Origin of the sequence: Marivivens niveibacter, from assembly GCF_002150005.2 — a bacterium.
Lineage (GTDB): Bacteria > Pseudomonadota > Alphaproteobacteria > Rhodobacterales > Rhodobacteraceae > Marivivens > Marivivens niveibacter.
On the sequence record NZ_MSPP01000001.1, the window covers coordinates 1 to 56,439 of the forward strand.

Consider the following 56,439-nt stretch of genomic DNA (forward strand, 5'->3'; position numbering starts at 1 on the left):
GTGGGAGAGTAAGTCACCGCCAGACCTAGTAAAAACCAATAAATCTCTCTAAAACGATGAAAAATACCCCAGCCAGTTTAACATAACCAACTGGCAACAGTGCAAAAAGCACAAACATCGCGGGGTGGAGCAGCCCGGTAGCTCGTCAGGCTCATAACCTGAAGGTCGTAGGTTCAAATCCTACCCCCGCAACCAAAATCATCCAACGGAACTATACGCTTCCCTCGAACCACCTAGGTGCGTGGATTAGGTGTCTGGACAGGCACAATCGACCTGCCCAAATCGTTTAGATGTTCAGCGCTGCAACCATCCGCACAGCATTAGCTGCCTCTTCGCCCTTTTTAACGAAATGGTCGGTATAAAATTCGATGTGTTCGGCTGTTGGTTGGAAATGATGCGGGGTAAGGGATACCGAATAGGTAGGGACCCCAGTGTCGAGTTGAGCACGCATCAGGCCGTCAACAACTGCGGCCGCGACGAAATCATGGCGATAAATTCCGCCATCAACAACTAAGGCTGCACAGACGATTGCATCGAACTGTCCGCTTTGACCCAGTTTTTTCGCTAGCAGCGGCATCTCGAATGCGCCTGGGACGTCGTATGTTTTGATGTCTACATTTTGGCCAGCGTCGGCCATACCTTTTTCAAAGCCAACCAAGGATTGATCGACGATATCCGCGTGCCAGCGGGCTTTGATAAAAGCGATATTCAGTTTTTTAGTCATGGAACCATTCCTATACGTTTCAAAATGGTCCCAAGGCGTAGCCCATTCGTCGCCCCTGATGGGACGTCGTCTGGTTCTCTTTCATCCGGACTTTAACCGTCGGCCCCGGAGTTTCACCGGATCTGCTGACCCTACATGCGTAGGCGCTCGCGGGCTTTAACCGCCGGTGGGGAATTTCGCCCCGCCCTGAGAACGTACGATATATGCCTGACTGCACAGTTGATCACAAGCGTCCGCTACGACCTGTTAATGGGTCGTAGCGTCATATCCACCCCATTAGCCTAGGGTTTTCTATAGCTTGTCCCGTTGGCGGTAAAAGCGGACCATTGGCTATGCCCGAGTTGGGGGGCACTGATTGGACTGGAATAGATTATGAACAAATTTGGATTTGCCCTGTGCGCAGGTGCAGCTGCGATGTCGTTGTCGGCATGTTTGGGAAGCGAGGAAGAAGGCGAGGCGGTTATTCCTGCGGAGTATGCATCGTTAGAAACCCTATACAACGCCATTGATGAGGGCGATTTAGAACAAGCGTCTGCATCGTTGATGACGGGTAGTGCGACGATGACAGGTGTTGTCGTTATTTCTGACATTGGGGAGTCAGAGGACATGCAGGCTGTTGGTGACCTAAGCCTGACTGCCGATTTCGATGGTGGCACCGCGTCGGGGAGCGCGACGAGCTTTGAGCTTTATAGCGAAACTGATGGATCGGCGATCGATGATGGTGCGTTGACAGGCACGCTTACCGTTGCAGGTTCGGTCGGAAATGGCGGAATGAGCGCGGATCTAGACGGTACGCTGTCGGATGACGACCCTCACGTGATTGATATGACAATGAACGGCACGTTCTATGACAACGGTGGTGATGTTGCCGTTCAGGGCGATGTATCTGGTACGATTGATGACGAATACCACGAAGGCGGTTTTGTCGCGACCGAGTAACGAGTGATGGTACAGGCATGGGGTTTACGATGTGTTGTCGCGCTGTGCCTGTACCTGTTTTGGTCGCCGATTGGGGCGGCCCAAAACGTAAATTATGATCGGTTGGCCCGGGCCGAACAAATGCTTCAATCGGGCCAATCGCGCAGGGCCGAAGCCTATTTGTTGTATCTGACACGCGAAACGAGTCAGGCCGGTATTTACCTAGATGCATTGACCAAAGCGATTAAACGCCACCCTTGGCAGGTCACAGGCGGGTTTGCTTTACGACCTAGCTCCAACGCGAACCGTGCTGCGACCGCGCGTGTATTTGAAACGTCTTCTGGTGATTTTGAAATTGAAAATGGGGGCGAAAGTCAGGCCAGCGTGGGGCTACAACTCTCTGCTGGGGTGGCTTATCGTTGGGCTGTGAAACGCGGTCGCGTCGTTTCTGTTACGGGCAATCTGTCGCGAACAGCATACGAGGACGCAGATATCAGCCATTGGGACGCATCATTATCAGCGGACTACAGGATCTATTCGGCGGATGATGATTGGCGTTTTGGCCTGCAGATAAGCAGCGCGAGGTTTGGCGATGCAGGTTCGGATCGTGATACGATAGGGGCGCGGGTGGTTTGGACGCACAGAGGTGAGGTTGACCGCACAATCACCTTACGGGCGGAACATCGCGATTATCTGACCAAGGACAATTTGGATGGGCCTTATGTCTATGGCGCGGCGGGATGGGCGCAGCGCGTTGACGACAATGGGTATAGCTGGGGATTGTCCGTCGAACGATCTTTGCCGGATCTTGGTTATCAACGATATTGGGGCGTTGGGGTGCGGGCTGACTATCGAACTGAGATTACTGACAACATCCAGGGCGGCATTACGGCATCAATGACGGCGCGTCGGTATAATGAGGACTTTAGCGGTGTCGATTACGCAAGGCGAGATGATATCGCGAAAATCGGGTTAACGCTGTCCGATGATAGGATCGAATTTCTGGGAGCAACGCCGACTTTTGGCTGCACCTACACGCGTCATGGTTCCAATATTTCGCTATATGAAACGGACTATGTCGATTGCCAGATCGGTTTTGACTATCGGTTTTAGGCGGCAAGCCCCGTGATGATCTGATTGAATTTCTGGCTGATGACAAAATGACCGGCATCATCAAATTCCGCCAAGGTGGCTTGGGGGATATCGTTGCACAGCTCTTTAATTTCGTCGATGGGGCAGATTGGGTCGGTGGTCCCATGTAAAAATGTCACGGGCACATTCAGGTTTCTCAAATCAGATACCCAGTCGCGCTGTAGATTGATCAGTTCATCCATGGACGCGTGCACGGCTTGGTTCGCGATCAATTTCAACCATTGATGCAGGTTGCCTGTATCAAATGCCGCTTTGATCGTTTCCTGATCATGATCTGAATGTCTGTACATATGCCCCAGCGCAGGTTTTGCCAAAGTCGGAACACGGGCGATCAAATTATACAACCGTGTCAGGCCGTTGATGACCCGTTCATTTTGCCTGACGCGGGTAGAGACTTCGCTAAACAGGGTTGAGCGTTTCCACGCATTTCCGGATTGCGGCGTTGCTGCAAGATACAGATGCGACACTAATTCTGTATGTGCCCGTGCAAACCGAACCGCCCAAGCGCACCCCGCACTATCGCCCATGACGATCATTGGGTCCTCGGACAGATAGGTGACCGTTTCGGCTAACTGAGCGATTAAACGCGCCTGCCTGATGTCAGGGGATGCGATTTCACCGAAACCCAAAAAATGGCGCGGTACCATCAGCAGACGTAGATTGGCCTGTTTTAGACGCAGTGCAAAATCATCCGAAAAAATGACCGGTGCAAGAAGGCTGTGAAAATACAAAATAGGGCGGCCGGTTCGTGCCCCAAAATCCCAAACGGGAATTTCGACACCGTCGCCAATCGTGATGCGGTTTATGATAATGTCGCGGCCGTAATGTTTTTTGGCTAATGCAATTTCCGCATCACGTTGCGATTGAGCAAACAATTCATCCAAAATCCGCGCGGCGACATCCATCGCGATTGATTTCAGCATAGCTGATTGCGAATGCAGCCCCAGTTTGTCCATGACTTTCTGGATCTGTTTGCGCTTTGTGTCGTAACTGGCGCCAACGGATTCAGCCGCTGTGCGTAGGTCGTCGCCTTGTAAAAGATGCGCCAGCAGAATGTATTCGCTGTTGGTCAATGCCGCGTTTTCGGCCGAATTGGATGCAATTGACGATAGACGATCGGCATCTAGGTGCAGCGCGAAAAATTTTGTGCCTTTGGGGGCGTCAGGCCATCGTTCAATGCGATCATAAATGAAAAACAGCGCGTCGTTTTTTACTGCAAACGCGCATCCGTTCGCCGAAAGCCCGCCGTCGCATATTGTGTCTGGAAAGATAGGGTCCAGATCACGCGCGTACGTTAGTTTATTGTCCTGATCGAATAACGCGATGGGGAAACTGCACTGCGCGAATGCACGGAATACGAACCGTTCGTAGGGCGAATTATCAGACTCGGTCGCGGCATCGACAAACCGTTCGACCGACAAATCGGGCAGGGCGCTGTGCACGGTTTGCGATAGTTTCGATTTGGAATTGGGTGAGTCTTTCATCTGAACGTTCCCAAACGGATGTGCGTTCAGGCTACACGTAACTACCTAATTATCTAGGTTTTATGCTGATTATTCTCATCATGCCCCCCATTTGGGGGGCGAAACGGTGTGCCGTAGCCTGCAATTTAGGCGTGAAGGGTATTTGGGCACGCAGTTATGTTATTATCGCCATCAAAACAGATCGAACGGGCATCCGCGTTATCGCCTGACTTGGATCGGGCTGGTTTGGCGTTGATTGATGCGTCGGGCTGTGTTGTGAGCTCGAATACCGCGTTTGGGCATATTGAAAACCAGATTGAGTGTGTTTCAACGCAAGAAAACCAACTGACCATTAGGCCAAACGAACAGTTTTATCGCGCTAGGAACGCGGCTGCGAATGGGCGTCCTGTGTCGTTTGATGTCGCTTGTGGGGGCGGTGTTTCGTTGCAAGTCAACACGTTGCCAGTATCGGGCGGCTTGGTCGCAGTTATCCTATTTCTGAACGAGGCGCCCCGCGCAATTCCACAACTGTCGAATCGCGAATTGGACCTGTTGCGACTCTCGTCCAAAGGGTACAGGCGCGACCGTATTTCGCATGAATTGGGTATTTCTGTCGCAACAGTCGATTTCCACGCCGCCAATCTGCGACGCAAATTAAAAGCCCGTACAACGATCGAGGCTGTTATTATTGCGACCCGTTTGGGTTTGGTTGCCTAGCTATGCCTACTTACGCGGGTAACATTGTTCGTGCGAATCTGCCTTAAATTGGTTCACACAACCGCAATCCTTGCATAAGCTTGGCCCGATAAACCAAAGTTATAGGGCTTTTGATGGCCACCGATCCATCCAGTGACGTGAATTCGGCGCTTTTGTCATTGTATCAATGCGCGATTGATCCGACCCATTTTGGCCGCTTTCTGGCAACGATGGAGGCGTGGTTGATTTATCACGCAACGCCGGATGGATTGCAAAGCATCGAGGCGCAGTCGCAGCCGTTATGGGATCGGTTAACGTCGTTGCACCTTGCGCAGCTAGGGGTGGAACGGCGTCTGTCAAAGCCGCCAATATTCGTGTTGAACGCTGATGGGCGGCCTGTTGTTGCCGAAGGTGGCCGTGATTGGGATGCTTTTGAACAAAACGTATTTGCCTCTGATTTAACGCGTCTGAAAACGTGGTTGAAAAAATGCGCGTTGGGTGCGGAAACATTAGTCCGCGTAACCACGAACCGGACCGAACCCCAAATTTATTTGGTCCGTAAAACCAACATGAATGAGTTTATCGTTGTTGATACGGGAACAGAGCTCAGCACGTCGGTCGAACAAATCCTAATGGACAGCTTTTTGATCTCGGCCTCGGAGATGACTGTTTTGCGGCTATTGGTCACCGGCGAGGCGGTGAATGATATCGCGGACCAGCTGGGGAAATCGCGCGAAACAATTCGGTCTCAGGTCAAATCGTTGGCGCAGAAAATGTCTGTTAATCGGCAGCAGGACATCCAGCGCGTTGTCGATAGCATTCAGGCCCATAGTTCTGTCGAAGAAGAACAGCCCGTTCCGCGCGGCCAGCTGCGGATGATCATGCGTGATGCGGGGCGGAAACTGGGCTACCGCGTTTATGGCGATCCTGACGGTCATGCGGTCGTGTGGTGCAACGATTTTTCGGGCGGCAGTTATTTGCCTTTTGATACTGACGCAGTGTTTCGGGCCCGCAAAATGAAAGTCATCGTTTTGAACCGTGCAGGCTATGCAACCTCTGACGCTGTCGGGTTAGAGGGGCGCCGCCTGATCGATAGCCATTGTGCGGATTATCTGGCTGTTTTGGATGCCGAAGGCGTTGAAGAGTTCACCCCAATGGGCATGGGGACGGGTATGGCATTGGCCTATACCTTGGGCATTTTGCGGCCCAATCGCGCGCGGCTGGCCTTCGGGTTAAATGTCTATCCACCCGTTTTGTCGCGCAAAGACGCCCTACAATACAAATCGGGCATGTACCGCGTTGGCGCATTGGCCAGTCACTATGCCCCGCAAACGTTGCGGGTTTTGACCAATTTTGTCATCGCTCAGGCGGCGCGGGTCAAAACCGCCAAACAACTGTTGGCGATGGCCGACAATGACGTGGATCCTGCCCATCTGGACGACGCAGGATCGTATTTTCGGGAATATCTCAAGCCCAATCTGGATGACATCCTTGCAGGCAAGGGAACTGGGTCTGCCGCGGATTGCACATATTTGTCCGTTGATTGGGCGCAGTCTCGGCGCGATGATCTGATCCGTCCTAAAACGATCTTGATGCAGCACGCGGATTTTCCGTTTGTGCAGGCTCAATTCGTGCGGGATTTCGCAGCAACCATCGATGCGCGGTTTGTTGTCATCCCGAAAAAATTTCGCCAGTCTCACCGCGATGTCGCGTCACTGGCCGATCAGATATTGGCCGAACTTTAACCACGTGGTTTGATCGTAGCCGTCATTTTCCCGATAGGAGCCGCAACGTTCAGCGAATATTTTCGGGTGCTCCATTCCGCAGGTTTGGCCAGAGTCCAATCGAATTTTTCCAGCATGGTCTGGGCAAACATTGCCCCGATATAGGCTGCTACATCTTTGCCAGGGCATCCGTGGTCGTGCGGCGTGACTGATGCGGAATGTTCCGAATGGGACCAGATCAAATTTGGATCGTGGAATGAACGGTTTGGGTTGAACTCGTGCGGTTTGTCGTAGGCCTCTTCGTCTGATTGTACGAAAGGGATAGCGCCGGTTAGGTGTTCGCCTTTGCGGATTTCAAAGTTGCCAGATTTGGATTGCAGGGTGAAATCCTTTTGTGCGACGCCGAAGATAAAGAAAACGGGCGGGTGCAGACGCAAGGTTTCTTTGATCAAAGGTTGCAACAGATCCAGTGCATTATCCGTTTCGGCCAAACGCCCGCGCAGATCGGTTGCGTAATCGCTGTTGTTTGACAGTTCACCGATGATGGATTTCAGCAGCGATTGAATCCCAAGGTAGTTATTCATACCGACCAAGAACAGCAGTTGCTGCGCCAATTCATAGGTGTCGTGGAGGCGGTCTTTGGCCGCCAGCGCGCTATATTCGCGGAATTTGTCACTATCGACAATCATCGACAACACACCGTCCAAAGTACGCTTTGACGATTTCAATTTCGACCATGGATTCAAACGAGCCAAGATGCGCGGTTGATGCGAAAAAATGTGGTTATACAGATCGCGCATATCATCGGTGTCGATTTTGACACCGAAATACCATTCGAACAGGAACTCCATCGCGAACCGTTCGATGTCATCTGTGAAATCAACGGTGCCGCAGGCTGCCCAAGTGTCAGCATGTCGGTTCAGGACAGATTTAAATGTTGATTGAAAATCGCCCCGCCGCATAAGCAAGATCTTTTGGTACAGCGCTTTGTATTTGTTGTGTTTGTAGGTGTTATCGAACACCGATGGTTTTACGCGGCCTGTCAACTCACGCGGGACGGTGATCGCGCCAAAGCTGGCTGTCTTGGCCAGTCGGCCATCCCAGTTCGTAAATACCTCGCATCCTTTGGCGTCCATGATGACAACGCCTGATTTGAACGCGTGGGCGCGGAACACGGTGGAATCGTAACGGTCTTTGCGGGTGTTGTGATATTTGGTCCAACCGCTGATCGCAGCCATATCAACGGTTTCGACAATCCGTCGCAGGGGTGCCAATTTCTGCGGGCCAGGGACCTTTTTGATCGCCTGAAAACTACAAACAACGGCGTTTGGTTTTTTGGAATTGCGCGCGACAATCTGACGGAAACTGGTCGTTGAATTGATAATGTCCATACCGACAGGGCTGAACGTATCAGGGCCATAAATGTTTTTCGACAGTAGTGGATTGGTCAGCGCGTGGGTAAAGGCGTCATAGGCCACCATCCGCAGCATCAATTCGCCCAGCATCATGCCGTCATCGTGTTTTTCCGCGAAAATGCCAGGCATCCATTCGATGTCATCGGGATGTTTGTACAACTCGCGTAGTCGGTTCGCCAAAACAGGATCGTCGACCAGTTCATTGAAGTCACGGATGCGCGGCAGCCTGAACAGTTCGCGGTAATCATTCAGCGATCGTAGCTTGGCGTCTCGTCCCATTCTCAAGGACAACTCTTGCACCGACGGATTGTTGCTGTTCGCGGGCATCGGATCAAGGAACATATGGTGTGTGTTACCCAGACCGATTTTACCCGCCTTTTGTTGCGATGCGGCGGTGATAATCGTGTCGATACCCAATTCCTGAATCAGCTTTGGGTTGGCCCGATAATCCATGTGGGTCAGTTTGCGCCCTGCGATTTCCAGATGGTCTGGCACCATCGAATGCCAGCGGTACAGCAGCGTAAATTCTAAATTGATCCAATTTCCCCGATACCATGGCTGTTTTTCTGCCCAGCCCAATTCGGCTTGAAACGGAAATTTTACTACGCCAACTTGGGCTACGTATTCGCTTAGGACGATGTTTAACAGCAGGACGATCATAATCATCCGCGCCGTTGCGAACAGACGATCATCATCCCATTCGGGGTAGGCTGCCGCCAACTCATCACAAATGCGGTTATGTTCGCGCAGGAAAATCACGCTCAGCATTGTGTAGCCGATTTGGTTGTTCCCGTGTTCCAGCCCAGTCGCGTAGACGTATTTTATGCGGTCTTCGGAAAAATGCGCGAGGTTGCGAGCCAGCACTGCGCGATCATGTAATTTTTCAAATTCGGGATTGGCGAACACCCAGTTGTCTTTGGTCGTTTTGTCGGGGTCGAACAAATAGGGCGGATACATTTCGCCGTCGTGCATCGTGTACCGCAGTTTGCCGCCCGATTTAGACCGCAGGATATCCGTCTGATGTTGGGTCTGGCCGTATAGCTGGCAAAAATCAATTTCATGATTGGAATTGTTTTTGCGGGTGTCTTCGGTGTTCGTGCGCAGAAAACTGTCGGTGAACCATTGCGCGAAAAACGCGAACAATACGCTGGTATCAACCGAAGGGACCTCTTGGCCTTCGGTGCGGCGCCATAATTCGGCAACCTCTTTGATATCTGGTTTTGGCCGTAGATTTACATCTTCGGGCAGTTGTCGACCCGTGTAGCTGCGGTCTGTTAGGGACGACCACGATGTATAGTTCGATTTCAGCGAAAACTTCCGCGGTCGTTCGGGCGCATAGCTGGTGTAGCGCCCAATAATATTTCGGTTCAGTTGCTTGTGCACAAAGGGGATTTTGATCGCCTGATGGACGACGTAAGGGTACCGATCAACCAACTGTGCTATAGAAAACGCCAACTCACTATCCCCAACCAAGCAACTGAACCAATCGGGCAGACCAATAATTGCCCAACTGGTTAAATCTTTGTCGCATAACGCATACCGTTCAATGGTTGAGGCGCGTCAGCGGTCACCCATTTGGGTGAAAACAATGAAAAAACTGTCTTGGATCGATTGAGGGCTAATTGGCTTTGTCATCATTGCGTTCGGTGGTAACCACCGACGGGGACAATTTTCGACGGGGGCAATGCAATGACTGATCAAGCCGACAACCTAGCGCGCGGTATCGAACGCGCGTCTCATGGACGCCAACAGGAAGACGGTGTTTTGGTGATCCGAACCATCGCGATGCCCGCGGATACAAACCCTGCGGGTGATATTTTTGGCGGATGGCTGATGTCGCAAATGGATTTGGCCGCTGGAAATTTGGCGGGCCGTGTGTCCCAAGGCCGCGGCGCAACCGTCGCCGTCGAAGCGATGCAATTCTTGCGCCCTGTTAAGGTCGGCGACGAGGTCACATTATACGCAACGCTGAAATCCGTTGGACGCACATCGATGCGAATCCACGTCGACGTGTGGGCGCGATCCCGTTTTGCCAAAGAAGGTGCCAAAGTGACCGATGCGGATTTTGTCTTTGTCGCGTTGGACGAAGACGGTAATTCGCGCGCGATTTTTCCCGGATCGTGATCCAGCCGCTGCAATTGGGAATTTTTCACCACCCGTTCGGGAATGGACGTGGGGGGAGTGTTCCGCAGAATCCTGTTCCGTGATAGCGGCATGATAAAATATGATTGGGGATTTTGGTATGTGGACGGATCAGGAATTACCGCCCTTTGTGCAAACAGCACTGGATTACGGTCAACAAGGTGTTGATCTGGCTAAATCATGGCTGCTGAGTCCCGCTGCGTGGTCACAGTTTATATTGCTGGTGCTGGCCTACCTTTTGGCGCGCTATGCCGCCAAAAAAGTCACGCCCAAGATCAATGATTTCTTGCAACCCAAAGAGGGCGCTTCGGGGCTGATCGCGGAATTGCGCCGTCTGGCAGCGTCTTTCCTGCCATTGGTTCTGCCTTTGCTGGCCTATGCGTTTACTGGCATTGGGGAAAGCGTAACGCGCGCGGCGTTTGGTTCGGGTGCCGTTATCGCATTCGGTAAACGGGTGTTTTTGGTGCTTGCGGCCCAAGCACTGACGAAACATGTGTTGAAAGACCCATTCCTGCGGTTGCTGGGCAAATATGTTCTGATGCCGGTGATGGTTCTTTACGCGCTGGGCGTATTGGACCCTGCTATTGCGAAATTGACCGAAACAACCATTGGTGTCGGTAATATCCAGTTTTCGCTGATCACCGTTATTCGCGGCGTGATTGCGGGATCGTTGTTGTTTTGGCTGGGCCAGTGGTCCACCGGACAGTCGCGCAACTATATCGGCAAACAAGAGGAATTGCGCCCCGCCACCCGTGAATTGGCAACCAAAGCGGCAGAGGTCGCGATCTTTGGCCTCGCGTTCATTTTGCTGATGAACATTATGGGCATTAACCTTAGCACTTTGGCTGTTCTGGGTGGTGCCATCGGTGTTGGTATCGGCTTTGGTTTGCAGCAGATCGCGTCGAATTTCATCTCGGGCATTATCCTGCTGCTAGAGGGGCAGGCGACCGTCGGCGACTATGTCGAACTGGACGGGGGCGAGGCTGGCACCATTGTCAAAATGACCGCTCGTGCGGCGATTTTGGAAACCTTTGACGGGAAATGGATCGTTGTTCCGAACGAACATTTCATCACAACGCGCGTGATCAACTATTCCGACAGCGGATCCGCCAACAGGTACGAAGCCCCGTTTTCCGTGTCCTATGACACTGACATCAACAAGGTACCTGACATCATCAATGCGGCCGTCGCCAAACTGGATTTCGTGTTGGACGATCCCGAAGGCCCCGATTGCGAACTGGTCGGGTTCGGGGATAGCGGTATCGATTTCAACGTGGAATTCTGGGTGAATGGTATCGATGACGGACGTCACAAATATACGTCGCACGTCAATTTCGCGATTTGGAACGCGCTAAAGGATGCGGGCATCGAAATTCCGTACCCGCACCGTGTTGTCGAAATCAAAGGTGGATCGTTGCAGGGCTAGGGCCCTGCATCAAAAATCCAGACCCAAATCGACCGTTTTTGCCGAATGCGTTAAAGCACCAGAGGAAATGTAATCCACGCCCGTGGCGGAAATGGACGCGATGCGATCCAGTTTCACGTTGCCGCTGGCTTCGGTTTTCATGGCGCCGTTCACCATTTTCACGGCTTCGCGCAGCATGTCGTTGTCCATGTTGTCCAGCAGCACAACGCTTGCGCCGCCGACCTCTAGCACTTCGGCCAGCTGGTCCAGACGGTCGACTTCGATTTCGACGGCCATCATGTGCGATGCGTGGGCTTTGGTCGCCTCTAGCACCTGACGCACGCCGCCAGCGGCTGCGATATGGTTGTCTTTGATCAGGATTGCGTCGGACAGTGAATAACGGTGGTTGAAACCGCCGCCATGTAGGACAGCCAGTTTTTCAACCAGACGCATGTTCGGCGTGGTTTTGCGGGTGCAGGTGACGCGCGCGTTCGTGCCTTTGGTTTCGGCGACAAAGCTGGCGGTCATGGTGGCGATGCCCGTCAAACGGCCCGCATAGTTCAGCGCGACACGTTCGCCCGACAGTATAGATGCCGCCGACCCGCGGATGGTCATTAGGCGGTCGCCCTTTTTGCAGGGTTCGCCGTCGCGGATGTGGGTGATCACCTCTAGCGTTGGGTCGACCAAACGGAATGTGATTTCGGCCACCTGCATGCCCGACACAATCGCATCTGCGCGTGCGTTGATCGCCGCGTCATAGGTGGTGCCTGTTGGGATCACTGCGCGGGTGGTTACGTCGCCATAGCTGCCCAGATCCTCTAGCAGCGCGTTGCGGATCATTGGTTCTAGGATCAGATCGGGGACCGTGGCAAAGCTCATTGGGTTTCCTCGCAGATTTTTTCGCGGATCGCGATGGCGGCGGACAGGAACATGCGGGATCGTTCGCCTGGTCCGTCCAAAGTATCAGGGTAGTCAGAGCGTTCATGCGCCCCGCGGCTTTCTTTGCGCAGCAGGGCAGAGGCCGCGATCAGCGTCGCCGTCGCGCACATATTCAGGAATGATGGGCTGTCGCCGTGGTCGCGTTCCAGCTGGTCGATGGTGCGCAGTGCGGTTTCTAGACCGGCCTGATTGCGCACAACGCCAACATGGGCCGTCATCGTGTCGCGTAGCGTTTTCACCGCTGTTGGGTTGGGCGGCGTGCCGTTCGGATCGAATGCGATTGTGACCTCTGGTGCATCGACGGTTTCGATTTCTGCACCGATGCCATCGGCGCAGATACGCGCGTAAACCAATGCTTCTAACAGGCCATTCGATGCCAGACGGTTTGCGCCGTGCAGGCCTGTTGAGGACGCTTCGCCGCAGACCCACAGGCCGTCCAGTGACGCGCGGCCATCGGTGTCGGTTGCGATGCCGCCCATGTGATAATGCGCCGCTGGGGCCACGGGAATTGGATCAACCGCCGGATCAATGCCGTTGCGTGCGCAGGCAGAGGCGACCGCAGGGAATTGGGTTTTGACCTTTTCGCCCAACGCCGCGCGCGTATCCAAACACGGGCGATTGCCGTCTTTCCATTGGGAAAAAATGGCGCGGGCGACGATATCGCGGGGGGCCAATTCCGCGTCTGGATGGACATCCAGCATGAACCGTTTGCCGTTTTTGTCGATCAAGGTCGCGCCTTCGCCGCGCAACGCTTCGGTGGCTAATGGGGCGGGGTCTTCGCCGACATCCATTGCCGTTGGGTGGAACTGAACGAATTCGGCGTCGGCGATCAATGCGCCTGCGCGGGCTGCCATGCCGATCACCTGACCGCGAATGCGTGGTGGGTTGGTGGTCACGGCATACAGGCCGCCCGATCCGCCGCCCGCCAGCAAAACAGCTGATCCGCGCAGCATCAGCGGGGCGGATCGTGCCTCGTCCGCTTCTTGGATCGCAACGCCAGTGACGCGGCCTTTGGTCACTTCTAGGTCGGTCGCCATGACGCCTTCTAAAACTTGGATCGTTGGGCAGTTGCGCACCTGTTCAATCAGGGCCGCCATGATCTGTGCGCCCGCCTGATCGCCCTGAACCCGCACAACGCGGGCAAAGCTGTGCGCAGCTTCGCGCGATAGCACGTAGTCGCCAGTTTCCGAACGGTCAAAGGGGGTGCCCATCGACGTCAGGTCTAGAATGTATTCACGCGCTTCGCGTGTGACCAAATCGGCAACATCCGCGTCAACGGTACCCGCACCCGCGCGAACCGTGTCGTCAGCATGGTTTTTGGGGCTGTCGCTTTTGTCCATGGCTGCCGCAACGCCGCCCTGCGCCCAAGCAGAGCTTGCGCCCTCGCCCAGTACTTCGGGAGAGATCATCACAACAGGTTTCGGCGCCAGTTTGAGGGCAGCATAAAGCGCCCCCATACCCGCGCCGACAATGACGATACGGTCAGTCTGAACAGTTTTCATTTAGGGGGTTAGATTCCCAATTTGCGCGACAGATCGATCATGGCTTCGACCGATTTGCGGGCCTTTTCGGACACCACAGGATCAACCTCGACCTGACCTTCCATCGTGTGCAAGGCGTATAGGATTTTTTCCAGCGTGATCTTTTTCATGTAGGGGCACATGTTGCACGGGCCCAAGAATTTGACCTCTGGCAGTTCGTCCGCGATGTTCGACGCCATCGAACATTCCGTGACCAGCATCGCCTGTTTGGGTTTGTTGTCGTGGACGTATTTCAGGATGCCACTGGTCGAGCCCGAAAAATCCGATGCCTCAACCACCGAAGGCGGGCATTCAGGGTGCGCGATGATTTTGGTTTCCGGATTGTATTTGCGGAATTCGTTCAAATCTTCGGCGGTGTATTGTTCATGCACGATGCACGAGCCAGGCCAGTAAACGACGTTTTTCTGCGGAACATCGTTCGCCACGTTCTGCGCCAGATATTGGTCTGGGGTCATGATGACCGTGTCGCTGTCCATTGCGGCAACGATCTGTGCGGCGTTCGACGAGGTACAGCAGATGTCGGATGCGGCTTTCACCTCGGCGGTGGTGTTCACATAGGACACGACAGGCGCGCCCGGGTATTTGGCGCGCATTTCTTCGATGCCGTCGGCGGTGATGCTTTCGGCCAGCGAACAGCCGGCTTCCATGTCGGGCATCAGGACGATTTTTTCAGGGCTTAGGATTTTGGACGTCTCAGCCATGAAATGAACGCCCGCTTGGACGATCACGTCTGCCTCGACCTCGGTCGCTTTCTGGGCCAGCTGAAGGCTGTCACCGACGAAATCGGATACGCCGTGGAAAATTTCGGGGGTCATGTAGTTATGCCCCAGAATGACCGCATTGCGTGTCTTTTTCAGTTCATTGATGGCTTTGATGTATGGCGCATAAATGACGAAATCGTATGGGGTAACCACACGGTCCATTTTTTCGTAGATGTCTTGCATCGAGTCGGCCAACTCTTGGGAAGGGGCCAAGTCGTAATGCTCTGACAAAATCGTGCGAACATGCGTAAGATCTAGCAACGGGCTGGTCTCCGATGGTTACCGTTTGCCCATCAGATAATGGCTATTGTACGGAAAACCCAGCCCAACATGCGTTTCTGATACAAAAAATACATATTTCCCCGACAGGAAATTTTACCTGTCGGGAAAAATTATTCCGAAAATTACAACGGTTTATCCATGCGAACGCGTGCCCAAACCGTACCTTTGACCGCATTTTGCCAATTTACAGCAATTTGGGTCATGTCAGTTCCATAGGATGGTTCGATCCAAGGTGTTGAATAATCGACCGAATTTGATCCGTTGGTAATGGATCCTTCGTTTTGGAGTGTTTCCACAACCCGCGCCCTCCCGCCAAAGGGCAGCGTTGGCGCCGTATCAATGACCCATGTGCGTGATGCTGTGGACTGGCTGTGTTCAATCATCGCCGGATTTACTGTTTCTTCGGTCACACCATTGAAGGTGTTGCCGTAAAACAAGACGTTACGCATTCGGCTATAGTCTAGATCGGCAAAGGTGGTATCGACCGTTTCGACTCTTTGAATGTTGCCGTTTAGGGATCGGAACGTGTTGCCGGTGACCGAAAGGCCATGCACGAAATGTCCTGTGCCAAACGGTTTGATGACGATGAAATTGAACCAGCTGGCCACGTTATTGGCCGTGAAAATGTTGCCCGTCATCGTCAAACCGCCAAACGAATACTGCTGTCCCAGCGCAGGCGTTGCGTCGTGTTCGTTGGTCATTTCGATAAAGTTGTTATCGATGTAGTTGCCGGTGATGATTGATTTGCAGTTGGGCGAGGTGAAGATAATACCGCCCTTTCGTACGCCCAGATCCTCTCCGTCGCCATGGAACCAGTGGTTACCGGTAATCAAATTGCCGGTGCCAGCCAAGGTGCAGAAATGTTTAAAACGTACGACGCGGCAGTCGCGAATTTTGACGTCGTTCATATTCGCGTTGAAACCGATCGTGACACGCTCCGCCACGGGGAGCGACATTTCATTCGAAAGGAATTGGCAGCGATCAATCGTCAGGCCCTGACACGCACCGCCGATCGAGGTCAGGCCACGGTTTGCAGGTTTGTTGATAAAGCAGTCGCGGACATGAAAAATAGAGCCGTCCTTTGCCAGCATGATACAGCTCGCGCGGCCTTGGCCGTTAAGCTCCACATCGTCGATGATGAAGTTCGAAAGGGATTCAAAACCAGAAAAATCCAGCAGGTATTGAAAGCGGTCAAAGGTAAATACCTGTGTACCTTCGGCATCATACAACGGTTTGTTGATCGTGACGGTTTGCGCGGCGACATTGACCGCTTTGACATAGATTTCGCGACCCACGCCATTGCCGCTGACCAAAGATCCGACCGCGATATTTGCGACGTTTGTTACGCCTGTCAGTGTGCGTGGGCTATCTGCGGAATAGGTCGCTTGGGATGTTACAGTGACAGTGTCCCATGCTGAATTTTCGACTGCTTCGAATTGACCATTTCGGATGACGCGGCGTGTCGCATAGCTGGTTTTGCTGCCTTCGGCGGCTTGCATATCAATTGGGGCTGACAGTTGAATGCGGCGCCCGCATAGGTCCAGCGATTCATGACCCGAATTGTTCAATAGCGCCTGAAACGCCTTTTTAAATGCGATTTCTTCGTTGCCAAAGGCATCGGCGTAGGTCGCAAAGTCATAGTTTTTCTGCAAAAGGATCCGTTTGCTTTCAGGCATTGTAATTGTGCCTTCGAAACGGATTTGGTTTTCGATCGTTACGTGTTCGCCTAGGTAATAGGTGCCCGCGGACACCAGAACTTCGCGGCCATTGGCGTCGGCATCGGCGGCTTCGAAGGCTGCGGAATCGTCGGTCACGCCGTCGCCCTTTGCGCCGTAGTCACGCACATCAACCACGCCCATCATATCGCGCAGAAAGACCGTTGTGACATCTTCGATTGTGATATCGTCAACGCGAATGACGCCGCCAGCGCCGCTGATGATGTCGATGCCAAAATGCCCGTAAATCGCGTCGGACCAGACCATATCAACGCCGGTACGAGCCCCCGTCCCGACAATGGCGGATACTTCGACGACTTCGCCGTAGGTAGGCATGATTGTTTCAGGGCCGGTTTCGGTTAATCCTTCGACATGCAGATCGCCCGCGCCACCCGCCCAGCCTGCAATACGGATTTGCGGCAAGGGACCAGAGATCGCTTTGACCCGCGCTGTAATGCGTAAATAGCAGCCCGGTAGGATGGTTGTTTGGCCCATGTACCGCAGTTTTTGCAGGGCCGACGTCGATAGGATTTCGATACAGCCCGCGAAATTCTGGTCAGCGGATACATAGACGCCTTCGCCCGAACCTGCGTAGGTGTCCGATCCTGCGGTTCCGTCGCCGCTGGACCATACACCCAAACCATCCGCAAACGCTGGCGGCATTAGTTGCAGGCCATCGGTAATTGCCTTGTTCATGGTAACCCCTTTTTCTAGCGTCGCAGGCCAGACATGGCCGCGCTTCGGCAAAAGGGTTAGCAGGGCGGGGTAAACAGCCGCTGGGACCACCGTGACGGCGGGTGTTGCGTCAGGCCATTCCTGCAGGAACGTCGATGGGTGTGACCGCATCGATCTGCCAGCTATCGCCATTTTCGATCATGTAATAATCAAACAGGACAATGGCGCCTTCGGCATCCTGAACCATGACGCGCTGCACCCACTGACCGCGTTCCTGACGCAGTGCCAGATAGCTGACGGATGTGTTGTTCCAGACGGTGGAATACCCGTTTTCGACCATATGGCCGAATATTTCAGCAGACCCGAACATCCGTTGCAGCGACGGGCTGGCAAAAGAAAAGGCGCGGTCGATATCCCGCGCCTCAAAGGCTTGCATCTGTTCATCAATGATATCAGCGATAGCGCTGGTGTCCTGTGCCGCAACAGGCAGGGCGGCGAGGCTCAAAATCAATGCGATTGGTGTCTTCATGACGTACCCTCCATAACAAAGGATACGTCGGTTTTTCGAAAATGGATGACTCTGGGCTTAATTGCCCAATTTGCCGTCCAGACCGTCTTGGATCAGGTTGATCGATTCTTCGATGCCATAGAGCGCGATAAAGCCGCCGAAACGTGGGCCTTGGGATGCACCCAGTAGGACCTCGTACAGGGCTTTGAACCATTCGCGCAGGTTTTCGAATTCGTGGTCTTTACCGACCGAGAATACCATCGATTGCAGTTCTTCTGCATCCAGGCCACCGTCCCATGCCTTTAGGCGGGCAACCATGTCTTCCATCGCGGCGCGTTCCTGATCGGTAGGCGCGCGGAACACTTTGGTCGGTTTGACGAAATCCTGATAGTATTTCACCGCAAAACCAGCAGCCTGATCCAGATCAGGGTGGGTTTCTGGCGACGCGTCAGGCGCGTAACGCTGGATGAATCCCCACATCGCATCTTTGTCGTCTGCGCCAGATACAGAAGCAAGGTTCAGCAGCATCGAGAACGGCACAACCATTTTCGATTCAGGAACATCGCCGTTGTGGATGTGGTAAACAGGGTTCGCCAACTGGCCTTTCAGGTCTTGGGTCGCATAGGCGCGCAGCTGCTGGTGATATTCATCCATCATTTTTGGAATCACATCAAAATGCAGGCGTTTCGCGGTCTTGGGTTTTAAGAACATGAAATACGACAGCGATTCCGTCGACGCATAGGTCAGCCATTCGTCGATCGAAATGCCGTTGCCTTTGGACTTCGAAATCTTCTCGCCGTTCGCGTCTAGGAACAGTTCGTATACCATGTGGTTCGGCTTTTTCGCGCCCAGAATTTCCGAAATGCGGTCGTAGATGTTGGTGTTGGTGCTGTGGTCTTTGCCATACATTTCAAAGTCCACGCCCAATGCCGCCCAACGCGCGCCAAAGTCTGGTTTCCACTGCAATTTTACGTTGCCGCCAGTGACGGGTAGGGTCCATTCTTTGCCGTCTTCGTCGTCAAAGGTGATGGTGTAATCGTCACGGTTCACCGATTTCATCGGCACATACAAAACGCGGCCGGTTTCAGGGTGGATCGGCAAGAAAATCGAATAGGTCGACTGACGCTCTTCGCGCAACGATTTCAGCATCACTTTCATGATGTCGTCGTATTTGTCGACGGCGCGTTTCAGAACTTCGTCAAACTGGCCGGAACCATAGAATTCGGTCGCCGAATAGAATTCGTAATCAAACCCAAAGGTATCCAAGAAACGACGCAGCATGGCGTTGTTGTGATGGCCAAAGGATTCGAATTCGCCGAATGGATCAGGCACCGAAGTCAGCGGTTTTTGTTCATGTTCGACCAGCATTTCCTGATTTGGAACGTTGGTCGGAACTTTGCGCATTCCGTCCAGATCGTCCGAAAAACAAATCAGGCGGGTCGGGATGTCGGAAATCTGGTGAAACGCATTGCGGATCATCGTTGTACGCAACACTTCGCCAAAGGTGCCGATGTGCGGCAGACCTGATGGGCCATAGCCCGTTTCGAACAGAACATATCCCTTTTCGGGCGCGGCTTTCGAATAGCGTTTCAGCAGGGCGCGCGCTTCTTCAAACGGCCAAGCCTTACTCTCCATCGCTGCATCGCGCACTTCGGTCATTGTTCTACCTATGATTCCACGCCCAACCCCGTGTCAGGCTTCAAGCGCCCTCCCTATTGCGACAGGGCGCTTAGGTCAATAAATGTTAGGGTGTAACTATTGGAGTCGACCATGATCGAAGATCCTTACCTAAGTGCCGAAGATTCGCTGGTTGCCTTGGCGATTGCCGTTTCCGCAAGCGATTCCGAAATCCGCACAGCCGAGTTGGTTCGGATCAACAACATGATCAACCATTTGCCTGTTTTTGCCGAGTTCAAAGAAGAACATCTGCCGCGCGTGTCCGAAATTGTGTTCGACCTGTTCGAACAAGAGGACGGACTGGACGCACTGTTCGGTTTGGTGCGCGACGCATTGCCCGCACGCCTGTTTGAAACGGCCTATGCGATTGCCTGCGAAGTCGCCGCTGCCGATGGTCGCATCGAAGGCGCAGAGGCGCGGATGTTAGAAGAAATACGCCATGAATTGAACATTGATCGACTGCATGCAGCGGCGATCGAACGTGGCGCGCGTGCGCGTCACATGACGCTTTAGAAACGGCCCCAGCGTTTCAGCAAATCTTGCTGCAGCGCTTTGGCGCGCCTGTTCCATGCAGCCGAGCCAGCTGGGCGATCATCCTGACTGGCTTTGGCTGCTTCGCGTTTGTCCAAATCAGCGCAAAAAATCGCAAACGCAAGCGGCCTTTGGCGTGTTGTCTGTATGTATCCAGACAGCGTTGACACGAAATTCAGGGTGCCCGTTTTTGCATGTACTGAAATATCCGTGGTGATGGGGTTGCGCTGATCATCCAGCAAGGCAATCGACTTTAGCCACGGCCCGATCCGCTGCGGCACGCCTGCCGCGCCCAGCATTTTGACCATCTGATATGGGGCGACCCGCGATTGGTCGGATAGACCTGAATGGTCGCTCAGATCTACCTTTGCCCCAGTGCGTTCCGCGATCCATTGGTTCATGCGCTGGGCGGAACGTTGCATGTCTTCTGCTGCGGCCGCTAGTTTGCTAGAGGCGGATAGCCCCAGCGCTTCGGCCGTTAGGTTGGTCGAATATCTCAAGCAATCCGTGATAATTTTTTGCGTGTCGCCGCTTTTGTGGGCCGCGATTACGGTGCCATCTGGCGGGGTGCTGCGTTCGATTGGGCGCGGCATGTGAATGCCGTTTGACGCTGCAAACGTTTGAAACACTTCGCCTGCGTACAGGCCGGGTTTGCGGACCGGTAACCATCTTGACCCATTGTCGCCCAATGCGGATCGCGCCACAGTCCAATCGTCGTAGTCCCCAGCGTCTGCGTAGGTATAGACGGGCTGGTCGCGATCGACGACACGCATGCGCGACACATCAACATCGGGCCGATATAGCGATGAACGGGCGTCCATTGTGACCAAATAATTGCCTGATGTGCGGGCCCATTCGAAATGAACGCGATTAAAATTCAGGTTCAGGCCAGATACCGACGGATTATATCCCAAATGATCCATCTGGGATGCGTCGATTTCGTTGATATAGGGTAGCGCGCCGTCCCAGACCTGAAATTCGCCATCAACGTGCGTTATGCCCAAATCAGAAAGTGATTGGGCCAGGTCTGCCAAATTGTCCGTGTCTAATGTCGGGTCACCCCCGCCAGCAAGGATCAAATTCCCCTGCAGCCGACCTTGCTGAATCGGACCCGTGGCAAACAGGCGCGTTTGAAACTGGTGAAAGGGTCCCAGAACCTCGCCAGCGTAAAGTGCGGTGATGGCTTTTGCCACGCTTGCTGGCGGCAGTTGAGCGCTTGCATAGCTGCGTTCAATGATCTGCCCTGATTGCAGATCTGTGACGATGACGCTGGCGATGCCGCTTAGCCCCGCTGCGGCAATAACGTCCGGCAATGTCGGACGTGCGCGTGGTCGGGGCGGCGGTGGGAAACCTGCTGGCCGCGCAGAAGGCGAGGGTGCAACCAGAGGCGCATTTGCCAGAACCGGCGCCGCTGTTGTGCTGATCAATCCAGCAATGGCAGAGCGTCTGGTCCATCGTTTCATTGTTTAACCCCAGTCTCCTCTGGCGCGGATGGCTGTTGATGATGCATCCGACATAGGCAGGTTAACATAGCACCATTTTGGCGCGTCGCTACGGCCCAATGCTCGGGACTCGCGGGGTAATAGTTGTGATGTGTTAAAGACCTGGGTCGCCTTGGATGTTTTGGCTGATGTCGAATGGCCCGGTCGCGCTACAACGCCGATCGGCACGCTGCGCATAATGGTTTGCCAGTCTTGCCAGCGATGGAATTGCGCCAAATTGTCAGCGCCCATAATCCAAACAAAACGCGTCCCGCGATACCGTTTTTGCAAAGCAGCGATTGTTTCCGCCGTGTAGCGGGTGCCTAACCGTTCTTCGATGCCGGTGATAATAACACGCGGATCGTTCATCACTTGTTTGGCGCGGTGAATGCGGTCTGCCATCGGGGCCGGGCCGCGTTCCTTAAGCGGGTTGCCGGGGGACACAAGCCACCACACACGGTCCAGACCAAAACGGTTCATCGCCGTACGCGTGATGTGGGCATGACCTTCGTGGGCAGGGTCAAACGACCCACCCAATAGCCCGATCACCTGACCGCGTTTCACTGTTGGAAAAACGTGCTCCATCGCGGTTTTCAAGCCTGTGACGCAGGAAAAGTAAAGCAGCCATCGGCAAAGGGCGGTAATTCGTAGCAAACTGAGGAAGGCGCGCACCATGAGCGCGCGCCTGTTTGATCAGTCAATCTCGGCTGATTTTGCCCATAGATTAATCTGCTCTTCGTCCGCGTATTTGTCGATTTCGGCCAGTTCGGCATCCGTGAATTCCAAATTCGCAACTGCGCCTGCGCAATCGACAATTTGCGACGGTTTCGACGCACCGATCAACGCTGTGGTCACGCGTCCGCCGCGCAAAACCCAAGCAATCGCCATTTGTGCCAAGGTCTGTCCGCGTGATGCTGCGATATCATTCAGTTTGCGGATGTTGCCGATGGCCTGTTCCGTCAACATGCCCTTGTCCAACGATTTATCTTGGGCCGCGCGGCTGTCGGCGGGCACGCCGTTCAAGTATTTTTTCGTCAGCATGCCTTGGGCCAGCGGTGTGAATGCGATCGACCCGACGCCCAAATCGTCCAGAGTGTCCAGCAAACCATCGGTTTCCACCCAGCGGTTCAGCATGTTGTAGCTGGGCTGGTGGATCAGCAGCGGCACGCCCATGGATTTCAGGATGTCCGCAGCTTCGCGGGTGCGTTGGGAATTATAGGACGAAATCCCGATATACAGAGCCTTGCCCGACCGCCAGATGTGTTCCAGCGCGCCCATGGTTTCCTCTAGCGGGGTGTCGGGGTCGAAACGGTGGGAATAGAAAATATCGACGTAATCCAGCCCCATGCGTTTCAGCGACTGATCACACGACGCAATCAGATATTTGCGGCTGCCCCATTCGCCATAGGGGCCGGGCCACATGTCATAGCCAGCCTTGGACGAGATGATCAATTCATCCCGATACCCCGCAAAGTCGGTTTTTAGAATTTCGCCAAAGGCTTCTTCGGCCGATCCTGCGGGCGGGCCATAGTTGTTGGCCAAATCAAAATGCGTAATGCCCAGATCGAACGCGGTTTGGCACATTTCGCGTTTGGTTTGATGCGGCGTGTCGTGGCCGAAATTATGCCACAGGCCAAAGGAAACGGCCGGCAATTTCAGGCCCGAATTACCGCAGCGGCGGTAGACCATTTTCGAATAGCGGTCTTCGGCTGGTGTGTATCGCATCGTTCTCTCCTCTAAAACGATTTCGCCGCTACAGGACCACGTGACATGCCCCATGTCAAAGCGAACCCGCCTGTGCAAAAATGAAAGGACTATGAGTGGGGGTGCTTATCGCCTATAGGTTGTGTTGACTTTATCAAGTGGATTGCAAAATGCGTTTTATTTTACCCTTAGTTCTCAGTGTTGCCGCGACGATTGTAAATGCGGATGCCCAGTCAGACGCCGACTATATCGCCAGCGTCACCGCAACCCGCGCCAATTTCGAAGGCGCATTGATGGCACAGCGACCAATGTTGGTGTCCGCGATCCAGCATGACCTGTCGACCAAAGGCATCGCGCTGCCTGACCCCGAACGTTTCTTTGATATGTTCGTCGAAGTATGGATCGATTCATTTACTGCCGAAATGCAGTCAGTCACCGCTGAAATTTACCTGGATTTGTTTTCAGAGACAGAGCTAGAGGCGTTGGCGGCGTTTTATGCGACCGATGCGGGCCAAGCGATGCTGGAAAAAACGCCAGAATTGATGATGCGCGGTGCCCAAGCGGGCGCCGAGGTCGGGATGATCGCAGGCATGCGAGCCGGCCCAATGATGGCCGACCGCATTCGCGACGAAAATCTGATCGAATTCCAGTCGGATGATTTGCTGAATGCGCTAGAGCAATAAGCCCCGCATTGCTCATCCGGTCGTGGGTCGTTATCTAGGGCGCAACTTTGTCAAAGGATCGACCCATGGCCAATTATCAGTACGTCTATTTTATGGACGGCGTGTCCAAGACCTACCCTGGCGGTAAAAAGGTTTTTGAGAACATCCGTCTTAACTTTCTCCCCGGTGTGAAAATCGGTGTCGTCGGTGTCAACGGTGCGGGTAAATCGTCGCTGTTGAAAATCATGGCCGGCATGGACAAGGATTTCCAAGGCGAGGCATGGGCCGCAGAAGGCGCCAATGTTGGTTACCTGCCGCAGGAACCACAGTTGGATGAATCGCTGACCGTCCGCGAAAATGTCATGCTGGGCGTTGCCGCGAAAAAGGCCATTCTAGATCGCTATAACGAACTGGCGATGAACTATTCGGACGAAACCGCCGAAGAAATGGCCCAGCTGCAAGACGAAATCGACAGCCAGAACCTGTGGGATCTGGACAGCCAAGTCGACGTATCGATGGAGGCGCTGCGCTGCCCGCCTGATGATGCGGACGTATCGACTCTGTCGGGCGGTGAACGTCGCCGTGTTGCGCTGTGTAAACTGCTTCTCGAAGCGCCAGACATGCTGCTTCTCGACGAACCTACCAACCACCTTGATGCGGAAACCATCGCGTGGCTGCAACAGCACTTGATCGACTACAAAGGTACGATCCTCTGCGTTACCCACGACCGTTATTTCCTAGATGACATCACCGGCTGGATTCTGGAACTCGACCGTGGTCAGGGCATCCCATACGAAGGCAACTATTCCAGCTGGCTGGAACAAAAAGCCAAACGTCTGGAACAAGAAGCCCGCGAAGACAAATCCAAACAGAAAACGTTGGAACGCGAACTTGAATGGATGCGTCAGGGCACCAAAGCCCGTCAGGCCAAACAAAAGGCCCGTATCAACGCCTATAACGAACTGGCTGAACAGTCCGAGCGCGAAAAAATTACCCGCGCGCAGATCGTTATTCCAAACGGTCCACGTCTGGGCGGTAAGGTTATCGAAGTGTCCAACCTGAAAAAGGCGATGGGCGACAAACTGTTGATCGAAGACCTGTCGTTCGATCTGCCTCCGGGCGGCATCGTCGGCGTTATCGGCCCGAACGGCGCGGGTAAATCGACCCTGTTCAAAATGCTGACTGGCCAAGAACAACCTGACGAAGGTTCCGTCGTTTACGGCGACACCGTTCAGCTGTCCTACGTTGACCAGTCGCGCGATGACCTAGAGGACAACGCCACCGTTTGGGAAGCCATCTCGGGCGGTGCGGAGCTGATCCAGCTGGGCGATGCCGAGGTGAACAGTCGCGCCTATTGTTCGTCGTTCAACTTTAAAGGTGGCGATCAACAGAAAAAGGTCGGCCTGCTGTCGGGCGGTGAACGCAACCGTGTGCACATGGCGCGTCTGCTGAAATCGGGCGGTAACGTGCTGCTGCTCGACGAACCTACCAACGACTTGGACGTAGAAACCCTGCGGGCGCTAGAAGACGCGCTGACCGAATTCGCTGGTTGCGCCGTGGTCATTTCGCACGACCGTTTCTTCCTTGACCGTATTTGTACCCACATTCTGGCGTTCGAAGGCGAAGCCCACGTCGAATGGTTCCAAGGTAACTTTGAAGACTACGAAGAAGACAAAAAGCGCCGTTTGGGAGCTGACGCTTTGGAGCCAAAGCGCCTCAAGCACAAAAAATTCAGCCGTTAATCAGGCTGACGGGCCGTCCCTTAGGGGGCGGCCTTTTCTTTGGTGTTAGTGAGTGCTGGCCACGCAAATAGCACAATGCACAGGGCGACCAAACCAGCAGACAAAACGAACGGTGCACCGGGCAGGTAGATGCCATTAGCGTCTGTGTAGGCCCAGAAAATCGCAGTCATCAATAATGGTGAAATCGCTGCGCCGACCGCGCCAATCGACTGCATGACCCCCTGTAATTCACCCTGACGGTTGTCAGCTACGGCGCGGGACATGATGCCTTGGATCGCTGGGGTGGATACGGACCCGAGCGCCATAACGGGCGTTAGGGCAAGGATCAGCCAGCTTTCTTTGACGAACACAGCGCAGAACATGGCGATAATATCAATGGTAAAGGCAAACAGCACCGTGTTTCGATCGCCCAATATGCGCAGCATCGGTTTGACCAACACGGCCTGAACTACGGCCATTGATACGCCAAAGCAGGCCAGCGAAATCCCGATCATGCGCGGGTCCCATCCGAATTGCGCCGTCCCATAATAGGCCCAAATCGCGGGGTAAACGTAGTGGGCGACGCCGAACAGGCCCAGAATGGTCAGCATACGGCCCATGTTCGGCAGCCGTCCAATGGCTGAAAATGACCCCAGTGGATTGGCGTTTTTCACCGATATCGCACGGCGGTTTTCTGGTTTGACCGTTTCAGGCAGAATAAAGAAACCAAACGCCATATTCGCAAAGGCAAAGGCAGCTGCCGCATAAAACGGGGCGCGCGTGCCCAAATCGGCCAGCAACCCGCCAACCATCGGCCCCACGACAAACCCCAAACCAAATGCTGCGCCAATCAGGCCAAAGTTTGCGGCTTTTTCATCGGGTTTGGAAATGTCGGCCATATAGGCGCCTGCTGTCGAATGGGTCGCCGCTGTTATCCCGCCAATCATGCGGCCGATCAGCAGCAACCAAACCGTGCCCGCGACTGCCATCAGCAGATAGTCCAACATCATCACAAACAGCGCCAGTAGCAAAACAGGACGTCGGCCAAAGGCGTCGGACAGGTTGCCGATCAACGGGCCAAACAGGAACTGCATTGCAGCAAAAACAGCCGTCAAAACACCGCCCCATAGCGCCGCATTGCCCAGGCTTTCGCCGCTGACCTCTTGGATCAATTCGGGCATGACGGGCATAATGATCCCAATCCCCATCGCGTCCAGCAGGACGGTGATCAGGATGAAAACAACTGGTAGGCGCATGCGGTAAACTCCAACGAATGGAACATACCTAAACGCAATTGTTTACTTTGCAAGCAGGGAAAGACGCCCAAACGCAATCGCGATCTGAGGCAGGGTAAAACGCAATGTCAGGCGGCAATGCGCGGCGCCCCGTGCGGATTGGACAGCGCTGTTCAGCCCGTCGATCAGGGTGGTGATAGATTGGTCCAGCGCGGTATCGGTGGCGACCTCTGCAGCGGTTTTCGATAGCCACGCCGACAGATCACACAGCGCGGTCATAGGGTCGTTCGAAGGCGCGTTTAGGCGCAGACCTTCGACCAGTTTGTCGCGCAGCGGGCCGTGCTGCATGTGGACGATCTGAACCCGGTCGCGCAGGTCGTCAAAGTCGACAGCGATACCACGTTCGGTCAGTCGCGTTTCGACCAAAGTCAGGAATTGGCGCAGTCGCAGTGACTGAGCTGTATCCTCAATCGCGACGGCATCCGCGCCTTCCCCTACGTAAGGGGAAAATTCTGGCGCTTGCATCAACTCTTGAAAATGGGCGATCAGGGGGGTGATCGGTGACTGGCCTTTGGCAACATCCGCGGCCAATGCTGACGGGTCGATCTGCAGCTCTAGCGACGCGCGGTGGATTGCCTTGGCCGCTGTTTCTGGCATCGTTCCGATTTCGCCATTTGCCTTTGCCATCGACCCGATGACGATCATCATCGCGCGAACCTCGGCGGTATCTGTGAACAGCGCCGCGCATTCGCGGTCGAACAACATGTCGCGGAAAATCGCGCTATCAAAGGCAGAGGCGGTCATCAGATATGTCCCGTGTCTTTCATGAATTGGATCAGCCGTTCGGTATAGGCATGTGGCTGTTCAACGCAAGGCAGGTGCCCCGATTTTCGGATGATATGAAATTGCGACCCGGGCACGACATCCACCGTTTCGCGCACCAGGTCGGCCGGGGTGGACCCATCATCTGATCCCGCAATGCCCAAGGTTGGAATGCGCAACCCGCTGGTGGGTGTGTAAAAATCGGTGCCAGACACGGCGGCGCAGCAGCCACAGTATCCTTCGACCGTCGTCGCGCAGACCATATCGCGCCACGGTTTCACGGCGTCCGATTTCGCGAAATCACGGGTGAACCATTTGCGCATGATCCCGTCGACAAAGCTTTCGATGCCATGCGCGCGCACCGCATCGATCCGATCTTGCCACAGCTTTGGCGTACCGATCCGAGCCGCCGTGTTCGAGAGAACTAGCGTGCGTACGATATCGAACCGCTTTACCGCCAGCCCCTGACCGATCATGCCGCCGATGGACAGGCCCACAAACATCGCGTCGCGCACATTCAGCGCGTCGCAGACGGCCTCGGTGTCTTTGACCAGTTTGCCCATCGAATAGGGCGCAGGGGTAGCCGTGGATTTGCCATGCCCACGTTTGTCCATGCGCACGATCCGCAGGCCTTCGGGTAAGAACGGCAGGACCGCGTCCCACAGGTGCAGGTTCGTTCCCAACGAATTGGCAAAAACAACGGTCGGCGCATCTGCGTCCTGCACCCCGTCGACGCGGGCAAATAGCGTTGTGTCGCCGTGTTCGATGTAGTGTACAGTATAGGTCATCCCTGCGCGATATCAGGGATCGTCGTCAAATCCGAGAGCACAAATTCAGGCGCAGCGTACAAACGATCCAGCGGGTCGCCGTTGCGGTTCACCCATGCGGTCCGATAGCCGAAATTGGCCGCCCCTGCCGCGTCCCAGCCGTTGGCGGACACGAACAGCACCTCGTTGCGTTCACAGATGAAACGGCTTTCGACCATTTCGTAGACCAGATCGTGGGGTTTGAATACGCCGACCGATTCAACGGACATCACGTCATCCAACACGTCCGATAGACCCGCCGATTTCACGGCAGCGTTCAGCATTTCAGGGTTGCCGTTCGACAAGATCGCGGTGTTTAGGCCCATAGCCTTTAGTTTGCGCAGCATCTCTGGCACTTCGGAATAGGCGGACAATTCCCAATACAGCGCCAGCAGGCGTTCGCGCAGAGCTGGGTCGGTCAGTTTCGATGCCTCTAGCGCCCAGTCCAATCCGTCTTGGGTCAGTTGCCAGAAATCGATGTGTTTGCGGGCGATGGCGCGCAGCCACGAGTATTCCAGCTGTTTGCGGCGCCAATCAGCGGCCAGCGTTGGCCAAACGTCTGCCAATGCCTCTTGCCCCGGTTCATTTGCGGCTTCGCGCGCGGCGGCGGCAACGTCAAACAGGGTGCCGTAGGCATCAAATATGCATGTATTAATCAATTGTCTTCCTCCATCCTGACGCGCAACCTGCCGTGCCTGAATGCAAAGAACAACTACGCTGTTTGCAATTCTGCCATGCAATACTTACGTTACCCCAGAACCCAGAGCACCCGCGCAGTCGCGGCCTCGTATATCAATTCCCAAAAATCGGAGATTTTCATGACGCAAGTTAAGTCGGGCGATACCGTACGCATTCACTACACCGGCACCCTGACCTCGGGCGAAACATTTGACAGCAGCGCAGGTCGCGACCCGCTAGAGTTCGTCGTCGGTTCCGGTCAGATCATCCCAGGTCTGGACAAAGCGCTGCCAGGTATGGCTGTTGGCGACAAGAAATCGGTCGATGTTCCTTGCGCCGAAGCCTATGGCGAAAAACGTGACGAAGCGATCCAAGCGATCCCACGCGGCGAAATCCCAGATCACATCCCTACCGAACCGGGCACTCAGCTGCAGATGCAAGCGCCAACAGGTCAGGTAGTTCCTGTGACCGTTGTTGAAGCAAACGAAGAGCAGGTCATTCTGGACGCAAACCACCCGCTGGCTGGCAAAGACCTGAACTTTGCGATCGAACTGGTCGAAATCAAAGCGGCCTGATCTACAGGATCATGACGGCGTAGATGTATGAAAACATCGCCGCCGCTGTGAAAATATAAGCGCCTGCAATCCAAATTGCGGGCGTTTTTTCTATTTTGGGTGTTTTCGGTAGCGATTGCAGCAACACAATCCCGCGGATTGTTAGTGCCGCCAACACGCCCAGCAGCAAAGATTGATACCCAACCGCCAGCGCAATCATAACCGCCAATACCAGCGCGGCCGCCAGATAGGGCAGGGGATGGCCGAACGATTGGCCCAGCGTATATGCGACGCGTCCGCCAGCAAATGGCCACACAGGCAGGATCATGACGGCACCGTATGCGGGCGCAAAAACAGCGATCACCGACGCCCAACTGGACACCATCGGCGCATAGCCAAACGCGACCTGCGAAATGGAATGGGCAAGCGTTGCCACGGCCAGCAAAGTCGCCACGCCATATAGCGCTGCAAACGCCATATGCGTCGGCGGTATATCATCCAGATATCGCTGGGTGCGCAGTGGAAAAATCGGGTTTGTTCGGATCTGCGCAGGATGCCCAAAACTGCGCAGCGCCGCGATTTGTCCGATTTCTTGGGTGTAGACCAGCACGATCATCGCGCCGCCAACAACGGGCCCCATCAGATACACAATCAGGATTAGGCCCATAATGCCAAAAAGCCAGAACCTAGGCTCTGGCTTTGGGATTTGCAGGCCGGACCACCCGTTTGGTGCGGCCTTGATCAGCGCAACGCAATAGCCGATGGCAAGCGCTACGAAGACCATCGTTTACAGGTTGTCCTGCTGTGGCATGCCCAGAACGTGGAAACCGCCATCAACGCGGATGATTTCACCCGAGGTGTAGGCTCCAGCCTCGGATGCCAGATAAACAGCGGTGCCGCCGACGGCCTCTAGCGTGGCGTTGCTGCGCATTGGCGCGTTTTCTTCGGTGTGGCGGAAAGTTTTGCGCGCACCGCCGATTGCCGCGCCAGCCAGCGTTTTCATCGGGCCAGGGGACACTGCGTTCACGCGGATGCCTTGCGGGCCCAGATCGTTCGCCAGATAGCGCACAGACGATTCCAGCGCCGCTTTGGCAACGCCCATGACGTTATAGTTCGGCGTTACGCGGTTCGATCCGCCATAAGTCAGGGTCAGCAGGCTGCCGCCTTCGGGCATTAGTTCAGACGCGCGTTTGGCAACATCAATGAACGAATAGCAACTGATGGTCATCGAATTGCAGAAGTTATCGCGGCTGGTGTTGATGAAACGGCCAGTCAGTTCGTTTTTGTCGGAATAGGCGATCGCGTGAACGACAAAATCAATGGTGCCCCATTTGTCTTTCAACGTTTTGAACGCCAGATCCATGCTGTCGTTGTCGGTTACGTCAACGTCGATCAGAGTGTCCGACCCAACCGAGACGGCCAGTGGCGCAACGCGTTTTCCGAATGCTTCGCCTTGGTAGGTAAAGGCCAGTTCCGCACCCGCATCTGCCATCGCTTTGGCGATGCCCCAAGCGATCGAACGATCATTAGCAACGCCCATGATCAGGCCGCGTTTACCTTGAAGTTGGATCATTAGTCTTCCCCGAAATTTTTAAGAGATGTGACCCGTTTGTGCCCTAGGGTCAAGTTTCTGAAATCTGCCTCTGTCCAATTAAAGGCGTATGTGTGGACGCTCAAGTTCGTTAAAATTGGTTAATCAAGGCTTAAAGCTTTCCAGCATATTTGAGAAGTCATTAAGGATTTTGAGCACGGTGTTAATATCGTCGCTGCCGTATTGGTCCAAAAATGGCTTTAGTTCAGGCAAAAGCGAACGCTGCGTGGTCATCAGATGTTCGGCGCCCTTAGCCGTTATTTGCGCGAATTTGACCCGCTGATCGTTTGGCGCGTCAACTAGGTCAACCCAGCCGGCGCCGTGAAATTTACTGACCATCTTGGTGACAGCCGGCTGCCCGACCTGAACTGTACGCGCGATGTCGGTCACCCGCTGAGGGCGCTGTTGCCGTGCGATGTGCGACAGGACCGACAGTTGCGGTAAGGTCAATCCTTTGGGGCGCAGTCGGTCTTGGAGCACTGTTTGATACAGCTCGGCGCTAATTGCGAAACGGGTCGCAAATTCGACGATTGTTTGGGGCGGATGGGGCATTTGACCTGATCGGGTTGATTTTTCATTCCGAGGAATATAAAAACATTCCATGGAATGCAAATTGTGAGTCGTGAGTTAAGATGTTTAAGAATTGGAAGATGGAAATCGTGAGCCTGCCCGTCGGGTGGCATGTCGTGCTAACAGTTGGAAGTTTTTTTGTATTTGGTTTTTGCAACGCACAACTGACCCAAAGTTATGTCTCATCGCAGTTCCCCGTGCATTATGCGGTTGGGCAGACGGCCTTTGATGGAGATCTGATCAAAGGCTATTACGCCCACATGCAGGACCAAGGCACGTTGGGCGTTTATCTGCGAACCCAGTTCATCGATTTCGTGTTTATTGCGTCGATGGTGACATTTGGGGTGTTGTTATCGACCCTAGTTGCGCGGATTGGCGTGACGAACGGGCGGGGACAAAAAATTGCTTATATCGCAAGGGTTTCCATCATCGCTGGGGGCGCGTTGGATGTCGCGGAAAACCTGATGTCGTTTCTGATGCTGTCCAATGCGACTGGTTTCCCCAATTGGATCGCAATCATTTATTCGTCTTTTGCAGCGATGAAATTTGGTTGCATCACAGTCGCGATGGCTGCCGTTCTGCTAGCGTTTTTCGTAGGAGTGACAGAGCGCTTGTTCACCCGCAGGATCGCCGCTTAAACGAAAAAGGCCACGCGAATGTGCGTGGCCTTTTGTCTTCGATATTCGAACAGCTTAGTCGCGGTATTTCGACAGGATCATCGAACCGTTGGTGCCGCCAAAGCCAAAGCTGTTGGTCATCACGCTGTCCAGGCCTGCGTTTTCAACCAGCGACGATGCGATTTCTTCTGGTTTCAGGGCTGGGTCCAGTTCTTCGACGTTGATCGATGGTGCGATGAAATCGCCCTGTAGCATCAACAGACAGTACACAGCTTCGGAAGCGCCGGTGGCGCCTTGGCTGTGGCCAGTCATCGATTTGGTCGACGACACGGGCGGTGTGCCGCCTTCGCCGAATACGCGGCGGACGGCTTCGATTTCGCCAACGTCGCCAACAGGGGTCGATGTGCCGTGGGCGTTGATGTAGCTGACCGAACGACCCTCTGGCAGGGATTGCAGCGCCAGACGCATCGCGCGTTCACCGCCTTCGCCCGATGGGGCAACCATGTCGTGGCCGTCGGATGTCGCGGCAAAGCCTGTGACCTCGGCGTAGATTTTCGCGCCGCGCGCTTTGGCGTGTTCCAGTTCTTCCAACACCAGCATTGCGCCGCCGCCTGCGATGACGAAACCATCGCGGTTTGCGTCGAATGCACGGGATGCTTTTTCAGGGGTGTCGTTATACTTCGAAGACATCGCGCCCATCGCGTCGAACAGGCAGGACAGGGTCCAATCCAGTTCTTCGCCGCCGCCTGCGAACATAACGTCCTGTTTGCCCATCATGATCTGTTCTGCCGCGTTGCCGATGCAGTGCAGCGACGTCGAGCAGGCCGAAGTGATCGAATAGTTGATCCCTTTGATCTTGAACTGGGTCGACAGGTTTGCCGAAATGGTCGACGACATGCATTTTGGCACGGCGAATGGCCCAATGCGTTTCGGGCTGCCGTTTTTGTCGACGATCTGGTGGGCTGCATACATCGCGCTGGTCGATGGGCCGCCAGAACCTGCGATCAGGCCGGTGCGCACGTTCGAAACCTGTTCGTCCGATAGGCCAGCGTCTTCGATCGCTTGTTTCATCGAAATATAGGCGTAGGCCGCGCCGGGACCCATGAAGCGCAGCGCGCGTTTGTCGACATGTTCTGTGATGTCGATTTTTACGGTGCCCGCGATCTGGCTGCGGAAACCGCGTTCCGCCATTTCGGGGCTTGCCTCGATACCGGATTTCCCTGCGCGCAGGGAGGCTTCGACTTCGGCGGCGTTGTTGCCAATTGGCGATACGATGCCCAAACCTGTGACAACTACTCTGCGCATGTTCTCTCCTGTGGAATTGCTTGGCGTCCCTAGTAAATCAGACGACGTTTCGGAGCAAGCGGCTTGCCCTTATGGTGCCAAAGTGTAGCGCCTTTTGGCGCAAGATGTTCGGCGATTTACATAGTTGTGGTTTGATAAACAGTCGCCCCCGCCGTTTAGGTTTAGGCGGGGGCGACATTAAAAAACCGTTATGGCGTTCGCGATTAACTTTCGCTTAGCGCGACTTTCATGTCTTTGACTTCGTAGATGACTTCACCGTCGGCTTCGACGATGCCATCGGCCACACCCATGGTTAGGCGACGCGTTTGAACAGCTTTGGTAAAGTCGATCTTGTAGGTCAGCATTTTGCGATCAGGGCGCACCATGCCTTTCAGCTTTACTTCGCCAACGCCCAGTGCGTAGCCGCGGCCTGTCCAGCCACGCCAACCCAAGTTGAAACCAGTTAGCTGCCATAGGCCATCCAGGCCCAAACAGCCTGGCATGATTGGGTTGCCTGGGAAATGGCAATCAAAGAACCAAAGGTCTGGGTTGATGTCGAATTCAGCCAGAACATGGCCTTTGCCGTGGGCGCCACCATCACCCGAAATTTCGGTGATGCGGTCCATCATCAGCATAGGTGGTTCTGGAAGCTGTGCGTTACCTGGGCCAAAGAGTTCGCCACGGGCACATTTCAAAAGATCTTCGCGGTCAAAGCTGCTCGGATATTGGGCCATGTTGTTTGTTTCCCTCTTGGGTCCGGAATGATTTGGGACCGTCTATCACTCAGAGGTTAATAAGAGCAAGTCCAGCGGACATATCCGATTGGGCTGGATGAATAGAAGTTGATTGAAAATCACCACAAGGCCGCTTTATTATAAGGGACCACCGACAAAGGGCACAGGTATGCACGACCAAACGATCGAGCGCGGAACGACATGGCTAGCGGACGCAGGATTGCGCCCGACCCGTCAACGTGTGGCATTGGCTGCGTTGCTGGTCGGCGACGGAATGGACCGACATGTCACCGCCGAATGGTTGTTTGAAGCCGCCACAAAAGCGGGCGCAGGCGTGTCATTGGCCACTGTGTACAATACTTTGCGTGCTTTTTCCGAGGCAGGGCTGGTGCGTGAGATCACCGTTGATGGATCTCGCAGCTATTTCGACACGAATATGACCGATCACCCGCATTTCTATTGGGAAAATGACGGCAAGCTGACGGACGCCCCATCCGAAGAACTGCGGATCGAAGGTTTGCCCAAGGCGCCAGATGGTGCGCGAATCTCGGCTGTTGATGTTGTTATTCGTCTGCGCCGTGACTGACCGACACGGTTTTTAGAACCACTGCCCTGGTTCCATCAGGCCCAAATCCAGCAATTGGCGCGAATGCCATTCGAATTGCACTGAATTTCGCCAGCTGAATGTCGGGATCTGAAATGTGGATCCGGGATTGCGTTTCAGCGCCTTTGCCGTACGGAACGAACAGATCGCTGCCGTTAGATTGTGGTGCCATGGGCATGAATACGTATTGTATTCATCGTCATTGAACGTGTGATCTGGGTGCAGGGCTAACCCTTGTTTTGATTTGAACAGGGCAATGCGATCAATGCGCCGCAGAGCTGTCGGAACGAATTCTTCGAACCGCCAACGTAGCCCACCAAAGAAATCCAGTTGCCGTTCGTGCGGATGATTGTGGTTGGCGGGGTTCGGACGTGCCAGAGCGTAATACCCTGTCTTGTCCATTTGCGCGGTGTCTAGTGATACGGCATTCGGAAACTGGTTCAGGTCTTCGGCGTATAGGTCGACGACATACGTCAGCATTGAATCGCGGCGTTCTTCGGTATGAAACGCCAGCATTTCGCCGACAGTACGGTTTTCGCAGAACGGAAAGAACAAATATTCGGCGTTATAGCAGTAATACATCCACACCGCTGGTGCCGCTTTGATGCAGCCATTAACAGCCGCTGCCACTAGTTCAGCAGAACGCACATCGTAATCCACGCGGTCGATCAGTTTTTCTACCGCGGGATCAATGTCGATTTCCGGCGATGCAAAGGCGATGATCTTTTTGAAACCGATGTCGCGGTGATGGCGAATGGTGCTTGCGACTTCGATGTCGTCTTCGACCATGATCAGGGCAACAGGCCCTTTTGCCAGTAGATTGGGTGCGTCAGACAGAAAAGATTGTAGGGATGAATGGCGCATGGGTCTCGGTTCAAATAATGTTGGCATCAAACTCTGACAATTTTGCTGCCATTGCAAGACGAAGGGCAAGGCGTTAGGTAACGCCAAATTCCCCCTTGTCCGTTATTCGGGATCATACCCATGTCCGAGCCGAAGAAGCTATTTATCAAAACCTACGGTTGTCAGATGAACGTCTACGACAGCGAACGCATGGCCGAAGCGCTGGGCGGTAAAGGGTATATCCAAGTTCAGACGCCGGACGATGCGGATATGATCCTGATGAACACCTGTCACATCCGCGAAAAAGCGGCTGAAAAGGTGTATTCTGAACTGGGTCGTTTCAAGAAATTGAAAGAGGCAAAGCCAGACCTGAAAATCGGCGTTGCGGGCTGTGTGGCCCAAGCTGAGGGCGAAGAGATCATGGCACGTCAGCCGATGGTCGATCTGGTCGTGGGCCCGCAGTCCTACCACCGTCTGCCAGCAATGGAAGAAGCCGTTCAGCAGGGCAAAAAAGCCGTCGATACTGATTTCCCAGAAGAAGATAAATTCGACACTCTGAACAAACGTCCACGTGCGACGCGCGGTCCCACAGCATTTCTTACCGTTCAGGAAGGATGCGATAAATTCTGCGCGTTCTGCGTTGTGCCCTACACCCGCGGCGCCGAAGTTTCCCGCCCAAAAGAACGCATTCTACGCGAAGCCGCCGATCTGGTCGAAGCAGGCGTGCGCGAGATCACTTTGCTAGGTCAGAATGTGAACGCTTATCACGGCCACGAAAAAGGTCTGGCTGGCCTGATTTGGGAACTGGATAAAATCGACGGTCTGGAGCGTATCCGTTTCACCACATCGCACCCGAACGACATGGACGACGCCCTGATCGAAGCGCACGGCACCTGCGATAAACTGATGCCTTATCTGCACCTGCCTGTGCAGTCGGGCAGCGATAAAATCCTAAAGGCGATGAACCGCAAACACACGCGTGACGATTATTTCCGATTGATTGATCGGATTCGCGATGCGCGCCCTGATTTGCTGTTGTCGGGCGATTTCATCGTCGGTTTCCCAGGCGAAACCGATCAGGATTTCGAAGACACAATGGGTCTGGTCCGCCGCGTTGGATACGGGCAGGCCTATTCGTTCAAATATTCGACCCGTCCGGGCACGCCAGCCGCTGAAAAGGCGCAGCTGCCAGACGAAGTGATGAACGAACGATTGCAGGCGCTGCAGGCGTTGCTGACCGAACAGCAGGTCGCGACCCAAAACAGCATGGTCGGCAAAGAGGTATCGGTTCTGTTCGAAAAGGCGGGCCGTCAAGAAGGCCAGATGATCGGTAAATCTGAATACTTACATGCGGTTCACGCGACAGCGCCGGCAGAGGTCAAAGGCACCATTCGCCGCGTTCGGATTCTGGAAAGCCGCACCAATTCGCTGCACGGAGAGCTGATCTAAGTTTCGCAATAGTTGTGTAGCTTGTCGACAATTTGATCTAAATGCACTGATTGTTGTGCGTTTGGGGCTAAAAAGGCACCAAATATGTCTTTTCTCTTGCGATTTTTGGGAAAAGCGTCTGTATCTAAACGAAAGGTATGCGTTCGGGTAGGTCCGAGCGCGTTGAATGTTTAGACAAAAGGTAAGTGCTGTGAAGACGATATTCGGACAACGATTTGCAAAAGTAGCTGCGACAGCTGCTTTGGTGTCTCTTGGTCTCGCTTCGATCGTATCGGCGCAGGACAGCCGTGTTGTAGATGGCGAACAATATATCCCAACCATTTGGATCGACCCTGATGGGTGCGAACATTGGGTGATGGATGATGGCGCCGAAGGTTACATGGATGCGAACCGCCGCCCTGACGGTACCGCTGTATGTCACCGTAGTGAAATTTGCGGAGTCGTCCCGTCTGACCAGCTTTTTGCGACTGACCGTTACTACATCAACAATGCTGGCCGCCAACGTTTGCAAGGGTTCTTTACTGAATCGATGGCAAATGGCGCTTTTGCGTTCCTAGTGTACGGTCATACGGATAGCCGTGCATCTGACGAATATAACATGCGTCTGTCGAACAACCGTGCCAATGCCGTTGCCGATATTGCACGCAGTGTCGGCGCATCTGTTGTGGATGTTCGCGGGTTTGGCGAACGCAGCCCACGTGCGACCAACGACACTGCCGCGGGTATGCAAGAAAACCGCCGCGTTGAAATCTACTGCCTGCGTTAAGAGGATCGAGTTATGAAAATTGTTAAAGCAACCGTTCTTCTGACCGCCGCTGTATCGCTGTCGGGATGTATCATGGCAGAAAACCTAGAAGGCACAGGCCCATTCCGCACTGGCGGTATCGGTCCTGATAAAAGCATGGACTACGGCATCAACGAACACCACCTGTCGACCATGGTTGCCGGTATCTGGGTAGACCCGCATGGCTGTGACCATTGGATTATCGATGATGGCGTCGAAGGCTATCTTTCGCCGCGCTTGACCCCAGACGGTTTGCCAGTTTGTTCCGGCGTCGGCCTGCCCAACACGGCTGTTGGTCCGTTCAAAGCGGGCACACCAATCGCAGACGTTCTGTAATTTGGTCAAAAAAAATGCAATTATGGGTGGTCGCAGAGAAATCTGCGGCCATTTGTTTTATGCAACTGTCATATGTGCATGAGACGCTTGCTTTAATCACAACTTGTGGCACCATATATTATACAACCTCTTGTAAGGAGATGTGATTGCCTAACGATATCTTGACCCCGCACCCCGAGCTGGTGATTGAGTTCCCAGATAATTATCTTTTGGCTGCCCTGTGTGGTGAACACGACAGGCACTTGGCAAAGATAGAGGAGCGATTGGGAATACAGATTGCGCGACGCGGCAACCACATGATCCTGATCGGTGATGACGCTGCCCAGAAAACGGGGCAGGATGTTCTTCAATCTTTGTATCAACGTCTGGAATCGGGCCGCGAAGTCGGCTTGGGCGACATCGATCGTGAATTACGGATGGGATCGTCAGAGCGTGACACCGGCGTTCAGCGTGGCGATCAAATGGAAATGTCGATCGGCAGCCGCGTTGAAATCAAAACCCGCAAAAAACTGATCGAACCGCGCACCGATGCGCAAAAGGCATATGTCGAAAACCTGTTCAAAAATGAACTGGCCTTTGGCATCGGCCCTGCTGGTACGGGTAAAACCTATCTGGCTGTCGCTGTCGGTGTGTCCATGTTCATTCAGGGCCATGTGGACCGGATTATTCTGTCACGTCCCGCAGTCGAAGCGGGAGAAAAGCTGGGTTTCTTGCCCGGTGATATGAAAGACAAGGTCGATCCATTCATGCAGCCGCTCTATGATGCGCTGAATGATTTCCTACCGGGTAAACAAGTGGCGAAGCTGATCGAAGAGAAAAAGATCGAGATCGCCCCGCTGGCCTTTATGCGTGGTCGGACGCTGTCGAATGCGTTCATCGTGTTGGACGAGGCACAGAACGCGACGACCATGCAGATGAAAATGTTCCTGACGCGCCTTGGCGAAGGGTCGCGTATGGTCATCACAGGCGACCGTAGCCAGATCGACCTGCCGCGCGGGCAAGATTCGGGGCTGGTTGATGCCGAACGACTGCTGAAGGGGCTGAATAAAATCAGCTTTAACTACTTCACCGCCAAAGACGTGGTTCGCCACCCGCTGGTTGCTGCAATTATCGAAGCATACGACGCCGACGCAGCCAAATAATGCGCTGGCTGACGAGCTTAATCAAAAACAAAGTCGGTTCGCGTCTAATGGCGCGGATCGAAGAAGAAAGCCGTGGCTGGAAATGTGAATGCCCCGCTTGCGGCGCGGTGTATTCCGTCTGGGAATACGGCGGAATCCGATATAAGGCGGGCGGCACGAAAAAGACGCTGGTCCGCTGCCGTGATTGCGGGGGGCAGCATTGGATGACTGTCGCTTGGAAACCGGATGCAAATTGACATTGATTTGACGGATGACCGCTGGGTCGCTGTTGGACTAGAGGATATCTGCGAACGCGCGGCGCTGGCGGTATTGGATCGGCTGGAAATCGACGCGGAAGACTGCGAAATGTCCGTTCTGGGCTGCGATGATGCCCGCATCCGCGAACTGAACGCCGATTTTCGCGAAAAGGATAAGGCGACGAACGTGTTGTCTTGGCCTGCGGATGAACGCGCAGCAGAAGCCGAAGGCGCAATGCCCGATACGCCCGAGCCAGACGTTTTCGGCTCCATCGAATTGGGTGATATTGCGATTTCCTATGACACTTGCGCCCGCGAGGCAAAGGAAGCTGGTAAGCCGATTCAGGACCATACAATGCATTTGATGGTGCATGGTGTGCTGCATCTGTTGGGTTTTGATCACATAAATGACCCTGATGCAGAATTAATGGAAGGATTAGAGACCGAGATCCTTTGCAAAATGGGTCTGCCTGACCCATATTCAGAATATTGAAGATCAGCCACTGAAGGCACGATCATAGGTTTGGAGAAAATGGGCGACACCACAGAGGGGCCTTCTACGGCAGCGCAGAGCGCGCTGACTGAACAATCTGACGGAAATAAGGGTGGCCTGTTTGGTCGCATCCTAGGCGTTTTGTCGCCGTCAGAAGAATCCGAAACCATCGAACAATCGAATGATGAACAGCCCACGGCGCAACTGCCGACTCTGGGCCTGTCCAACCTGCGCCGAATGCGCGTCGAAGACGTCGCCATTCCCAAAGCAGAGATTGTCGCGGTTCCGATTGTATCCACCAAAGAAGAGCTGGTCGAAGTCTTTCGCGAAAGCGGATTGACGCGAATTCCGGTTTTTGACGGAACGCTGGATACGCCTGTCGGGTTTGCGAACCTAAAGGATTTCGCATTGCGCCACGGGTTCAACGGTAATCATGATTTCGATGTGCGCGATATGCTGCGGCCTTTGCTGTACGTACCGCCATCCATGCCGCTGCATGTTCTGCTGCAAAAAATGCAGGCTGAACGCATACACATGGCGTTGGTGATCGACGAATACGGCGGGACGGATGGACTGGTCACGATCGAAGATTTGATCGAACAGGTTGTTGGCGAGATCGAAGACGAACATGACGTTGACGAGGCCGATACATTCACCCGCACGGGCGCAGGCGTTTACATAGCGCAGGCCAAAACGCAGCTAGAAGAATTCGAAGCCGAAATCGGTATGGATCTGACGGCACACGAAGAAATCGACGCCGAAGAGGTCGATACTTTGGGTGGTCTGGTCTTTATGCTGGCGGGGCATGTTCCCGCTCGTGGCGAGGTGATCCAGCACCCTGATGGACCAGAATTCGAGGTCGTCGACGCCGATCCACGCCGCATCAAACGGTTGCGCGTTCGATTGACTGCTACGCCGGCGGAATAACTATGCTGCCTCGATTGTCAGGATTGGCCCTGCCATTCGGGGCGGGCATTGTTCTGTCTTTCGGACAAGAACCATTTCATTGGCCAGTCGTGGTTTTGCCCGCGCTGGCCATTCTGATTTGGGCCATCGCGCGGGCTGCGGATGCCCGCCGTGGTGGGGCGTATGCCTTTGCTGCGGGCTTTGGTTATTTTCTGCCAACGCTCAGCTGGATCATAAACCCGTTTTTGGTCGAACCTGAACTTTACGCTTGGATGGCACCGTTTGCTGCGGTGTTGCTGCCTGCTGGTTTGGCATTGATATGGGCCGCTTTTGTTTGGGCGGCGATGAAATGGTCGCGCAGCGTTGCTGGCGTGACTTTGGGATTGATGGCCGCAGAAGTGTTTCGCGCCTACGCCCTGACAGGGTTTCCGTGGGCGCAGGTTTCGCACGCGATGCTTGATACCATTACCATGCCGCTGTTCGCTGTGATGGGGGCCATGGGTCTGACCTTGTTGATGTTGGGCGTGGCGGGTGTCGCTGCAAGCCGCGCGCGATGGTGGGTGCTGTTCATTTTGGCGCTGCCCGCCGTGCCCTATTCGCCAGCGGCGACAGAGGTGACGCAATCGACCGTCCGTTTAGTCCAGCCGAACGCATCCCAAGCTGACAAATGGGTGCCAGAAAAGGCTGAGGAATTTTATCAGCGGATGCTGTCTGCTTCGATGGCGATGCCTGCGCCGGATTTGATTGTTTGGCCTGAAACGGCCATTCCGACCCTAATGAACTATGCAGAATACACGCTGAAAGAAGTGTCAGCAGCGACGCCGACATCGACGGTGATCCTAGGCCTGAATCGCAGTGCTGATGGGCTGTATTACAACAGTATGCTGGCGCTGAAATCTGATGGGACGCGGTCTGTTTATGACAAATCCCACCTTGTACCGTTCGGTGAATATATTCCGGGTGGTGAACTGGCGTGGAAATTGGGCATTCGTGGATTTGCGGCTCGCGATGGCGCGGCCTACGCTGCTGGTCCCGGTCCAGAGGTCATCGATGTTCCTAGCGTGGGACCGATCCTACCGTTGATCTGTTACGAAGGTATTTTCCCTTCCATGTCGGCCAGTGGGGTTCGGCCTGCCGCATTGGTATTGATTACAAATGACGCATGGTTTGGTCCGTCGGCGGGTCCCAAACAGCATTTTGCCCAAGCACGCATTCGCGCCATCGAACAAGGCGTCGCAATGGTCCGCGTCGGGAATACGGGCATATCCGCAGTGATTGATGGGCGCGGAACGGTTGTTGCGGATGTACCGTTTCAGACCGACGGCTACGTTGACGCGGCTTTGCCTATTGCTCTGCCGACTACTTTTTACACCCAGATGGGTAGGTTTTTGGGATTTATTGTAATCCTCACAGCACTGTGCGCCGTAATATTCAGCAATCGGTCAAATGGCCGTTGACGCTAAACTCTGGCGGGTCTAACCGATACCTCACTCACCCCCACAACGGCTTCCTGGCGTGGCGGGTCACATCTAATGGAGCATTTCATGTCACGACTGGACTACACATTCACTTCGGAATCCGTATCCGAAGGTCACCCCGATAAAGTATGCGACCGCATCTCTGACTCGGTTCTAGATGCGCTTTTGGCCGAAGAGCCAGAAGCCCGCGTTGCCTGCGAAACATTTGCGACGACCAACCGTGTCGTCATCGGGGGCGAAGTTGGCCTGTCCGATCAGTCCAAACTGGCAGAGTATATGGAATCGATGCCTGATATCGTGCGCGGCGCGATCAAAGACATCGGTTACGAACAGGATAAATTCCACTGGGAAACCGTGGAAATCACCAACCTGCTGCACGAACAATCGGCCCACATCGCCCAAGGCGTGGACGAAGCTGATGGCAAAGACGAAGGAGCAGGCGACCAAGGCATCATGTTCGGTTACGCGACCAACGAAACCGAAGCGTTGATGCCCGCACCGATCCAATACAGCCACGCCATTCTGCGCCGTCTGGCCGAAGTCCGTAAAAACGGCACCGAACCAGCGCTGGGCCCAGATGCCAAGGCGCAGCTGTCGGTCATCTATCGCGGCGGTCAGCCTGTTGGCGTATCGTCGCTGGTTCTGTCGACCCAGCATTTGGATGAATCGCTATCGTCCGCTGACGTTCGCGCGATCGTTGAGCCGTACATCCGCGAAACTCTGCCTGATGGCTGGTTGTCGGATGCGACCGAATGGTGGATCAACCCAACGGGCAAATTCGTCATTGGCGGCCCTGATGGTGACGCAGGTCTGACGGGCCGTAAAATCATCGTAGACACCTACGGCGGCGCGGCTCCACACGGCGGCGGCGCGTTTTCGGGCAAAGACCCGACTAAAGTTGACCGCTCGGCCGCTTATGCTGCGCGTTACCTGGCGAAAAATGTTGTGGCGGCTGGTCTGGCAGACAAATGCACGATCCAGTTGTCCTATGCGATTGGTGTTGCGAAACCACTGTCGATCTATGCCAACACCCACGGCACCAGCAAAGTCGATGAGGCTGCGATTGAACGCGCCGTTTCGGGTGCGATGGACCTGACCCCACGTGGTATCCGTACCCATCTGGGTCTGAATAAACCGATCTATGCCCGCACCGCAGCTTATGGTCACTTTGGCCGTGAACCTGATGCGGACGGCGGTTTTTCGTGGGAACGCACCGATCTGGTCGATGCGCTGACCAAAGCGGTCTAAATTATGAAAGGGCGGTGTTGTGCCGCCCTTTTTTGTATCTGTGCCAGTGGGGCGAATATGTGGCGTTTAGGGTTTATCGCGATCATTAGTCTGTCGGCGTGTACTATGGAAATGGCGTCCTTGGGGTCGCCATCTTTGGTTGGACGCACCGCGCAAACGTACAGCACAGACCACGGAACCCAAGTTGAATATCTGGCCGCTGATGGTCACGCGATATTGTGGTACCCGCAGCGGCCAATCCCGTGGGTTGGCGAATGGGAACGCCGCACTGGTCAAATGTGTTTCCGATATTTGGTTGAAACGACATCAGGTCTCGCGTTTAGCGAATGGACTTGTTCCAATTGGAACACCTACATGCGCAGCGTGAATGAATTGTGGCAGGGCGATATTTTCAATCTTGATACAAGATCTGTTCCATTCACGATTCCGGATCGCGATGTGTATTCAATTACTGAATTGGCGGATCAGGCGGGAATTGATCTATCAACAACCCAAGATGTCATGCTGACCATCCGCTGATATTGCCGTGCGCCGCGCGTCCTGCTACAGCGCGGCCTATGACCAGCGCAAACAAACACCCCAAAGCCCCTTGGCGTAACTTTTATGGCCGAATTCACGGGAAAACCCTGAATCAGGCGCAAAAAGATTACTTGGACGAAGATTTGGCCGCATTGGCCCCTGGTGGCGTGGATTGGGAAACCAATCCGAACCGCGATCCGATCGACATGGCGGCCCGTTTTCACGGCAAACCTGTCTGGGTCGAAATCGGCTTTGGCGGCGGCGAACACCTGATCCACATGGCGGAAAAATATCCTGACGTGGAAATCATCGGGTGCGAACCGTTCATCAACGGTGTTGCGATGCTGCTGGGCAAAATCCGCAAATCAGGCGCGACCAATATTTCGGTCCACCCTGGTGATGCGCGGGATTTGTTTGATGTTCTGCCCGATGAATCCATCGAAAAGGCGTTTTTGAACTATCCCGACCCATGGCCGAAAAAACGCCACCACCGCCGCCGTTTTGTGACCGACGAACATCTAGATCCGCTGTTTCGTAAATTGAAACCCGGTTCGGAATTCCGCGTTGCGACGGATATCCCTGACTATGTGCGCCAAACCCTAGAGGAAGTGCCGAAAGCAGGGTTCCAATGGACCGCGGAAGGCCCGACCGATTGGCGCGATCCGTGGGGCGATTGGATTTCGACCCGTTACGAACAAAAGGCTCTGCGCGAAGGCCGGACGCCGCATTATCTGACGTTCATCCGGCCTTGATCGTTTAGGCGCCTTCGAAATCACATAGCGTGTGGACGGACATGCCCATGTCCGTCAGGTGCTTGCGACCGCCCAATTCGGGCAGGTCCACGACAAAGGCGCAGCCAACAACAACCGCGCCCAGCTGTTCGACCAGATGGATGCCCGCTGCCGCTGTGCCGCCCGTTGCCAACAGATCGTCGACGATCAAAACGCGTTCGCCAGCCTGCAGCGCGTCATCGTGGATTTCAACGGTCGCTTCGCCGTATTCCAGTTTGTAGTCCTGCGCGATGGTTTTGCCGGGCAGTTTGCCTTTCTTACGGACGGGCACGAAACCGACGGCCAATTGGTGCGCGACTGCGCCGCCCAGAATAAATCCGCGGGCCTCTAGCCCGATGACCTTGTCGATTTTTTGATCCATGTAGGGATGCAGCAATTGATCGACCGCCATCCGAAACCCGCGCGGGTCTGAAAACAATGTGGTCACGTCGCGGAACATGATGCCTTCGTGCGGGAAATCGGGGATCGTGCGGATATAGTCCTGAACAGTCTTCATGTCGGCCTCTGATTTGAATTCGGCGCGGGGGCTATCAGCCCAATAGGCGGCCCGCAATCACCTTTAGCTTTTCGACCATGGTGCCGTCGCGTTTGTCGGGCGCGGTCATGATGGCATATTCTAGCGCCGTGTCACATCCGCAGGGGCAGGGCGCGCGTTCGGTGCCCAAAATAGCGGGTAGATTGGCGACTGTTTGTTTGGCGTTGGCCGAGTTGCCGTTCAGCGTGGCGATGATGTCGGTGATTTGTACCGCGCCATGATCGGGGTGCCAGCTGTCATAGTCGGTGATCATCGCAATTGACGCGTAGCAAAGCTCGGCCTCTCGCGCCAATTTCGCCTCTGGCATGTTGGTCATGCCGATGACGTCACAGCCCCACGCGCGGTACATGTGGCTTTCGGCCATCGAACTGAATTGCGGGCCTTCCATGGCGAGGTACGTCCCGCCGCGATGAACGGTTGTGCCTGTTGCCTTGGCCGCGGTTTCAGCGGCGTCCATCAGGCGTTCGCAGGTCGGATGCGCGACGCTGACGTGGGCGACCAATCCGGGGCCAAAGAACGATTTTTCGCGCGCAAAGGTGCGGTCGATGAACTGATCGACGATGACAAAATCACCCGGCGCCATGTTTTCGCGGAACGACCCGCAGGCAGACACGCTGAACACATCCGTTACGCCCAAAATTTTTAGCGCCGCGATATTCGCGCGGTAGTTCACGGTTGACGGTGTCTGCACGTGGCCGCGCCCGTGGCGAGGCAGAAACACCATATCGACGCCGTTCAATGTGCCCGTCAGCAATTCATCTGACGGCGCGCCCCAAGGCGTATCGACCGCGACCCATTTGCGGTTTTCCAGCCCGTCGATGTCATAAACGCCCGATCCGCCAATGATTCCGATTTTTGTCATGAGTCTCACCTGTTCATCTTTTGGTTGCAACGGTGCCGTGTCGCGTTTGGATGTGCAACCCTGTTGTTGTGGTGAATTTTGGTCATTAGGGGTACCAAAATTTCAGCGTGGGTTCACTTTCAGACGCTAACAGGATAGGGGCGGATCAAGCGAACAGAAACAGGATCTGGACTATGCCCCGCGCGACATTGTCGGCCTTTGCCGAAAAATTAGCGATTGCCGACAAAGGTGATCTGACGCCGTCCCAAATGAAAACCGAAATTCTGTCGGGCCTGACCGTGGCGCTGGCGCTGGTGCCCGAGGCTGTGGCCTTTGCATTCGTGGCGGGCGTTCATCCGTTGGTCGGCCTGTATGCGGCGTTTATCATTGGTTTGGTGACTGCGCTGATCGGCGGCCGTCCGGGCATGATTTCGGGCGCGACGGGCGCTTTGGCTGTTGTGATGGTGGCTCTGGTTGCCGAACACGGCGTCGAATACCTGTTTGCGACCGTGGTTCTGATGGGGATCATCCAGATCGCGGTTGGTATTCTGCGCTGGGGTAAATTCATCCGCCTTGTTCCGCACCCTGTGATGTTGGGTTTTGTGAACGGTCTGGCGATCGTTATTTTCTTGGCCCAGATGACGCAATTTCAGGTCCCAGGCACGGCAGAGGTATCGGGCCACGGCGCGTCGGGCGGTGAATGGCTGTCGGGTATGCAGCTATACATGATGCTGGGTCTGGTCGCGCTGACCATGGCGATCATTTACGCGCTGCCAAAGTTCACGAACATCATCCCTGCGCCTCTGGCGGGTATCGGCATCACCGCGATCATCGTGATCGTGTTCAGCATCGATGTTCCGCGCGTTGGCGATATGGCCGAAATCAAAGGCGGCCTGCCGATGTTCCATTTTCCAGAGGTTCCGCTGAACCTAGAAACCCTGAAAATCATCCTGCCGTATTCGGTCATTCTGGCCGCGATTGGCCTGATTGAATCGCTGCTGACGCTGAACTTGGTTGGCGAGATGACCAACAAACGCGGCGGCGCTTCGCAGGAATGCATCGCGCAGGGTTCTGCAAACTTTATCGCTGGTTTCTTTGGCACCATGGGCGGCTGTGCGATGATCGGTCAGTCGATGATCAACGTGAAATCTGGCGGACGCACCCGCGTGGCTGGTATCGCTGCGGCGCTGTTCCTGCTGGCGTTCATCGTTGTCGCTTCGCCGTTGATTGAACAGATCCCTCTGGCGGCGCTGGTTGGCGTTATGTTCATGGTGGTGATCGGCACGTTCGCGTGGAATTCGTTCAAAATCCTGTTCCGCGTACCGCTGACCGATGCATTCGTGATCGTTCTGGTGACGGTAGTGACCGTGATGACCGACCTTGCGACCGCCGTTGTTGTGGGCGTGATCGTATCGGCGCTGGCCTATGCGTGGAACAACGCGCGCCGCATTCACGCGAAATCCTATGCCACCCCCGAAGGCGCAAAGGTTTATCAAATTCAGGGCCCCCTGTTCTTTGGCTCGGCCGAAGGGTTCGCCGAACTGTTCGACGTTGCGAACGATCCATCGCTGGTGATCATCGATTTCAACGACAGCCGCGTTGTTGACCAATCGGCCCTGCAATCGATCGAGGCGATCGCCGCCAAATACGAAGCCGCCGGTAAAAAGGTTCAGCTGCGTCACCTAAGCCACGATTGCCATGCCCTACTGAAAAAGGCGGGTCACCTGATCGTGGATAGCGACGACGATCCCGATTACGAAGTTGCTGTTGATTACAGCGTCCGCACCGGCATTTTGGGCGGTCACTAAACACCACGTCGGCGCGTCTACGGGCGCGCCGCATCTGGACCATGAATTGGTCCCGCGATATGACGCTTTGCATAGCTAAAAGAGGTTACTCATGTCCGGTCACGGCACTCCGATCCCGATGATTTCCCGCAAATGTGGCCCGCTGAATGGCGTGGCGAATGTGCCGGGCGATAAATCCATTTCGCACCGTTCGCTGATTTTGGGCGCGTTGTCCGTGGGTAAAACCGAAATCACTGGCCTTTTGTTGGGCGAGGACGTTCTGGACACCGCCAAAGCGATGCGCGCATTCGGCGCGACGGTCGTAGATCACGGCGAAGGCAACTGGTCCGTCGAAGGCGTCGGCGTTGGCGGGTTCAAAGAACCTGAAAACGTGATCGACTGCGGCAACTCGGGCACGGGCGTGCGTTTGATCATGGGTTGCATGGCGACCTCTCCGATCACTGCGACATTCACGGGCGACGCATCGCTGAATTCCCGCCCAATGGGCCGCGTGACTGATCCGCTGATGCTGTTCGGCGCGAAATCCTATGGCCGTCAGGGTGGCCGCCTGCCGTTGACCATCGTTGGCGCGGAAAACCCTGTGCCTGTGACCTACAAAACGCCTGTTCCATCGGCGCAGGTCAAATCGGCAGTTTTGTTGGCGGGCCTGAATGCCCCGGGCAAAACAGTGGTCATTGAACAAGAGGCAACCCGCGATCACACTGAACGCATGCTGCAAGGGTTTGGCGCAGAGCTGACCGTTGAAGAAACCGACGAAGGCCGCGTGATCACGCTGACCGGTCAGCCGGAATTAAAAGCGCAGACCATCATTGTGCCGCGCGATCCATCGTCGGCTGCGTTCCCTGTTTGCGCTGCGATCATCACCGAAGGGTCGGATGTATTGGTGCCGAACATCGGCCTGAACGACACTCGTGCGGGTCTGTTCACGACCTTGCGTGAAATGGGCGCGGATCTGGAATACGAAAACCTGCGCGAAGAAGGCGGCGAACCAGTCGCAGACCTGCGTGCAAAATACAGCCCGAACCTAAAAGGTATCGAGGTTCCTCCAGCGCGTGCCGCGTCGATGATCGACGAATACCCTGTGCTGTCCGTTGTTGCGGCCTTTGCGGCGGGCGACACCGTGATGAAGGGCGTCAAAGAACTGCGCGTCAAAGAATCCGACCGCATCGACGCGATGGCCAAAGGTCTGCGCGCTGCTGGTGTGACCGTGGACGAAGGCGATGATTGGTGGATCGTCAAAGGCCAAGGTTTCGGCAACGTCAAAGGTGGAGCCACCGTTGAATCCCGTTTGGACCACCGTATCGCGATGTCGTTCATGGTGATGGGCATGGCGACGAACGAACCGATGCGCGTCGACGACGGTAGCCCGATCGCGACATCGTTCCCGATCTTTGAACCGCTGATGGCCGAACTGGGCGCAGCGATCACCCGCGAGGCATAAGATGCAGTTTACGGTTGCGATTGATGGACCTGCCGCCGCAGGCAAAGGCACAATTTCCAAAGCGGTCGCAGCCGCATTCGGCTTTGCCCACCTAGATACAGGGCTTTTGTACCGCGCCGTGGGGGCGAAAACGTTGGATGGCATGGACGCCGTGACGGCGGCGGAAACGCTGGACCCTGTGGATTTGGAAAATGACGCACTGCGGACATCCGCAGTTGCGCAGGCCGCTAGCAAAGTTGCCGTCATTCCCGAAGTGCGAAGCGCGCTGATCGCATTTCAGCAGTCATTCGCCCGCCGCACAGGTGGCGCTGTTTTGGATGGCCGCGATATTGGTACGGTGATTTGTCCCGATGCGGACGTGAAACTGTTCGTGACCGCCAGCGCGGAATGCCGTGCGGAACGTCGGTTTTTGGAATTATCCTCTAAAAATCCCGAAACGACCCGCGAACAAGTGCTGGCCGATGTGATCGCCCGCGACAAACGCGACAGCGAACGCGCAACCGCGCCGCTAAAGCCTGCCGACGACGCTGTGATGATCGACACGTCGGATATGTCCATTGACGAAGCGATCAAAGCCGCCTGCGACGCGATCAACGCCGCCCGTTAATCGGGATGTTTTGCGTCGAAATCGGCGCGTGCGGCATCAATCTGTTCCAGATGCTTTAGCCCCCAATCCCCCAGATAACGAATTGGATCGCCAAAGGATTCCCCGAGGGCGGTCAATTCGTAATCCACGCGCGGTGGTACGGTGTCATGCACTGTGCGGCGTACCAGCCCATCGCGTTCCAATTCGCGCAAAGTCCGCGATAACATACGCTGCGTAATGCCCAAATGCCGTTTCAGTTCATTGAAACGCATCATGCCCATGCCATCTAGTGCAAGGATGACAAGAACGCTCCAGCGATCGCCGACGCGCGACATGAACCCGTTCAGTTTTTCACAGGCCATAGGGCAGTGGCCAATGGTGTGATCCTTCATGGTGTCATCCTTGATACTGGTTTCAAACATGTGCCTTCTTGTCGGCGCGTTTCAGTGTCCAATATATACCAGTATTGAAAATATACTAGACTAAAGGACTCCTCCAATGTTCTACGAAAAACTTGAATGGCGCTATGCAACCAAAGCTATGGATGCTGCCCAAACTGTACCTGCCGAAAAACTGGAACGTATCATTGACGCCGCACGCAAAGCGCCAACTTCGTCCGGTTTGCAGCCATTCCAACTGCTCGTCGTGAAAGACGCAGAAACCCGCGCGAAACTATCCGAAGCCGCATTCGGTCAGAAACAGTTGGTTGATGGCACCGCTGTTTTGGTTTTCGCGGCCTGGGATAACTATTCCGAAGAACGCATTGATGGCGTTGTAGACCTGCACGCAGAAATCCGCGGCGAAAAATCTGATGCGCTGGTGACATATTACGATGGCCTGAAAGGCATGTATCTGCCACGCGATGAGCGCACTAACTTTGAACACGCAGCGCGTCAGGCCTATATCGCACTTGGTTTTGCTATGATGGCTGCTGCGGAAGAAGAGGTTGATGCAACCCCGATGGAAGGTTTTGATCCAGCTGCCTTCGACGAAATTCTGGGTCTGAAAGACAAAGGCCTGAAATCGGTGGTTATTCTGCCGGTTGGATACCGTAAACCTGAAAACGACTGGCTGCTGCCGCAGAAAAAGGTTCGCCGTAGCCGCGAAAATTTTGTAACCGAAGTATAACGAATTGGGCCTCGCGATTGCGGGGCCTTTTTCATTCTTGCTTGCGGCGTGTCGGTCGACCCGACAACCCTTGCAATTAAGGCAAAATCACAGTAAACGCGCGTCTGTCCAAAGTGGGGAACACATCCACGGGCGCAGATTCGGGCAGGGTCGGAAACATCCGGCCCTCTTTGTTTTGCGTTTAGGGCACCAACCAAAGACCGGTGGAACCAACCACCCGGCCAGAAAAAAAACGTGTAAAGGAAATAACGCCACATGGCTAACGCATCCATGGAGGAATTCGAAGCCCTCCTTAACGAAAGCTTCGAAATCGACACCCCTGCTGAAGGTTCGGTTGTCAAAGGTAAGGTCATCTCGATCGAGGCTGGCCAAGCTATCATCGACGTAGGCTACAAAATGGAAGGCCGCGTTGATCTGAAAGAATTCGCTAACCCAGGCGAAGCTCCATCCATCGCTATCGGCGACGAAGTCGAAGTGTTCCTGCGCGCAGCGGAGAACGCACGTGGCGAAGCTGTTATCTCGCGCGAGATGGCACGCCGCGAAGAAGCATGGGACCGTCTGGAAAAAGCATACGCTGCAGAAGAGCGCGTCGAAGGCGCAATCTTTGGCCGCGTCAAAGGCGGCTTTACTGTCGATCTGGGCGGCGCTGTTGCGTTCCTGCCAGGCAGCCAAGTTGACGTTCGCCCAGTGCGTGACGCTGGCCCTCTGATGGGTCTGAAGCAACCATTCCAGATCCTGAAAATGGACCGCCGCCGTGGCAACATCGTTGTTTCGCGTCGCGCAATCCTGGAAGAGTCGCGTGCAGAACAGCGTGCTGAAGTTATCGGCAACCTGTCCGAAGGTCAGTCGGTTGAAGGCGTTGTTAAAAACATCACCGAATATGGTGCATTCGTTGACCTGGGCGGCGTAGACGGCCTGCTGCACGTCACCGACATGGCATGGCGCCGTGTGAACCACCCATCGGAAATCCTGACAATTGGTGAAACCATCAACGTTCAGGTTATCAAGATCAACAAAGACACCCACCGCATCTCGCTGGGCATGAAGCAGCTGCAAGCTGATCCATGGGATTCTGTTGAAAACAAATACCCACTGGAATCGGTACACCAGGGCCGCGTGACCAACATCACCGACTACGGTGCATTCGTAGAGCTGGAGCCAGGTGTCGAAGGTCTGGTACACGTTTCCGAAATGTCGTGGACCAAAAAGAACGTACACCCAGGCAAAATCGTTTCGACCTCGCAAGAAGTCGAAGTCATGGTTCTGGAAATCGATTCGTCCAAACGTCGCGTTTCGCTTGGCCTGAAACAGACCCAGCGCAACCCATGGGAAGTCTTTGCTGAGACCCACCCAGAAGGTACGCAGGTTGAAGGCGAAGTTAAGAACATCACCGAATTCGGTCTGTTCGTTGGCCTGCCAGGCGACATCGACGGTATGGTTCACCTGTCCGACCTGTCGTGGGACGAGCGTGGCGAAGATGCGATCCAGAACTACCGCAAAGGCGACATGGTCAAAGCCGTTGTCACCGAAGTGGACGTCGAAAAAGAGCGTATCTCTCTGTCGATCAAAGCTGTTGAAGGCGACCCATTCGCTGAAGCAATCGGCGGCGTAAAGCGTGGTTCGGTTATCACCGTTGAAGTCACCGCAATCGAAGATGGCGGTGTTGAGGTTGAGTACGAAGGCATGAAATCGTTCATCCGTCGTTCCGACCTGTCGCGTGACCGTGCTGACCAGCGTCCAGAGCGTTTCGGCGTAGGCGACAAAGTCGACGTTCGCGTAACCAACGTAGACAGCAAAACCCGCAAATTGGGTCTGTCGATCAAAGCACGCGAAATCGCAGAAGAAAAAGAAGCTGTTGAGCAGTACGGTTCGTCCGACTCCGGCGCTTCGCTGGGTGACATCCTGGGCGCAGCCCTGAAAAGCAACGACTAATCAGTCGCGCTGATCACCAAAAAGAACCCCGTCACGGTAACGTGGCGGGGTTTTTTTATGCGAATCAAACCTTTCGACTGCTGCAGTGCAGCGGTCTGTATCTGTGAACAATTGTGGTTGTTCTGGTCGGATAATTGACCCAACCGCCCGAAATTCATGCGAAAATTCGCGTTTTGGACTAGATAGACCTATTTCCCGATCTAATTTCCTTTCCTATAGTCGATGTCACGGCACAATGAATTGCCTAGTATGTTTCCTGAGGGGGGATCGTTTTCATGATCAGATCTGAACTGATCCAAAAGATTGCCGACGAAAATCCGCATCTGTACCAGCGTGACGTCGAAAAAATTGTAAATACCGTGTTCGACACGATTACCGAAGCAATGGCAGATGGTCACCGCGTGGAACTGCGCGGTTTTGGCGCCTTTTCGGTTAAGAAACGTGATGCCAGAACAGGCAGAAACCCGCGCACCGGTGAATCGGTCGAGGTTGATGAAAAACACGTTCCGTTCTTTAAGACAGGCAAATTACTGCGTGATCGTCTGAACGGCGACGAATAAGAGAGACGGATGAAAACCTTACGTTATGCTTTCTGGGGCCTCGTTGCCCTGTGTCTGGTGTTGGTCGGATTGGCCAATACCGAAGTTGTCCTACTACGAGCAATGCCGCCTGCATTGGCGTCGCTGTTGGGGATTTCGCCTGATATCGAAATCCCGCTGTTTATGGCAATTTTCCTAGGCGTAGGCGTTGGGTTGTTCATCGGTTTTCTTTGGGAATGGATTCGCGAACACAAAAACCGTGCCGAAGGACGTGCAAAAGCACGCGAAGCGGCTCAGCTACGTCGCGAATTGGACCGTCTGAAAGATATGGACGGCGACGGCAAAGACGATGTTCTGCAATTGGTTGAACGTACGTAAATGCCTGACGTCAGAGTAAAAATTTGCGGCCTGCGCGATAGCGCGGGCATTCAAGCTGCGGCAGATGCTGGCGCGGCATACGTAGGTTTTGTGTTCTTTCCCAAAAGTCCGCGGAACGTGTCGATTGCTGATGCTGCCATGTTGGCCGTTCAGGTTCCAATCGGTGTAGCGAAAGTCGCGTTGGTCGTTGATGCCAATGATGCGTTTCTGGACCAGCTGACGGCTAATGTTCCGCTGGACATGATCCAGTTGCATGGGGCTGAAACGCCTGAACGTGTATCCGAGGTACGGGCGAAATACGGCCTTCCCGTCATGAAGGCGATCAGCCTGTCATCCCCCGAAGACGCGCATCAGATCGACGTTTATAGCCAAGTTGCCGACCAATTGCTGGTTGATGCCAAACCGCCGGCTGGGTCTGACCTGCCGGGCGGCAATGGGCACGAATGGGATTGGACATTGGCGCGCCGCAAATATTGGACCCGCCCGTGGATGCTGGCCGGCGGTTTGACCCCTGAAAACGTCGCCCGAGCCGTGGATCTAACTGGCGCGCGGCAGGTTGATGTGTCGTCTGGCGTAGAAAGCGCCAAGGGCATCAAAGATCATGAGTTAATCCATAAATTCGTCAAAGCGGCGCAAGCCTGATCAGTGGGCTTGTCCAGTCGGTGGATAAGCCTAGAAATACGGTTGGGCGCGGCGGGCTCTCTTTACCCTTGGGGCGCAAGAGAGTAGGAGTTTTCGGGCAAACGCGGGGAGGCCAAAATGGCAGACGATCTATTCAACAGCTTTATGAACGGTCCTGACGAAAACGGACGTTTTGGCGATTACGGTGGCCGTTTTGTTGCCGAAACGCTGATGCCGCTGATCCTGGATCTGCAGGCGGAATACGAAAACGCCAAAGACGACCCCACGTTCTGGGCGGAAATGGATGACCTGTGGAAACACTATGTCGGTCGTCCGTCGCCACTGTATTACGCGTCCCGCATGACCGAAGAGTTGGGCGGCGCAAAGATCTACCTAAAGCGTGACGAGCTGAACCACACTGGCGCGCATAAAATCAACAACGTGTTGGGCCAGATCATTCTGGCGCGCCGCATGGGCAAAACCCGCATTATTGCCGAAACCGGTGCAGGTCAGCACGGCGTTGCGACCGCGACCGTATGTGCGAAATTCGGCCTGAAATGCGTTGTTTACATGGGCGCGCACGACGTTGAACGCCAGCAGCCGAACGTATTTCGCATGAAATTGCTGGGCGCCGAAGTTGTTGCTGTGACCTCGGGTCGTGGTACGTTGAAAGATGCGATGAACGACGCGCTGCGCGACTGGGTGACCAACGTCGAAGACACGTTCTATTGCATCGGTACCGTTGCTGGTCCGCACCCATACCCTGCGATGGTCCGCGATTTCCAATCGATCATCGGTAAAGAGGTTCGTTGGCAGCTGCCTGAACAAGAGGGCGAAGGCCGTTTGCCTGACACCGTGATCGCGGCGATTGGTGGCGGTTCGAACGCGATGGGACTGTTCTATCCGTTCTTGGATGATCCATCGGTCAACATCATCGGGGTCGAGGCCGGCGGCAAAGGCGTCAACGAAAAGATGGAGCATTGCGCATCGCTGACGGGTGGCCGCCCGGGCGTTCTGCACGGTAACCGCACCTATCTGCTGCAGGATGACGATGGTCAGATCCTTGAAGGATTC

57 protein-coding genes, 1 tRNA gene and 2 riboswitches (1 of these 60 only partly in view) are annotated in these 56,439 nt (G+C 54.6%); of the genes, 33 read left to right on the forward strand and 25 right to left on the reverse strand.

All coding sequences use genetic code 11. The features are described 5' to 3' along the window. Positions 1-118 precede the first annotated feature (118 nt). Positions 119-195, forward strand: a tRNA-Met gene (locus BVC71_RS00005). Between the two features lie 91 nt (positions 196-286). Here the strand turns inward: BVC71_RS00005 and BVC71_RS00010 are convergent. Continuing rightward, the gene (locus BVC71_RS00010) at positions 287-724 is read right to left on the reverse strand and encodes a 6,7-dimethyl-8-ribityllumazine synthase (RefSeq protein WP_086449598.1); all 438 of its coding nucleotides are present in this window, start codon (positions 722-724) and stop codon (positions 287-289) included. A gap of 69 nt (positions 725-793) precedes the next feature. After that, positions 794-922, reverse strand: a riboswitch (FMN riboswitch). Positions 923-1,096: 174 nt separating this feature from the next. Here BVC71_RS00010 and BVC71_RS00015 point away from each other — a divergent pair. Further along, positions 1,097-1,663 (forward strand): hypothetical protein, encoded by a 567-nt coding sequence (locus tag BVC71_RS00015; RefSeq protein WP_086449599.1) that lies wholly within the window; start codon positions 1,097-1,099, stop codon positions 1,661-1,663. Positions 1,664-1,669: 6 nt separating this feature from the next. Continuing rightward, on the forward strand, positions 1,670-2,755 hold the full coding sequence (locus tag BVC71_RS00020) for a surface lipoprotein assembly modifier (protein ID WP_086449600.1): 1,086 nt from the start codon (positions 1,670-1,672) through the stop codon (positions 2,753-2,755). On the opposite strand, the gene BVC71_RS00025 is transcribed toward BVC71_RS00020, so the two are convergent. After that, positions 2,752-4,278, reverse strand: a complete 1,527-nt coding sequence (locus tag BVC71_RS00025; RefSeq protein WP_086449601.1) for an alpha/beta fold hydrolase — start codon at positions 4,276-4,278, stop codon at positions 2,752-2,754. The genes BVC71_RS00020 and BVC71_RS00025 overlap by 4 nt on opposite strands. Positions 4,279-4,434: 156 nt before the next feature. On the opposite strand from BVC71_RS00025, the gene BVC71_RS00030 reads away from it, so the two are divergent. Further along, positions 4,435-4,974, forward strand: coding sequence for a response regulator transcription factor (locus BVC71_RS00030; protein ID WP_086449602.1), 540 nt, complete (start codon positions 4,435-4,437; stop codon positions 4,972-4,974). A gap of 113 nt (positions 4,975-5,087) precedes the next feature. Next, entirely contained in the window at positions 5,088-6,698 is a 1,611-nt protein-coding gene (locus BVC71_RS00035) for a LuxR C-terminal-related transcriptional regulator (RefSeq protein ID WP_086449603.1), read from the forward strand. Here the strand turns inward: BVC71_RS00035 and BVC71_RS00040 are convergent. Then, entirely contained in the window at positions 6,695-9,547 is a 2,853-nt protein-coding gene (locus BVC71_RS00040; RefSeq protein ID WP_086449604.1) for a cytochrome P450, read from the reverse strand. The two genes, BVC71_RS00035 and BVC71_RS00040, sit on opposite strands and share 4 nt — an antisense overlap. A gap of 234 nt (positions 9,548-9,781) precedes the next feature. Here BVC71_RS00040 and BVC71_RS00045 point away from each other — a divergent pair, with 234 nt between their 5' ends. Then, positions 9,782-10,216 carry an acyl-CoA thioesterase gene (locus tag BVC71_RS00045; RefSeq protein ID WP_086449605.1) on the forward strand — a complete coding sequence of 145 codons (435 nt, stop codon included), beginning with the start codon at positions 9,782-9,784 and terminating at the stop codon, positions 10,214-10,216. 118 nt (positions 10,217-10,334) lie between these two features. Then, the gene (locus tag BVC71_RS00050) at positions 10,335-11,660 is read left to right on the forward strand and encodes a mechanosensitive ion channel family protein (RefSeq protein ID WP_086449606.1); all 1,326 of its coding nucleotides are present in this window, start codon (positions 10,335-10,337) and stop codon (positions 11,658-11,660) included. 9 nt (positions 11,661-11,669) lie between these two features. Here the strand turns inward: BVC71_RS00050 and nadC are convergent, their stop codons facing one another. From nadC to BVC71_RS00080, 6 genes are all read right to left on the reverse strand, one after another. Beyond that, positions 11,670-12,518, reverse strand: coding sequence for a carboxylating nicotinate-nucleotide diphosphorylase (nadC, locus tag BVC71_RS00055; RefSeq protein WP_086449607.1), 849 nt, complete (start codon positions 12,516-12,518; stop codon positions 11,670-11,672). Next, positions 12,515-14,080: an L-aspartate oxidase gene (locus tag BVC71_RS00060; protein ID WP_086449608.1), complete on the reverse strand. Its 1,566-nt coding sequence runs from the start codon at positions 14,078-14,080 to the stop codon at positions 12,515-12,517. Before BVC71_RS00060 ends, nadC begins: the two co-directional genes overlap by 4 nt. Before the next feature lie 8 nt (positions 14,081-14,088). After that, positions 14,089-15,141, reverse strand: a complete 1,053-nt coding sequence (nadA, locus tag BVC71_RS00065) for a quinolinate synthase NadA (protein ID WP_086449609.1) — start codon at positions 15,139-15,141, stop codon at positions 14,089-14,091. 143 nt (positions 15,142-15,284) lie between these two features. Then, positions 15,285-17,573 (reverse strand): glycosyl hydrolase family 28-related protein, encoded by a 2,289-nt coding sequence (locus BVC71_RS00070; RefSeq protein ID WP_086450609.1) that lies wholly within the window; start codon positions 17,571-17,573, stop codon positions 15,285-15,287. A gap of 109 nt (positions 17,574-17,682) precedes the next feature. Further along, the gene (locus tag BVC71_RS00075) at positions 17,683-18,081 is read right to left on the reverse strand and encodes a DUF4864 domain-containing protein (RefSeq protein ID WP_086449610.1); all 399 of its coding nucleotides are present in this window, start codon (positions 18,079-18,081) and stop codon (positions 17,683-17,685) included. Between the two features lie 57 nt (positions 18,082-18,138). Continuing rightward, positions 18,139-19,719 carry a lysine--tRNA ligase gene (locus BVC71_RS00080; protein WP_086449611.1) on the reverse strand — a complete coding sequence of 527 codons (1,581 nt, stop codon included), beginning with the start codon at positions 19,717-19,719 and terminating at the stop codon, positions 18,139-18,141. Positions 19,720-19,830: 111 nt separating this feature from the next. Here BVC71_RS00080 and BVC71_RS00085 point away from each other — a divergent pair, with 111 nt between their 5' ends. Beyond that, on the forward strand, positions 19,831-20,250 hold the full coding sequence (locus tag BVC71_RS00085; protein ID WP_086449612.1) for a tellurite resistance TerB family protein: 420 nt from the start codon (positions 19,831-19,833) through the stop codon (positions 20,248-20,250). Here BVC71_RS00085 and dacB read toward each other — a convergent pair. From dacB to mgrA, 3 genes are all read right to left on the reverse strand, one after another. Further along, complete coding sequence (gene dacB / locus BVC71_RS00090) at positions 20,247-21,731, reverse strand: D-alanyl-D-alanine carboxypeptidase/D-alanyl-D-alanine endopeptidase (protein WP_086449613.1); 1,485 nt, start codon at positions 21,729-21,731, stop codon at positions 20,247-20,249. The two genes, BVC71_RS00085 and dacB, sit on opposite strands and share 4 nt — an antisense overlap. Positions 21,732-21,734: 3 nt before the next feature. Further along, positions 21,735-22,334, reverse strand: a complete 600-nt coding sequence (locus tag BVC71_RS00095; RefSeq protein ID WP_086449614.1) for a nicotinate-nucleotide adenylyltransferase — start codon at positions 22,332-22,334, stop codon at positions 21,735-21,737. Between the two features lie 108 nt (positions 22,335-22,442). Beyond that, on the reverse strand, positions 22,443-23,474 hold the full coding sequence (gene mgrA, locus BVC71_RS00100) for an L-glyceraldehyde 3-phosphate reductase (protein ID WP_086449615.1): 1,032 nt from the start codon (positions 23,472-23,474) through the stop codon (positions 22,443-22,445). Between the two features lie 149 nt (positions 23,475-23,623). Here mgrA and BVC71_RS00105 point away from each other — a divergent pair, with 149 nt between their 5' ends. Beyond that, positions 23,624-24,136: a DUF2059 domain-containing protein gene (locus BVC71_RS00105; protein ID WP_086449616.1), complete on the forward strand. Its 513-nt coding sequence runs from the start codon at positions 23,624-23,626 to the stop codon at positions 24,134-24,136. Between the two features lie 65 nt (positions 24,137-24,201). Beyond that, positions 24,202-25,857, forward strand: coding sequence for an energy-dependent translational throttle protein EttA (gene ettA, locus BVC71_RS00110; protein ID WP_086449617.1), 1,656 nt, complete (start codon positions 24,202-24,204; stop codon positions 25,855-25,857). A 20-nt stretch (positions 25,858-25,877) separates the two neighbouring features. On the opposite strand, the gene BVC71_RS00115 is transcribed toward ettA, so the two are convergent. From BVC71_RS00115 to BVC71_RS00130, 4 genes are read right to left on the reverse strand one after another with little or no spacing between them, the layout of a single operon-like run. Then, positions 25,878-27,092 (reverse strand): TCR/Tet family MFS transporter, encoded by a 1,215-nt coding sequence (locus tag BVC71_RS00115; RefSeq protein WP_086449618.1) that lies wholly within the window; start codon positions 27,090-27,092, stop codon positions 25,878-25,880. A gap of 42 nt (positions 27,093-27,134) precedes the next feature. Further along, on the reverse strand, positions 27,135-27,875 hold the full coding sequence (locus BVC71_RS00120; RefSeq protein ID WP_086449619.1) for a lyase family protein: 741 nt from the start codon (positions 27,873-27,875) through the stop codon (positions 27,135-27,137). Further along, positions 27,875-28,681 (reverse strand): 3-oxoadipate enol-lactonase, encoded by an 807-nt coding sequence (pcaD, locus tag BVC71_RS00125; protein ID WP_086449620.1) that lies wholly within the window; start codon positions 28,679-28,681, stop codon positions 27,875-27,877. The genes BVC71_RS00120 and pcaD overlap by 1 nt, the downstream gene beginning before the upstream one ends. Then, positions 28,678-29,358 (reverse strand): haloacid dehalogenase type II, encoded by a 681-nt coding sequence (locus BVC71_RS00130; protein ID WP_086449621.1) that lies wholly within the window; start codon positions 29,356-29,358, stop codon positions 28,678-28,680. The genes pcaD and BVC71_RS00130 overlap by 4 nt, the downstream gene beginning before the upstream one ends. Before the next feature lie 159 nt (positions 29,359-29,517). Here BVC71_RS00130 and BVC71_RS00135 point away from each other — a divergent pair, with 159 nt between their 5' ends. Then, the gene (locus tag BVC71_RS00135) at positions 29,518-29,952 is read left to right on the forward strand and encodes an FKBP-type peptidyl-prolyl cis-trans isomerase (RefSeq protein WP_086449622.1); all 435 of its coding nucleotides are present in this window, start codon (positions 29,518-29,520) and stop codon (positions 29,950-29,952) included. 1 nt (position 29,953) lies between these two features. Here BVC71_RS00135 and BVC71_RS00140 read toward each other — a convergent pair whose 3' ends face one another. The 3 genes from BVC71_RS00140 to BVC71_RS00150 form a co-directional block, all read right to left on the reverse strand. Beyond that, positions 29,954-30,715, reverse strand: a complete 762-nt coding sequence (locus BVC71_RS00140; RefSeq protein ID WP_086449623.1) for a hypothetical protein — start codon at positions 30,713-30,715, stop codon at positions 29,954-29,956. 3 nt (positions 30,716-30,718) lie between these two features. Further along, complete coding sequence (locus tag BVC71_RS00145) at positions 30,719-31,504, reverse strand: enoyl-ACP reductase FabI (RefSeq protein WP_086449624.1); 786 nt, start codon at positions 31,502-31,504, stop codon at positions 30,719-30,721. A gap of 123 nt (positions 31,505-31,627) precedes the next feature. Beyond that, a complete protein-coding gene (locus tag BVC71_RS00150) occupies positions 31,628-32,074 on the reverse strand; it encodes a MarR family winged helix-turn-helix transcriptional regulator (RefSeq protein WP_165767689.1) in 447 nt (148 codons plus the stop codon). Between the two features lie 80 nt (positions 32,075-32,154). Between BVC71_RS00150 and BVC71_RS00155 the strand changes: the two genes are divergently transcribed. Continuing rightward, positions 32,155-32,730, forward strand: a complete 576-nt coding sequence (locus tag BVC71_RS00155) for a hypothetical protein (protein ID WP_133064462.1) — start codon at positions 32,155-32,157, stop codon at positions 32,728-32,730. Between the two features lie 54 nt (positions 32,731-32,784). Here the strand turns inward: BVC71_RS00155 and fabB are convergent, their stop codons facing one another. Continuing rightward, a complete protein-coding gene (gene fabB, locus BVC71_RS00160) occupies positions 32,785-34,014 on the reverse strand; it encodes a beta-ketoacyl-ACP synthase I (protein ID WP_086449627.1) in 1,230 nt (409 codons plus the stop codon). Between the two features lie 203 nt (positions 34,015-34,217). Beyond that, positions 34,218-34,727, reverse strand: coding sequence for a bifunctional 3-hydroxydecanoyl-ACP dehydratase/trans-2-decenoyl-ACP isomerase (fabA, locus tag BVC71_RS00165; protein WP_086449628.1), 510 nt, complete (start codon positions 34,725-34,727; stop codon positions 34,218-34,220). Positions 34,728-34,896: 169 nt separating this feature from the next. Here fabA and irrA point away from each other — a divergent pair, with 169 nt between their 5' ends. Next, positions 34,897-35,313, forward strand: coding sequence for an iron response transcriptional regulator IrrA (gene irrA / locus BVC71_RS00170; protein WP_086449629.1), 417 nt, complete (start codon positions 34,897-34,899; stop codon positions 35,311-35,313). Between the two features lie 12 nt (positions 35,314-35,325). Here the strand turns inward: irrA and BVC71_RS00175 are convergent, their stop codons facing one another. Then, positions 35,326-36,195, reverse strand: coding sequence for a hypothetical protein (locus tag BVC71_RS00175; protein WP_086449630.1), 870 nt, complete (start codon positions 36,193-36,195; stop codon positions 35,326-35,328). Positions 36,196-36,315: 120 nt separating this feature from the next. On the opposite strand from BVC71_RS00175, the gene miaB reads away from it, so the two are divergent. The 11 genes from miaB (at position 36,316) to trmB (ending at position 45,517) form a co-directional block, all read left to right on the forward strand. Further along, positions 36,316-37,623 carry a tRNA (N6-isopentenyl adenosine(37)-C2)-methylthiotransferase MiaB gene (miaB, locus tag BVC71_RS00180; RefSeq protein ID WP_086449631.1) on the forward strand — a complete coding sequence of 436 codons (1,308 nt, stop codon included), beginning with the start codon at positions 36,316-36,318 and terminating at the stop codon, positions 37,621-37,623. 190 nt (positions 37,624-37,813) lie between these two features. After that, on the forward strand, positions 37,814-38,389 hold the full coding sequence (locus BVC71_RS00185; RefSeq protein ID WP_240516733.1) for an OmpA family protein: 576 nt from the start codon (positions 37,814-37,816) through the stop codon (positions 38,387-38,389). A gap of 12 nt (positions 38,390-38,401) precedes the next feature. Continuing rightward, positions 38,402-38,743 (forward strand): hypothetical protein, encoded by a 342-nt coding sequence (locus BVC71_RS00190; protein WP_095531946.1) that lies wholly within the window; start codon positions 38,402-38,404, stop codon positions 38,741-38,743. A 146-nt stretch (positions 38,744-38,889) separates the two neighbouring features. After that, the gene (locus tag BVC71_RS00195; RefSeq protein WP_086449633.1) at positions 38,890-39,885 is read left to right on the forward strand and encodes a PhoH family protein; all 996 of its coding nucleotides are present in this window, start codon (positions 38,890-38,892) and stop codon (positions 39,883-39,885) included. Next, positions 39,885-40,121, forward strand: coding sequence for a hypothetical protein (locus tag BVC71_RS00200; RefSeq protein WP_086449634.1), 237 nt, complete (start codon positions 39,885-39,887; stop codon positions 40,119-40,121). Before BVC71_RS00195 ends, BVC71_RS00200 begins: the two co-directional genes overlap by 1 nt. Further along, a complete protein-coding gene (gene ybeY, locus BVC71_RS00205; protein ID WP_086449635.1) occupies positions 40,111-40,614 on the forward strand; it encodes an rRNA maturation RNase YbeY in 504 nt (167 codons plus the stop codon). The genes BVC71_RS00200 and ybeY overlap by 11 nt, the downstream gene beginning before the upstream one ends. A gap of 39 nt (positions 40,615-40,653) precedes the next feature. Next, on the forward strand, positions 40,654-41,541 hold the full coding sequence (locus tag BVC71_RS00210; protein ID WP_086449636.1) for a hemolysin family protein: 888 nt from the start codon (positions 40,654-40,656) through the stop codon (positions 41,539-41,541). Positions 41,542-41,543: 2 nt separating this feature from the next. Beyond that, the gene (gene lnt / locus BVC71_RS00215) at positions 41,544-42,977 is read left to right on the forward strand and encodes an apolipoprotein N-acyltransferase (protein WP_086449637.1); all 1,434 of its coding nucleotides are present in this window, start codon (positions 41,544-41,546) and stop codon (positions 42,975-42,977) included. Positions 42,978-43,011: 34 nt separating this feature from the next. After that, positions 43,012-43,060, forward strand: a riboswitch (SAM-SAH riboswitch). Positions 43,061-43,064: 4 nt separating this feature from the next. Continuing rightward, the gene (gene metK / locus BVC71_RS00220; protein WP_086449638.1) at positions 43,065-44,246 is read left to right on the forward strand and encodes a methionine adenosyltransferase; all 1,182 of its coding nucleotides are present in this window, start codon (positions 43,065-43,067) and stop codon (positions 44,244-44,246) included. Positions 44,247-44,303: 57 nt separating this feature from the next. Further along, the gene (locus BVC71_RS00225; RefSeq protein ID WP_086449639.1) at positions 44,304-44,765 is read left to right on the forward strand and encodes a hypothetical protein; all 462 of its coding nucleotides are present in this window, start codon (positions 44,304-44,306) and stop codon (positions 44,763-44,765) included. A 38-nt stretch (positions 44,766-44,803) separates the two neighbouring features. Beyond that, complete coding sequence (trmB, locus tag BVC71_RS00230; RefSeq protein ID WP_086449640.1) at positions 44,804-45,517, forward strand: tRNA (guanosine(46)-N7)-methyltransferase TrmB; 714 nt, start codon at positions 44,804-44,806, stop codon at positions 45,515-45,517. A gap of 4 nt (positions 45,518-45,521) precedes the next feature. On the opposite strand, the gene BVC71_RS00235 is transcribed toward trmB, so the two are convergent. Together BVC71_RS00235 and BVC71_RS00240 are read right to left on the reverse strand one after the other, a co-directional pair. After that, positions 45,522-46,052 carry an adenine phosphoribosyltransferase gene (locus BVC71_RS00235; protein WP_086450611.1) on the reverse strand — a complete coding sequence of 177 codons (531 nt, stop codon included), beginning with the start codon at positions 46,050-46,052 and terminating at the stop codon, positions 45,522-45,524. Positions 46,053-46,086: 34 nt separating this feature from the next. After that, positions 46,087-46,953, reverse strand: a complete 867-nt coding sequence (locus BVC71_RS00240) for an S-methyl-5'-thioadenosine phosphorylase (RefSeq protein ID WP_086449641.1) — start codon at positions 46,951-46,953, stop codon at positions 46,087-46,089. A 173-nt stretch (positions 46,954-47,126) separates the two neighbouring features. On the opposite strand from BVC71_RS00240, the gene BVC71_RS00245 reads away from it, so the two are divergent. The 3 genes from BVC71_RS00245 (at position 47,127) to BVC71_RS00255 (ending at position 50,788) form a co-directional block, all read left to right on the forward strand. Next, entirely contained in the window at positions 47,127-48,740 is a 1,614-nt protein-coding gene (locus BVC71_RS00245) for a SulP family inorganic anion transporter (RefSeq protein WP_086449642.1), read from the forward strand. Between the two features lie 91 nt (positions 48,741-48,831). After that, entirely contained in the window at positions 48,832-50,181 is a 1,350-nt protein-coding gene (aroA, locus tag BVC71_RS00250) for a 3-phosphoshikimate 1-carboxyvinyltransferase (protein WP_086449643.1), read from the forward strand. Between the two features lies 1 nt (position 50,182). Next, a complete protein-coding gene (locus BVC71_RS00255) occupies positions 50,183-50,788 on the forward strand; it encodes a (d)CMP kinase (protein ID WP_086449644.1) in 606 nt (201 codons plus the stop codon). Here BVC71_RS00255 and BVC71_RS00260 read toward each other — a convergent pair. Beyond that, a complete protein-coding gene (locus BVC71_RS00260) occupies positions 50,785-51,189 on the reverse strand; it encodes a winged helix-turn-helix transcriptional regulator (RefSeq protein ID WP_240516734.1) in 405 nt (134 codons plus the stop codon). The two genes, BVC71_RS00255 and BVC71_RS00260, sit on opposite strands and share 4 nt — an antisense overlap. Before the next feature lie 76 nt (positions 51,190-51,265). On the opposite strand from BVC71_RS00260, the gene BVC71_RS00265 reads away from it, so the two are divergent. The 6 genes from BVC71_RS00265 to trpB form a co-directional block, all read left to right on the forward strand. Further along, positions 51,266-51,895: an NAD(P)H-dependent oxidoreductase gene (locus tag BVC71_RS00265; RefSeq protein ID WP_086449645.1), complete on the forward strand. Its 630-nt coding sequence runs from the start codon at positions 51,266-51,268 to the stop codon at positions 51,893-51,895. A gap of 255 nt (positions 51,896-52,150) precedes the next feature. Continuing rightward, positions 52,151-53,827, forward strand: a complete 1,677-nt coding sequence (gene rpsA, locus BVC71_RS00270; protein WP_086449646.1) for a 30S ribosomal protein S1 — start codon at positions 52,151-52,153, stop codon at positions 53,825-53,827. A 275-nt stretch (positions 53,828-54,102) separates the two neighbouring features. Continuing rightward, positions 54,103-54,387 carry an integration host factor subunit beta gene (ihfB, locus tag BVC71_RS00275; protein ID WP_086449647.1) on the forward strand — a complete coding sequence of 95 codons (285 nt, stop codon included), beginning with the start codon at positions 54,103-54,105 and terminating at the stop codon, positions 54,385-54,387. Between the two features lie 9 nt (positions 54,388-54,396). After that, positions 54,397-54,744 carry a LapA family protein gene (locus BVC71_RS00280; protein WP_086449648.1) on the forward strand — a complete coding sequence of 116 codons (348 nt, stop codon included), beginning with the start codon at positions 54,397-54,399 and terminating at the stop codon, positions 54,742-54,744. Further along, entirely contained in the window at positions 54,745-55,386 is a 642-nt protein-coding gene (locus tag BVC71_RS00285) for a phosphoribosylanthranilate isomerase (protein WP_086449649.1), read from the forward strand. Positions 55,387-55,503: 117 nt separating this feature from the next. Next, positions 55,504-56,439, forward strand: partial view of a tryptophan synthase subunit beta gene (trpB, locus tag BVC71_RS00290; protein ID WP_086449650.1) — the 5' portion only. 321 nt of this gene lie beyond the right edge of the window; 936 of the gene's 1,257 nt are visible here — the first part of the coding sequence; the start codon lies at positions 55,504-55,506; the stop codon falls past the right edge of the window.

Bases quoted from the DNA above. Each gene is read 5' to 3' on its own strand.
- BVC71_RS00235 (WP_086450611.1), bottom strand. From the start codon at position 46,052: ATGAAGACTGTTCAGGACTATATCCGCACGATCCCCGATTTCCCGCAC.
- rpsA (WP_086449646.1), top strand. From the start codon at position 52,151: ATGGCTAACGCATCCATGGAGGAATTCGAAGCCCTCCTTAACGAAAGC.
- pcaD (WP_086449620.1), bottom strand. From the start codon at position 28,681: ATGACCTATACTGTACACTACATCGAACACGGCGACACAACGCTATTT.
- BVC71_RS00280 (WP_086449648.1), top strand. From the start codon at position 54,397: ATGAAAACCTTACGTTATGCTTTCTGGGGCCTCGTTGCCCTGTGTCTG.
- BVC71_RS00155 (WP_133064462.1), top strand. From the start codon at position 32,155: ATGTTTAAGAATTGGAAGATGGAAATCGTGAGCCTGCCCGTCGGGTGG.
- BVC71_RS00175 (WP_086449630.1), bottom strand. From the start codon at position 36,195: ATGCGCCATTCATCCCTACAATCTTTTCTGTCTGACGCACCCAATCTA.
- BVC71_RS00050 (WP_086449606.1), top strand. From the start codon at position 10,335: ATGTGGACGGATCAGGAATTACCGCCCTTTGTGCAAACAGCACTGGAT.
- BVC71_RS00025 (WP_086449601.1), bottom strand. From the start codon at position 4,278: ATGAAAGACTCACCCAATTCCAAATCGAAACTATCGCAAACCGTGCAC.
- BVC71_RS00095 (WP_086449614.1), bottom strand. From the start codon at position 22,334: ATGGAGCACGTTTTTCCAACAGTGAAACGCGGTCAGGTGATCGGGCTA.
- BVC71_RS00140 (WP_086449623.1), bottom strand. From the start codon at position 30,715: ATGGTCTTCGTAGCGCTTGCCATCGGCTATTGCGTTGCGCTGATCAAG.
- irrA (WP_086449629.1), top strand. From the start codon at position 34,897: ATGCACGACCAAACGATCGAGCGCGGAACGACATGGCTAGCGGACGCA.
- BVC71_RS00105 (WP_086449616.1), top strand. From the start codon at position 23,624: ATGCGTTTTATTTTACCCTTAGTTCTCAGTGTTGCCGCGACGATTGTA.
- nadC (WP_086449607.1), bottom strand. From the start codon at position 12,518: ATGAGCTTTGCCACGGTCCCCGATCTGATCCTAGAACCAATGATCCGC.
- BVC71_RS00070 (WP_086450609.1), bottom strand. From the start codon at position 17,573: ATGAACAAGGCAATTACCGATGGCCTGCAACTAATGCCGCCAGCGTTT.
- BVC71_RS00010 (WP_086449598.1), bottom strand. From the start codon at position 724: ATGACTAAAAAACTGAATATCGCTTTTATCAAAGCCCGCTGGCACGCG.
- ettA (WP_086449617.1), top strand. From the start codon at position 24,202: ATGGCCAATTATCAGTACGTCTATTTTATGGACGGCGTGTCCAAGACC.
- ybeY (WP_086449635.1), top strand. From the start codon at position 40,111: ATGCAAATTGACATTGATTTGACGGATGACCGCTGGGTCGCTGTTGGA.
- fabB (WP_086449627.1), bottom strand. From the start codon at position 34,014: ATGCGCAGAGTAGTTGTCACAGGTTTGGGCATCGTATCGCCAATTGGC.
- BVC71_RS00115 (WP_086449618.1), bottom strand. From the start codon at position 27,092: ATGCGCCTACCAGTTGTTTTCATCCTGATCACCGTCCTGCTGGACGCG.
- BVC71_RS00225 (WP_086449639.1), top strand. From the start codon at position 44,304: ATGTGGCGTTTAGGGTTTATCGCGATCATTAGTCTGTCGGCGTGTACT.
- BVC71_RS00135 (WP_086449622.1), top strand. From the start codon at position 29,518: ATGACGCAAGTTAAGTCGGGCGATACCGTACGCATTCACTACACCGGC.
- BVC71_RS00015 (WP_086449599.1), top strand. From the start codon at position 1,097: ATGAACAAATTTGGATTTGCCCTGTGCGCAGGTGCAGCTGCGATGTCG.
- fabA (WP_086449628.1), bottom strand. From the start codon at position 34,727: ATGGCCCAATATCCGAGCAGCTTTGACCGCGAAGATCTTTTGAAATGT.
- BVC71_RS00265 (WP_086449645.1), top strand. From the start codon at position 51,266: ATGTTCTACGAAAAACTTGAATGGCGCTATGCAACCAAAGCTATGGAT.
- BVC71_RS00020 (WP_086449600.1), top strand. From the start codon at position 1,670: ATGGTACAGGCATGGGGTTTACGATGTGTTGTCGCGCTGTGCCTGTAC.
- BVC71_RS00080 (WP_086449611.1), bottom strand. From the start codon at position 19,719: ATGACCGAAGTGCGCGATGCAGCGATGGAGAGTAAGGCTTGGCCGTTT.
- miaB (WP_086449631.1), top strand. From the start codon at position 36,316: ATGTCCGAGCCGAAGAAGCTATTTATCAAAACCTACGGTTGTCAGATG.
- BVC71_RS00240 (WP_086449641.1), bottom strand. From the start codon at position 46,953: ATGACAAAAATCGGAATCATTGGCGGATCGGGCGTTTATGACATCGAC.
- BVC71_RS00210 (WP_086449636.1), top strand. From the start codon at position 40,654: ATGGGCGACACCACAGAGGGGCCTTCTACGGCAGCGCAGAGCGCGCTG.
- BVC71_RS00245 (WP_086449642.1), top strand. From the start codon at position 47,127: ATGCCCCGCGCGACATTGTCGGCCTTTGCCGAAAAATTAGCGATTGCC.
- metK (WP_086449638.1), top strand. From the start codon at position 43,065: ATGTCACGACTGGACTACACATTCACTTCGGAATCCGTATCCGAAGGT.
- BVC71_RS00030 (WP_086449602.1), top strand. From the start codon at position 4,435: ATGTTATTATCGCCATCAAAACAGATCGAACGGGCATCCGCGTTATCG.
- ihfB (WP_086449647.1), top strand. From the start codon at position 54,103: ATGATCAGATCTGAACTGATCCAAAAGATTGCCGACGAAAATCCGCAT.
- BVC71_RS00120 (WP_086449619.1), bottom strand. From the start codon at position 27,875: ATGACCGCCTCTGCCTTTGATAGCGCGATTTTCCGCGACATGTTGTTC.
- lnt (WP_086449637.1), top strand. From the start codon at position 41,544: ATGCTGCCTCGATTGTCAGGATTGGCCCTGCCATTCGGGGCGGGCATT.
- BVC71_RS00145 (WP_086449624.1), bottom strand. From the start codon at position 31,504: ATGATCCAACTTCAAGGTAAACGCGGCCTGATCATGGGCGTTGCTAAT.
- BVC71_RS00285 (WP_086449649.1), top strand. From the start codon at position 54,745: ATGCCTGACGTCAGAGTAAAAATTTGCGGCCTGCGCGATAGCGCGGGC.
- dacB (WP_086449613.1), bottom strand. From the start codon at position 21,731: ATGAAACGATGGACCAGACGCTCTGCCATTGCTGGATTGATCAGCACA.
- aroA (WP_086449643.1), top strand. From the start codon at position 48,832: ATGTCCGGTCACGGCACTCCGATCCCGATGATTTCCCGCAAATGTGGC.
- BVC71_RS00045 (WP_086449605.1), top strand. From the start codon at position 9,782: ATGACTGATCAAGCCGACAACCTAGCGCGCGGTATCGAACGCGCGTCT.
- BVC71_RS00075 (WP_086449610.1), bottom strand. From the start codon at position 18,081: ATGAAGACACCAATCGCATTGATTTTGAGCCTCGCCGCCCTGCCTGTT.
- BVC71_RS00190 (WP_095531946.1), top strand. From the start codon at position 38,402: ATGAAAATTGTTAAAGCAACCGTTCTTCTGACCGCCGCTGTATCGCTG.
- BVC71_RS00060 (WP_086449608.1), bottom strand. From the start codon at position 14,080: ATGAAAACTGTTCAGACTGACCGTATCGTCATTGTCGGCGCGGGTATG.
- BVC71_RS00150 (WP_165767689.1), bottom strand. From the start codon at position 32,074: ATGCCCCATCCGCCCCAAACAATCGTCGAATTTGCGACCCGTTTCGCA.
- BVC71_RS00035 (WP_086449603.1), top strand. From the start codon at position 5,088: ATGGCCACCGATCCATCCAGTGACGTGAATTCGGCGCTTTTGTCATTG.
- BVC71_RS00255 (WP_086449644.1), top strand. From the start codon at position 50,183: ATGCAGTTTACGGTTGCGATTGATGGACCTGCCGCCGCAGGCAAAGGC.
- BVC71_RS00200 (WP_086449634.1), top strand. From the start codon at position 39,885: ATGCGCTGGCTGACGAGCTTAATCAAAAACAAAGTCGGTTCGCGTCTA.
- mgrA (WP_086449615.1), bottom strand. From the start codon at position 23,474: ATGCGATACACACCAGCCGAAGACCGCTATTCGAAAATGGTCTACCGC.
- BVC71_RS00085 (WP_086449612.1), top strand. From the start codon at position 19,831: ATGATCGAAGATCCTTACCTAAGTGCCGAAGATTCGCTGGTTGCCTTG.
- trmB (WP_086449640.1), top strand. From the start codon at position 44,804: ATGACCAGCGCAAACAAACACCCCAAAGCCCCTTGGCGTAACTTTTAT.
- BVC71_RS00260 (WP_240516734.1), bottom strand. From the start codon at position 51,189: ATGTTTGAAACCAGTATCAAGGATGACACCATGAAGGATCACACCATT.